Below are 57,671 nucleotides of genomic sequence, written 5' to 3'. Positions count from 1 at the left end.
ATATAAAGCCAGTACATGAGGATATGAGTATGGCAGACGTTATAAATATAATAAATGAACAAAATATCAACTTTGTTCCTGTTATAAACTCTCAAAATAAAGTAAAAGGAGTAGTAACAAAGAGTAGTGCATTAAATGTTATATCTGATTTATTACAAGTTGATTAGGAAAGGAGAATTTTATGGTTTTTAATTATATGATTGAGAATTTTAGTGAGATTATAGCGAAAACTATTGAACATATGCAAATAACACTTACTGCAGTATTATTAGCAGTACTTATAGGCGTACCACTAGGAATAATAGTTTCAAGAAGTAAAAAACTAGGAGATGGAATACTTGCAGTTGCAAATATATTTCAAACAATACCAAGTTTAGCCCTTTTTGGTTTTATCATTCCAATCCCCCTTATAGGAGGTATAGGTTATAGACCTGCGGTTATAGTATTATTTTTATATGCACTATTACCTATTATTAAAAATACATTTATAGGTATAAAAAGTGTAGATGAATCTATAACAGAATCTGCAAAAGGTGTAGGAATGACTCCTATGCAAATATTATTTATGGTAAGCTTGCCATTATCATTTCCAGTTATAATGGGGGGGATAAGAGTTGCTACAGTAATTAATATTGGTACTACTACAATTGCAGCACTTATAGGAGCTGGAGGATTAGGTGATTTCATATTCCGTGGTATATCAATGAGTGATAACTCTATAATCCTTGCAGGTGCTATACCAACTACAATTTTAGCTCTTGGAATAGACTATTTACTTGGTTTGATAGAAAAGAAAGCTTCAGTTTCTGTCTTTGGGCACCTTATTACTGACAAGAAGACAAGAAAAAGAATAGGTGCTTTAGTTTTAGCAGTTGTGTTAATTATAGTGAGTGCTGTAGGATATCAGTATTTCAATGAAGATGAAACTATTGTTATAGGAACTAAAAATTATACAGAAGCTAGAATAGAAGGACAGATACTTTCAATATTAATTGAAGAAAATACAGAGTATGAAACTGAAGTAAAAGAATTAGGAGGTACACTTCCAGCATTTGAAGCACTTAAAAGTAATGATATAGACACTTATGTAGAATATACAGGAACAGCTTATGGCGCAATACTTAAAAGACAAGATGTAGAAACTGATTCAGAGAAAGTATATAATATAGTAAAAGAAGAATATAATGAAAAATATAATATTACGTGGTTGGATCCTTTAGGGTTTAATAACACTTATACTTTAGCATTAAAATCAGATTTAGCAAAAGCAAATAACTTGGAAACATTCAGTGATTTAGTATCAATGTCTGATAGACTTGTTTTAGGTGCAGATATGGAGTTTTTAGACAGAGAAGATGGATATCCTGGACTTAAAGAAACATATGGACTGGAATTTAAAGAAGCAAATGGTCTAGATACAGGTCTTAGATATAATGCTATAGAAAGTGGTGAAGTTGATGTAATAAATGCATTTTCTACTGATGGTAAAATAATAGATTTGAATTTAACTATTCTTGAAGATGATAAGTCATTTTTCCCACCATATTATGCAGCACCTATAGTTCATAATGAAAGTCTTAAAAAATATCCAGAATTAAAAGAGGTATTAGAAAAGTTAGGTGATACTATATCAGATGAAGAAATGCAGAATATGAACTATCTTGTTGATGTTGAAAAAGAAGATTTAGAAAAAGTAGCAAGAGATTTCTTAGAAAAAAAAGGTTTAATATAAAATAAAAGAGAAAAATAACACCAATTATATTATAATATAATTGGTGTTATTTTTATTTAAACTTAAGGAGATGAATAATAATGATAAGTATATTTTCTCAATATAAGGGTCTTTCTAAATCTGCATATGTTATATTTTTTGCTAGAATAATAACAAATATGGGAGGTTTTATTTGGCCACTTTTAACTTTGATACTTAGTCGAAAGATTGGATATTCAGCATCCACAATAGCTTGGCTTTCCATTGCTATTGGTGGGTTGTTCCTACCTGCTACAATAATAGGAGGAAAACTTGCTGATAAATATAACAGAAAAAAATTAATAATTACATTTGACATAATCACTGTAATATTTTTCATATTAGCAGGACTTGTAGAACCTGGAACATTAATGCTTGTATTTTTTGTAATAGCAGGATTATTTGCTAATATGGAATACCCAGCATTTGAAGCATTGATAGCAGATGTAACTAAACCAAAAGAGAGAGAAAAAGTTTATTCACTATCATATTTAGGTCATAATTTAGGATTTATGTTTGGGGCAAGTATTGGCGGATTGTTATTTGAAAACTATTTAAGTCTAGCATTTATAATTGATGGAGCTACAACTCTTTTATCTACTATTCTTATAATATTTTTTATTAAAAATGTAAAAATTCAAAATATTGAGGAAGAAGAAGAAAATGAATATGAAAATAATGCTGATATAAACACTTCATCACTTGATATTCTGAAGAAGAGAAAATCAATACTTATACAGTTAATAATATTTATGTTTTCATCATTTATATATGATCAATGGTCTTTTGTATTGCCACTTTATATGGAAGATATATTTTTGGATAAAGGAGCAAGATATTTTGGCTTGATTTCTAGTTTTAATGGATTTGTAGTTATAGCATTTACTCCTATAGTTACTCATTTACTAAGAAAATTGAATGAATTGCCTAAAATAATAATAGGAATAACTCTTTACTCACTTAGTTATTTAATTATAGTAGATACTAATATTTATTTTATATTTTACATAATGATGTTTGCATTTACAATAGGGGAAATAGTAAATATGTTAGGATCAGCCCCTTATATAAGTAGAAGAGTTCCTGCAAGTCATAGAGGTAGGATAAATAGTTATAGAAATATTGGTTATTTTATAGGTGGAACTGGAGGAAGAGTAATTATGGGCTATTTAATTGATAATATGTCTTATGGTGCTGCATTTATTGCCCTTGGAATCATAGGAATTATAGCTGCAATAGTAGTAGGTTTTAATTATAAATTAGATAAATCTATATTTCCAAAACTATATCAAAGTGACAATGGTAAAGTGAAAATAGATGCTCAACTTGAAGAATAATTTATTCAAACATATTGAAGAAAATTCTTATAAACACATAAAACCTTCATTTATGGGTATAGAAAAGAATATAATAAATCAATAGAAGAATGTATTTTAATGAAAATGTAATATAACAAAAAAAATAAGCTATAAATCCATTTTTTTGAAATGATTATGTAATATATATTATAAATCTAAAAAAAATTTTAATTGTATAGTTAATTCTAAACATTTTCTAAAATTGAATTGGCTTGTTTAAGGGGATTGAACAGATAAATTATAATAAACTATATTTAGATACAATAAAATAAATTTATTATATCTAAAAAAACAAGAATTGTTGTTATAGTTTTTTAATACTATTAATAAGAATAGATAATTGATATTTTACTCACTTTGATATAAACTATCTTTATAGTAAAATAGAAATATAATGTAAATTAATAGGATATGGAATGAAGAGGGGATAATATGAAACTCAAAAACAAATTACTAAGTGGGTTTAAAAACAATATAATATTTATACTACTGATAATAGGAGCAATTCTAAATGATATATTATTAAGAATGATGACAGTAGGTGGAATTTCTTACTGGAAGCCTATTGTAACTACTATACCAATGATAATTTTCACAAGTATAATAGCATTATTTTTATCATATAAACGTAGAAATTATTTATATATAGCATTGTCAGTATTTTTTGGTTTATTAAATGGAATGAATTATGTTTATTATAAGCATTATAGTTCATTTTTATCATTTTCATTATTAAAGCAACTTACTCAAGTTAAAGAAGTAGGAGATAGTGTAATAAAGACATTAGACTTTAAAGTGTTGCTATTTGCAATTCCTACAATAGTATTAGTAATAGTTATACGTAAATTAAAAAGAAAGAATTTCTTTGAAAAAGCAGAGAATAATAGAAGTAGATTAGAGTTTGTTGTTCCACTTGTTATAGGAACTACAATTTTATTCTTTGTATTTAATACTTTGAGTGGTACAGATAAGAGTCGTATAATGAAACAGTGGAATAGACCATATTTAGTTGAACAATTAGGTATATATTCTTATACTACTGCAGATTTTGTGAAGAATATCGCTTCAAGCAGTGTACCAGAAATTAAAACAGAAGAAGCTACTGTTTTATTAGAAGATTTAGTTGAAAATAATATAGATAAACAAAATAAAAATGAATATACAGACATATTTAAAGGTAAAGATGTATATGTAATACATTATGAAAGTGCAGAAAAATTTGCTATGGAGTTAGAATTTGAAGATGGTCCTGTGACTCCATTTTTAAACAAGATGGCTAGTGAAGGATTATATTTTGATAATTTCTATCCTCAACACTCAGTAGGAACAAGTAGTGATTCAGAGTTTACATTTAACACTTCACTTTTACCAATAAATAATGGAACAGTCTTTATGACTCATGCTGATAGAAATTATGTATCTTTGCAAAAATTATTGAAAAATAAAGGATACTATACTATGAGTATGCATGGTAATAATGGAGACTTTTGGAATAGAAATGTGATGCACAAAACCTTAGGTTATGACAAGTTTTTTGCTAAAGATGATTATGTAATTGATGAAGAAGTAGGACTTGGATTAAGTGATAAATCTTTCTTTGACCAATCAATTCAAAAAATAAAGCAGGTTAAACAAGAACAACAGAAACCAATTATGTCAACTCTTATAACCCTTTCTAATCATTATCCTTTTGATGATGTAGAAAAATATCCAGAGTTTAACGTAGGACATTTAGAAGGCACAGATATAGGAAATTACTTAAAATCTTATCATTATGCCGATGTAGCTTTACAATCGTTTATAGAAGGAATGGATAGAGAAGGATTATTAGATAATGCTGTAGTGGTTTTATATGGTGATCATCATGCTAAAATATCAACTGATGATTACAGAAAGACATTTAATTATAATCAAGATACAGGAGAATATTATACAAAAGAAGATCCAGAATATACAGCTATGAATGGAACATTTAAAAAGCAATTAAAAAGAACTCCATTTATTGTTTGGTCTAAAGATAAGCAATTTAATGAAACTATCAACACACCAATGGGAATGGTAGATGCTCTACCTACAATTTCAAATATGTTAGGGATATTTAATCCTTATCAATTAGGGAATGATATTATGAGTGTAAAAGAAAATAATGTGGTATTTCCTGATGGATCATGGTTGAATAAAAAACATTTTTATTCAGCATCATCTTCAAAATTATATTCATTTGAAAGTGATGAAGTAATAGAAAATCCAAAATTAATTGCTACAAATGAAATGATAGATAAAAAGATAGATTTATCTAATAATATAATTCAAAATGACTTAATAAGATTTTTTAACGGGCTACTTGCTAATCAGAAAGTATTAACACCGGAAAAGAGATCTATGATGTATATGGAACCAATTAGCTAACTATAAAGGCGACCTATTAAACAAATAAATGGGTTGCCTTTAATATTATTTTGGATAAGGAGTGTGTCAATTGAACAAACATAAAATAAGTATTTTAATTATAGTTGTATTTTTAATGACTGTATTAGTATTTACTGGATGTAGTAGTCAGACTAAAGAAGAGGCATTTAGTACATATAAAGATAATTGGGAATCTAAAGATTATGAAAAAATGTATGGAATGTTATCAACTGATTCAAAAAAATATATATCAAAAGAAGATTTTATAACAAGATATACTAATATATATGATGGTATTGGAGCTAAGGATATAAATATAGAACTAAATGAAGAACAAGACAAAGAGGATACGTTGAAATTTAAGTTGAAAATGGATTCAGTAGCAGGTGAAATGAAACTAGAAGATTTTAATATTGAAATGGTAGAAGAAGAGAGAGATGGAGAAAAAAAATGGTATGTGAAATGGGATGAAAGTCTAATTTTCCCAGAGATGAGTAAAGAAGATAAAGTTAGAGTAGAAACATTATATGCAGAAAGAGGAGAAATATACGATAAATTTGGAAATGGACTTGCTGTAAATGGGACAAGATATAACATAGGTATATATCCTAAATTATTTGAAGAAAATAAAGAATCTAATATATCTAATATGGCAAATATTCTGGACATAGACAAAGAATTAATAGAAGATAAATTAGACAAAAATACTAATCCAGAATATTTTATTCCTATAGTAAAGTTGTCAGTAGATGATACAAAACTTTCGCAACTTCTTGATATCAAAGGTGTAAAACATCAAGAAGTTAAAGAAAGAGTATATCCTGGAGGAGAAGCGTTTGGAGCATTAATTGGCTATACTGGCTCTATAACAGCTGAAGAATTAGAAAAGGATAAAGAAGGTATATATAATAGTACAAGTATAGTTGGGAAACTAGGACTAGAGTCAGTTCATGAAAAAAGTCTTCGTTCTAAAGATGGTAAAGAAATATATATATCTAAAATAAATGATGGAGAGGAAATAGACAAGGTAGTTTTAGCAAAAACTAGACCTGAAGATGGTAAAGATTTAAAATTATCTATAGATATGGATTTACAAAAGAAAATATATAATGAAATGGACGGAAGTGTAGGGGCATCTGTTGCAATACATCCAATAACTGGTGAAGTTTTATCAATGGTAAGTTCTCCTTCATTTGATTCAAATTTATTTACAACTTATATATCAAAGACTCAATCTAAGGAATGGGAAGATACAGAAGTAAATGAATTTCAAAATAGATTTAATGATGCATATTCTCCAGGCTCTACATTTAAACTTGTAACGGCAGATATTGCTTTAGATAAAAATTCAATAAATCCTAGTGAAAAATTGAGTATAAATGGAAAGCGGTGGCAAAAAGATAATTCTTGGGGAGATTATAAAGTAACTAGAGTGAGTGATAAAATTTCTAATGTTAATTTAAATGATGCATTTGTATATTCAGATAATATATATTTTGCAATGGCTGCACTTGAGATTGGAGAAAAAAACTTTATAGAAGAATCGAAAAAATTTGGATTCGATGAAGACATTCCAGTGAACTATCCTATAGAAAAGTCTCAAATTGCTAATGAAAATAATATTGAAAATGAAATACTATTAGCGAATACGGGATATGGTCAAGGAGAAGTACTTGTAAGCCCATTACATCTTTCGTTAATTTATAGTTCAGTTGTAAATGATGGAAATATAATGAAACCTATATTAGAACAAGGTGAAGGTGTTAAATCAGAAATATGGAAAAAAGATGTTATAACTGATAAAAATATAGACATATTAAGAGAAGGTTTAATTAATGTAATTGAAGATGAAAATGGCACAGGAAATGAAGCTAAACTTGATGGCATAAAATTGGCAGGTAAAACTGGAACTGCAGAATTAAAATCATCACAAAGCGAAACTGGAAAAGAAAATGGCTGGTTTGTAGCTATGAATGTTGATAACCCTGAATTAGTAGTTTCTATGATAATAGAAGGTGTAGAAGATAAAGGCGGTAGTCATTATGTTGTTCCAAGAGTTAAAAATATAATGGAGTATTATATAAAATAATAATAAAAAGCTAATTCCTTTTGGAATTAGCTTTTTATTATATCATCTGCTAATATTTGCATGGGGTCTAGTAAAGGTATAGATATATGTGAAGTCTTTAACACCAGATTGATTTCAGTGCATCCAGAAATCAATATTTCAGCTCCATTTTTTATAAGTTGCTCACTAGCCTGTAGTAATAAGTTAAGAGGATATTTATCTATATTTCCACTTTTTATCCCTTTTTCTCCATATATAGCTTCCATTACATTATATTTCTGAATATTTTTATCGGGATAAATTAGATTTATGTTTTTAATGTACTTCTCAAATAATTTTATATTTATAGTTCCAGTAGTTGAAAGTACACCAATGGTTTTAATATTTGGGTAATTCTGCTTTATATATTTATTAGTTTGTTCTAGGCAATTTAAGATTGGAATTTTTAAGTTGCTCTGTACTTCTTCTATAAAATAATGAGCAGTAATGCAGGGTATACATGCTATATCTACACCAGATTTTTCTAAGTTTCTACCTGTTTGTATTAGAGCTTGTACTGGATTTTCACCTAATCCTAATATATATTTTGTTCTATCTGGTATTTTAGGATTATTATCTATGATAACCCTAAAATGATCTTGGTCTGAATTTACTTTTGTAGCCTTTATAATTTTTATAAATAAATCAGCAGTAGCTTCAGGTCCCATTCCACCTAATATACCTATAACCTTATCATTCATTCATTCACTCACCTTTTTTATTCCATAATATCTAGACTTGATGAACCAGCTACCCTATCTTTTAGAGGTATATATAATAAGTCTTTATTTATATCCGGTCTTAAGTCATGCATGATTTCAAGTGCAATATGAGCACCATAATCCATACCTTGGCACCCTGCCAGCAATACTACATCGCTGTCTTTTGCACGAGAAAGCCCACTATTAATTGCATCAGGTAATTCATCATACAACTCTACTTCTATATTATTTTTATTCATGATATCCATAAATACATCTAATTCTTCTTGAGTGACTTTATCTTTTTCGGTTACATGAGAGGTACTTTTTGTTGCTATTATTTTCTTGAAGCCTAATTTATCTGCCCAATTTGCTATTGTTTCAGCATTTTCTTTATTTACTATTGGTCCACGACTGCCTCTTATTGCATATACTAAATGTAAATCTTTATAAACCATCTTATGAAGAGTGCCAAGTGTAACATTTATATTTCCAACATTTGCAAAGTGGTCATCTATAATTTTAAAGTTATCTTCAAATATAAATTGAAAACGTCTTTCAACACCAACAAAACTTTCTAAACTTTTTTGAATAGTTTTTATTGGAACTCCAGATAAAAGAGCAATAGCAATAGCACTCATTGAATTATATACTGAATGGAATCCTGGTACTGATAAATTTATTTTAAATCTTCTTTTATCATATTTTATATCTCCTAGATTTAAAGGATTATTTATAGATACATAGAAACTTGCTCTACCTGTAGATAGATCTAGTTCTTCACATGATAAATCACCATCTTTATTTTCAACACCATATGTTAAAATATTTGCTTCAGTTTTATCTATTAAATTTTTAAGCATAGGTGAATCAATATTAAGTACTGCCCAAGCAGATTCTTTAGCCTTTGTGATAAGACTTGATTTCACATTGAAATAATCTTCAAAGGAGCCATGTAAATCAATATGTTCTCTACTTATATTATTAAAGGCAACAATATCAAAGTCTACATTTTCAACTCTATTTAATTCTAAAGAAGATGATGAAACTTCCATTGTTACATGTGAAACTTTTTTATTTTTCATTTGGTAAAAGTAATTTTGTAAATCTAATGATTCAGGAGTTGTTAAGATTGAAGGTATAGTCACATCTCCAAACTTACTCATAACTGTTCCAATAAGTCCTGTATTAGATCCATTATCAGAAAGTATTTTGTCTGTCATAAATGATGTTGTTGTTTTTCCATTTGTAGCAGTAATTCCTATAATTTTCATACTTCGCGAAGGGTTATTATAAAAATGACTACTTAAATGTGCTAGTGCCTTTCTACTATTTGATACTTGATATTGTGGGATATTCCATCCATCTTGATATTCTTCTACAATTAATGCACTTGCTCCATTGTTGATTGCGTTCATTATATACTTATGACCATCAGTTTTATATCCTTTTATGCATACAAATATATTGCCCTTTTGAACCTTTTTTGAATGATATGATATTCCTGTTATGTCAATATTTTTTTCATTCCAAGAATTAATTATATTTATTGATTTAAGAAGTTCATTTAATTTAATCATTGGTTATTCATCTCCTATATTATAAAAACTTATTTTTAGCATGTTTAAATTTTGAGTTCATAAATGATATTGCTGGTTTCGGATCTTTTATATCCCATATTGCATATGCTTTTGGTTTAAAATAAGATGATAAAACTTTTAAAAAAGTTAATTGTTTAGTTTTAATATAATCTTTTACCGCAAGTAAATCCTCATATGCATACCAAAAAGTTAAATTAGTATCATAATTTATAGATTTTGGATTTAAAGGTTCACCTATTAATTCTCTATATGCTATATATGGCATATTGAGCCCACATTTATATATAAGGCTATTTAAATTAGTAGTTCTCGCATTTATTTCTATTAGATAATATTTGCCAGTTTCAGCATCTTTTTTAAATTCGATTTCTGAAAATCCTTTAAATCCTATAGCTTCTAAAAAATTAGCTGCTATATGGTATAACTCTGGTATGTATTTTTGACTTGTATAAACTGAAGCTCCAAAATTTATAGGATATTGACGGAGCTTTTGACAAGTCATCCAATGAGTAACTTTATTATATTGATCTACATAAGCATCAAATGTGTACATATGATCATCAAAGCCAGGTATTATTCTTTGAATTATAACTTCTAAATTTTCATCTGTTGCTTTTTTTATTGAATTTATTAGATCGTCTCTATTATATACTTTAAAGAGTTTAATTTTAAATTTCCTTACAAATGAAGGAGAATCTACAGGTTTTACAATGCATGGATATTTAATTATCCTTTCTACCTTTTCTATATAATTTTCTTCATTAAGTCTTACTGTTTCAGGTACAGCTATATTATGCTTTTCTGCTAATCTATGAAGAGATTCTTTATTCATGACAGTAGTATATAGTCCTTTTTCATTTTGAGGTATAAGATAATATTTTTTTAACTTATATAAATATTTATCTATAAATTCTACATAAGGATCAGCACTAGGAAATAGTACGGGTTTTTTATCTTGCTTTTTAGCATAACTTATTAAAAAATCAACTAATTCATCAGGATGTTCCTTATAATGAGGAGCTATTAATTTTTCATTTAGATATTTAGAATGAAAACCATAGGTGTCTTTCTTAGAATAGTCAATAGCAGTTACATTTATACCTTCTATTCCTAAGGAGCGTATAATACTAAGACCTATATAATAGTTTGCTCCAAGCACAACAGCTTTATTTTGCATTAGTTCACTTCCTTTAAAGTATATAAGATTAACTAATTTGTTCTATTAATTTTATCATATATTTACATTATATCAAATAGATGATTATTAGCTGAAGCTAATTTTTTAGTTACAATTATATTACAATGGGTATATACTTAATTAATCCAATAATATAATAAAATAATTGAATATATAAATGAAGGAGAATAAATATATGAATTGGTTTTTAGAATTAAATCCAGTAGTTCAAGCATTATTTGCAACGTTATTTACATGGGGACTTACTGCTCTTGGAGCTGCCCTTGTATTTTTCTTTAAAAAGATTAATATAAATGTATTAAATGGAATGTTAGGTTTTGCAGCAGGAGTTATGATTGCTGCAAGCTTTTGGTCATTACTTGCACCTGCAATAGAAATGTCTGATGGATCATTTATACCAGCTGTAATAGGATTTTTAGCTGGAGGAGCATTTTTGTTAATAGTTGATAAATTGCTTCCTCACTTACACTTAGGTGAACCTAGACAACAAGCTGAGGGTATAAATACAAGTCTACAAAGAAGTATACTATTAGTATTTGCAGTTACTTTGCATAATATACCAGAAGGATTAGCTGTAGGGGTTGCTTTTGGAGCAACAGCAGCAAATTTACCATCTGCTTCTTTAGCAGGTGCTATAGCTCTTGCAATAGGAATAGGAATACAGAATTTTCCTGAAGGAGCAGCAGTTTCAATACCTTTAAGACGTGAAGGATTGTCCAGGAGAAAGAGTTTTATGTATGGTCAGGCATCTGGAATAGTTGAGCCAATAGCAGGAGTACTTGGAGCTGCTGCAGTACTTGTAATGAGACCAATACTTCCATATGCTTTAGCATTTGCAGCAGGAGCAATGATTTATGTTGTAGTAGAGGAGCTTATACCAGAAGCTCAACAAGAATCTCATACAGATATAGCAACAATTGGAGCAATGCTTGGTTTTGCTGTAATGATGACATTAGATGTTGCCTTAGGCTAAGACAAATAAAAGTTTGGCATTAATGCCAAACTTTTATTTGTCTACATCCATATTTATCTTTCCATCTTTTAATTCTATTATTCTATCTGTTCTTTCAGCTATTTTTTTGTCATGTGTTATAACTATAAATGTAGTATTCATTTCTTTACTTATATCTCTTAGTAATGAATATACTTTTTCAGTTGATTCAGAATCAAGATTTCCAGTTGGTTCATCTGCTAAAAGTAATTTAGGCTTATTTATAAGAGCTCTTGCAACAGCAGTTCTTTGTTGTTGCCCTCCAGACATATCTGTAGCTAAATTATTCTTTACATCACTTAATCCTACAAAATCTATAAGCTCTTCAGCTCTTTTTTTTACTTCTTTTGTTACCTTATTATCTCCTATTCTATATGGCATGAGCACATTTTCTAGAGCTGTAAATTCAGGTAATAAATAATGGAATTGAAAAATAAACCCCATAGTTTTATTTCGCAAAGTAGCTATTTCATTTTTTTTCATAGTGTCAGTTCTTTTACCATCAATAATCACTTTTCCTTCAGTAGGTGTATCTAGTGTACCTATTATATTGAGAAGTGTACTTTTACCACTACCTGAGGCACCTATTATTGAGTTAAATGTTCCTTGTTCAAATTCTAAATTTATATTGTGTAATACTTTTGTTTTTATTTTTTCACCATATACTTTATCTATATTTTCTAATTTTAAAATACTATCACCCATTTCTAATCACCTCTATTGGACTTAATTTTGAAGAGCGTCTTGCTGGTATAAGTGCGGCAATAACAGCCGCAGCTATTGCTATAAATGTTGATATAACAATAAATATAGGATCAATATATAATGCTACTACAGGTGATCCATCTGGATTTACTGCAAATTGAGTAAACATATAACTTATAAAAAGTCCAAGTGCTACTCCAAGTATTGCACCAATTATTCCAAGAAGTAATCCTTCAAACAGGAATATCAAACTAGCAGTTTTATCTTTTATACCCATTGCTTTAAGAATTCCAAGTTGCTTAGACTTTTGTATAACAGTAATAGCAAGGACTGATGCTATACCTAAAACTACTGATATAATAACAAAAACTTGAATCATTATGCTAGATATACTTTGACCATTTAACCCACTTAATAATTCTTCGTTTTGAGCTTTCCAATTTGTAATTTTAATATTTTCACCTAGAGTATCTTTAATTTTATTGGCAATAACATCTGCCTGAAATACTTCTTCTACTTGCATTTCTATACTTGTAATATCATCATTGAATTCAAATAAATTTTGAGCTGTCTCAAGGGTTGTTATCATCCAAGATTCATTAATTGTTGCTACGCCTAAATCAAAAAAACCTACTATTTTTATTTCTTTTGTTTTACCTGAATTAGTTACAACATCAATAGTTTCATTTAAATCTGCATTTAATTCTTCTTTTAAGACTTTACCTATTAAAACTTCACCATTACCTTTTGGCTTTTTACCTTCATAGATCCTTTTATTTATATCATATATATCATTTGCACTATCAATATTTAATCCTCTTATAAGTAAAGAATAATCTTTTTTGTCACTACGAGTAAGTGCTGGACCATCTGCAGCTACAGATATATTTTTTATTCTATTATCTGTATTTTTTATTGTTTTCACTTTTTCATCATAATTACTTATTACACTGTCATTTGAATCAGAAGTTATTGTTATTTGTGATGAATTACCAATTGTACTATCCACTAAATCTTTTTGAAGACCTTGTATAAGTGAACCTATAAATATTTGAACTGATACTCCAACGGCAATACCAAGTGCAATAAGAATAGTTTGACCTTTATTGGATTTTAAAAATCTTACTGCAATTTTAAAAGCTAATTTCATTTGCATCTTCCTTTCCTAAGCTTAAGATATCATTAAAACTTTCCAAGTACATATCTGCATCTATATCTTTATATGTTTTTTTCTTATTTTTAAAAGCATTTCCACCAACTAATATTTTTATATCATTGTTAATATTTTTTATAGCTTGTATAGCTTTATATGCTTCTACCAAATTATAATAATTAGAAACAGATATAGCTATATAATCCAGTTCAATTTTATTTAATGCATTTAAGAATTCCTTTGTTGGAGTATTCCCTCCTACAAATATTGAATCATAACCTGCTAAAATAAAAAAGTCTGTTATCATACGTGCTCCTAATTCATGTTGTTCATCTCTAGGACATACTATTGCAATCCTTTTTTTGTGATGTAATTTATATTTATTATCTCTTTCTTTTATAACATAAGGATAACAATTTTCTATAATAGTTCTAATTATTGAACTACGAACATGTTCCTTCCAAATATGATACGATTTATCTTCCCAGTAATTAACTTCGTTTAAACTAGGAGATAATATTTTAGTATATAAATCAACAATATCAATTTCATTATTATTTAATTTTTCTAAAATATAATTTAAAGCTTTTTCTCTATGCTCTATTTCTAGATATTTCAAGAAATTTTCATAAAAATTCTTCATAACAACAACTCCTATCACATATTGTGGTATAATTATAATGAAATAAAATATATAATATAATTATACCACAAACAAAAGGAATATATCACAAAATGGAATATTTAATATAATTGTTTTTTTACTGTAAATAGTGGTATCATTTATATGGACATTAATATTTAATTGGAGTGATATATATGAAAATGATATCTTGGAATGTAAATGGTCTTAGGGCCTGTGTAAGAAAAGGATTTTTAGAATATTTTAATGAAGTAGATGCAGATATATTTGCACTTCAAGAGATAAAATTACAAGAGGGACAAATTGATTTGGATTTAGAAGGGTATTATCAGTATTGGAACTATGCAGAAAAAAAAGGCTATTCTGGAACAGCAGTATTTACAAAGAAAAAGCCTATATCTTTTACTAAAGGCTTGGGGATAGAAGAACATGATAAAGAAGGAAGAGTAATAACTCTTGAATTTGATAAATTTTATTTTGTAAATGTTTATACACCTAATTCAAAAAGAGGTCTTGAAAGATTGGATTATAGAGCTAGATGGCAAGATGATTTTACAAATTATCTAATTGAATTAGATAAAAATAAGCCTGTAATATTATGTGGCGATTTAAACGTAGCACATAATGAAATAGATCTTAAAAATCCATCAAGTAATAGGAAAAATGCTGGATTTACAGATACAGAAAGAGAAAAAATGACAGAACTCTTAAATGCTAACTTTATAGATACATTTAGACATTTTTATCCTGATAAAGAAGAAGTATATAGTTGGTGGAGTTATATGAGAAAAGCAAGAGAGAGAAATTCTGGATGGAGAATCGATTATTTTGTAGTTTCTGAAAGATTAAAAAATGATTTAATAGATGCAAAAATTCATTCACATATAATGGGAAGTGACCATTGTCCTGTAGAACTTGAAATTGAATTATAAAAAATAAGGATAATAAAAAAGAATTCGTAAAAAATAGAAATATATAATTATAAAATCTCTATCATGACATGATAGAGATTTTATTTTAAGAAGGTGATAAGATGACGAATCAAAAGAGATTTAAAAAAGTAGGTACTCATAATGGTAGATTCCATGCAGATGATGTTATGGCTACAGCAATACTTAAACAAATATTTGACATAGAATTAATAAGAACTAGAGACAATGATATATTAGAAAATCTAGATATTGTTTATGATGTAGGTAGAGGAGAATTTGACCATCATGGAATAGAGAAAAAATATAGAGAAAATGGAATACCATATGCAGCTTGTGGTTTAATATGGAGACAATTTGGTAAAGAGATTATAAAGTTTAAAGAAAATTCATTAAATGAAGAAGAAGTTAGTGATATATTTTACTATATTGATAGAGTATTAATAGAAGGAATAGATGCTTTAGATAATGGTGTTAGAATTCAACAAGATATACCAATTATGCATATTTCTAAAATAATATCAGATTTTAATCCTCCTTGGTATTTAGATGATTCTATAGATGATGCTTTTATGGAAGCTGTGAAACTAGCAAAAATAGTATTTGAAAATACTTTTAATAGTAGGATTTCAGTAATAAAATCTAAAGAAAATATTATAACTGCTTTTGAAAACAGAACAACTCCAAAGATATTAATTTTAGAGCAATTCTCTCCTTGGGGAGAAATATTAAGAAATATAGATGAAAAAGAAGAAGTATTATTTGTAATATATCCTAAAGATGATAATTATGCTATTCAGACAGTAAGAGGTAAGGCTGGTACTGATAAGAAAAAATTGCCTAAGTCTTGGGCAGGAAAGGAAAATGATGAATTAGCAGAAATAACTGGAGTAGAAGATTCTGTATTTTGTCATTCAGGAAGATTTATAGCAGTAGCTAAATCTATGGAAGGAATACTAAAAATGGCTGATTTAGCTATAAATATACCTGAAGAAAAGAGAAGTAAAAGTATATTTGATTTTATAAGAGATATATTTAAAAAATAATTAAATATAGATAATAAAAGTACTAGGGTTTAAACCCTAGTACTTTTATTATCTGCCATGACTGAAATTGACTGAATACATGAATATTTGTGATTATTAATGAATATAATTGAATGAATATGATTGACTTTATGTATTTTTTAATTTATAATGTAATTAAGAAGGTGAAAAATATGCTTACAGAACAGAGACAAGAACTCATATTAAAAGAATTAAATAAAAAAGGAATTGTGAAGGTAAATCAACTTGTAGAAATAACAAACTCTTCAGAATCAACCATAAGAAGAGACTTATCATATTTAGAACAGCAGAATAAATTAAAAAGAGTACATGGAGGAGCTGCACTTTTAGAAGGAAGATTTAATGAAGAGAGTTTTAAAGATAAGCTTATCCATAATAAAAGGGAAAAGGTTTCTATAGCAAAATATGCAGTATCACTTATAGAAGAAGGAGATAGTATATATTTAGATGCTGGAACTACTACCTATGAAATGGCTAAATTAATAGATAAAAAGGATATATTTGTAGTGACTAATGGAGTTGATAATGTAGACTTACTACTTGAACGAGGAATAGATGTATATATATTAGGTGGAAAAATTAAACCAAAGACAAAAGCAGTAGTAGGATCAGATGCATTTAAAAATTTAGAAAAATTTAGATTTGATAAAGTTTTTATTGGGATTAATAGTATTCATTTAGAGTATGGGCTTACAACACCAGATACAGAGGAAGCTATAATGAAAAAAAGAGCAATAGATAATTCTACTGAAAGTTTTGTATTAGCTGATCATAGTAAATTTGACAAAATTAGTTTTGTGAAAGTAACAGATATTTCTGATGTAATAATAATTACAGATAAAGAACAAAGAAATTATACTAAACATACAGAAATAGAGGTGACAGAGCAATGATTTACACAGTAACGTTTAATCCAGCAATAGATTATAACCTAGCAATAGATAAAATAAATTTTGGAGAAACAAATAGAGCAAAACACACAAATATTTATCCAGGTGGCAAGGGGATAAATATTTCAAGAGTACTCTATAATTTAGAAGTAGAAAGTACAGCTTTAGGGTTTATAGGTGGTTTTACTGGAAAATACTTAGAAGAGTATTTAAAGAAATCCGATATTAATACAGATTTTATATATTTAGATGAACCAACAAGAATAAATGTGAAATTGAAAAGCAAAATTGAAACAGAAATAAATGCGCTAGGTCCTGATATTCCTGATGAAAAAATAGAAGAATTTTATAAAAAAATAGATAAATTAAAAGATGGTGATTTCTTAATACTTGCAGGAAATATTCAATCATCACTTAGAAGAGATATTTATTTTACAATACAAGAAAGAAGTAGTGAAAAAAATATTAATATAATAGTAGATACAACAGGAGAATCTTTAGAAAAAACTCTTTCGAATAATCCATTTTTGATAAAGCCAAATAAGAATGAATTGGAAGAAATATTTAATATAGAAATAAAAAATAATGAAGACATAATTAAGTATGGCCAGAAGTTACAACAAAAAGGAGCAGAAAATGTAATAGTTTCTATGGGAGGTGATGGAGCAATATTACTATCAGAAAATGAAGTATATTTTGCAAAAGCACCAAAAGGAATACTTAAAAATTCAGTAGGTGCAGGAGATTCAATGATAGCAGGATTTTTATCAAGTTATACAAAGACAAAAGATGTCCTAAATTCATTTAGATGGTCAGTAGCAGCAGGCTCTGCAACAGCTTTTTCTAGTGATTTAGCTAAAAAAGAAGAAGTGGAAGAATTGCTAGATAATATAGTTATTGAAAGATTAAAGTAAAGGATGTGAAAAAATGAAAATTACTGAATTAATAAAAAATGATACTATTATATTAGAATTAGAAAGTATAAAGAAAGAAGATGTATTAGATGAACTTATAAATAAATTAGATGAAGCAGGTAGACTTAATGATAAACAGGAATATAAAAAAGAAATATTAAAAAGAGAATCAGAAGGGACTACAGGAATAGGAGAAGGAGTTGCAATACCTCATGCTAAAACTAGTGCAGTAAAAACTCCATCAATAGCATTTGGAAGAAGCAAAGATGGTATAGATTTTGATTCATTAGATGGAGAGCCTACTCACTTATTCTTTATGATAGCAGCAAGTGAAGGAGCACACAATGATCATTTAAAAACCCTTCAAAAACTATCTACATTTTTGATGGATGAGAATTTTAGAAAAGAATTATTGATTGCAGACACTAAAAAAGAAATACTAGATATAATAGATAAAAAACAAATAGAAAAAGAAGGACTAGAAAAAGAAAAGCCTAAAGTAGAACAAAATAGAGAAAAAATACTTGCAGTTACAGCATGCCCTACTGGGATAGCTCATACCTATATGGCAGCAGATGCTTTAAAATCTAAAGCTGAAAAAATGAATGTCGATATAAAAGTAGAAACAAATGGTTCAACAGGGGTAGAAAATAGACTTACAGATGAAGAAATAAGAGAAGCAACGGCTATAATAATATCAGCGGATACAAAAGTAGAAATGAATAGGTTTGATGGAAAAGTTGTAATACAAACTCCAGTATCAGATGCTATAAAGCAGCCAGGTGCTTTAATAGAAAGAGCATTAGAAAAAAATGGTGATATATATGAAGCAAAAGAAACTTCTACATCTACTAAATCACAAAGTACAGGCAAGGGAATATATAGAAATCTAATGAATGGTGTATCAAATATGCTTCCATTTGTAGTAGGTGGAGGAATATTAATAGCTTTAGCATTTTTATTTGACTTTAATAATGCAGGAGCAGATAATTATGGTTCAGGTAATGAAATTGCGGCATTTTTCAATACCTTAGGTGGTACAGCATTTAGCTTTATGTTACCAGTACTTGCAGGATTTATTGCATCATCTATAGGCGATAGACCAGCTCTAGCACCAGGATTTGTAGGAGGAGCTCTTGCTGCAAATGGAAATTCAGGGTTTTTAGGAGCACTTTTAGCAGGATTTTTAGCAGGTTATATAGTAAAAATGCTCAGAAAACTATTTAGTAATTTGCCACAATCATTAGAAGGAATAAAACCAGTTCTGTTGTTTCCTCTATTTGGGATACTCATAGTTGGTGCTATTATGAACTTTATAGTAGTTCCACCAGTAGAATGGCTAAATACAGGATTAAATAGCTGGCTTAGTGGACTTGGTGGAGCAAATAAATTATTGTTAGGACTAATACTTGGTGGAATGATGGCAGTAGACATGGGAGGCCCTGTAAATAAAGCAGCATATGTATTTGGTGTAGCATCAGTTGCAGAAGGAAATGGACATATAATGGCAGCAGTAATGGCTGGAGGAATGGTACCACCACTTGGAATAGCACTTGCGACTACATTCTTTAAAGATAAATTTACAGAAAAAGAAATAGATGCAGGAAAAACTAATTATGTAATGGGACTTTCATTTATAACAGAAGGGGCAATACCTTTTGCAGCAGCAGATCCAAAAGCTGTAATACCTTCAATAATAGCAGGCTCAGCTATAGCAGGAGGATTATCTGCAGTATTTGGAGCATCTTCCCCTGCACCCCATGGAGGAATATTTGTATTCCCTGTAGTTACAAATTGGCTACTTTATATAGTGGCAATATTAGTTGGAAGTATAGTTACATCAATACTTTTAAAGTTATTGAAGAAATCAGTTGCTTTAGGAGAAGTAGAAAGTTAATAAATAAACGATTAATTATATTAATATCAACCTATAAGATAGATGATTGTAGAGAAGTCTATTTTATAGGTTTTTTATACTTAAAATATAAATTAAAAACATATTTACTTATAACCACACAAGTGATAATATATATTTAACAATAAAAATCGAATATTAAAATTAGGTTCAAACTTATGATTAATAGGGAAAGAGGTGAGAAACCTCTGCAGCCCCCGCTACTGTAACCATAACGAAATCTCAAGTCCACTATTCATTAGAATGGGAAGGAGAGAAAGTAGGCTGATGGTAAGCCAGGAGACCTGCCTGATTTTAGGGAATTAAGCCTTCGGAGGGAAGGATATACCAGCTTATAGATAATATATATTTTAGCTAAAAACTATCCTACCTCCGAGGTAGGATTTTTATTGTGTAAAAAATATTCGGAGGGGATAAAGTTGAAAAAGAAGTATTTAGTTTTAATTGGGTTAGCATTAGTTTTTATGCCAAGATATGTAAATGCTATGCATATCATGGAAGGCTACTTAAGTCCTTTTTGGGCAGGACTTTGGACAATTATTAGTTTGCCTTTTGTAGTTCTAGGATTTAGGAATATTTCTAAAATGGTAAAAGAAGATGGAAACAAAAAAATATTAATAGCACTTATGGGGGCATTTGTATTTGTTTTATCTGCTTTAAAACTACCATCTATAACAGGAAGTTCATCACATCCTACAGGTGTAGGTCTTGGAGCAATAGTATTAGGTCCAACTGTAATGAGTGTAATTGGGATGATAGTGCTAATTTTTCAGGCATTGTTACTTGCCCACGGAGGAATCACTACACTTGGAGCAAATACGTTTTCTATGGCAATAGTAGGACCTTTTGTAGCATTTGGTATTTATAAGCTTTCTCAGAAAGCTGGATGGAAAAAAGAGTTTTCAATATTCTTAGCAGCTACATTGGGAAATTTAACGACTTATATTGTTACATCCTTTCAGCTTGCCATGGCCCATGCAGGAGCAAATGAAGGATTTATGGAATTATTAGTTAAGTTTTTATCTATATTTGCTATAACTCAGATACCACTTGCTATAGCAGAAGGAATACTTAGTGTTATTGTATATAATTTAATAGCTGGATATAAAGAGGAAGGAGTTTTAGCTTATGAAAAAAACATATAAAAATATATTACTCTTATTTATAGTTGTAATACTTATAGCTGTTCCAATACTTGTAATAAAAGACTCTGAGTTTGCAGGCTCTGATTCTCTAGCTGAAGAAGCTATTCCTAAAAGTTATACTCCTTGGTTTAATCCTCTTTGGGAGCCACCAGGAGGAGAAACTGAGACTCTTATATTTACATTACAAGGAGCTATAGGTACAGGTATAATAGCATATTTCTTAGGCTATATGAAGGGTAAAACCAAAAATGCTAATAATTGATAGATATGCATATATAAATAAATTAAGATATTTTAATGATGATTTAAAGCTTTTTTTATTTATTATGATGATTACTATAGCTTTATTTTCTAATAGCTATATTGTGCATACATCTATTTTCATTATTATGAGTATTATTTTAGTAGGCATTGCCAAAATACCTATAAAATCATACTTTAAGATGTATTTATTACCTATGAGTTTTATTATTTTAAGTTTAATAGCTTTAGTTTTTTCTATTTCACATAGTAATGTAGACACTTTTTATAGTATTAAACTATCTAGGTTTTATCTAGTTATAAGGGATGATAGCTTACTTAAAGCTATCACCCTTACAACTAGAGCAATATCTGCCATATCCTGTAGTTACTTTTTAATACTTACTACACCCTTTAACAACTTAATTAAATTATTATTAAAATATAAAATACCAGTCCTTTTAATAGAGCTTATAATGCTCACATATAGATTTATATTTATACTTTTAGAAGAGATAGGTAAGATTTATAAAGCACAAGATTTAAGGTTTGGATATATAAATATGAAAAATAGTTTTAATTCTTTAGGATTACTTTTAAGAACATTAATTGTTAGGATTATTAAAAGATATAAAGATATGATAATTTCTCTTGAAAGTAAAAATTATGACAATAGGTTTTATATGTAGGTGAATATATGTTAAAGACAGTAGATTTAAATTATAATTATGAAGACGGAAAAGTTGCATTAAAGAATATAAATATAGATTTAAACAAAGGAAATAAAATTGGTATAGTTGGAGGAAATGGTGCTGGAAAAACTACTCTTTTTTTAAACTTAATAGGTTATCTTAAGCCCAATAAAGGAGAAGTTTTATTTAATAATAAAAAAATAAAATATAATAAAAAATTTCTACGAAATCTAAGAAAAGAAGTGGGGATAGTATTTCAAGAGGCAGATAAACAGATTTTTTATTCTAACACGTATGATGATATAGCCTTTGGGCTTAGAAATTTAGGAATTGATGAAGATACTGTAAAAATAAAAGTTGATAAAATAATAAATCTATTAAATATAGAAGAATTCAAAGATAAACCAGTTCATTTTTTAAGCCATGGGGAAAAAAAACGTGTTGCAATAGCAGGAGTTTTAGCATTAGATTGTAAAATAATATTTTTTGATGAGCCATTAGCTGGTTTAGATCCAATAATGACAGATAATATGATAAATACTATGAATAGTATTGTTAGCGATGGAAAAAAAACAATAGTATCAAGTCATGATATGGATTTTATATATGAATATTGTGATTATATATATGTATTAAATAAAGGTGAAATAATAGATTCTGGGATACCAAGACAAGTATTTTTAAATGAACAAACATTAGAAAAAGCTAGTTTGAAAGAACCTTGGCTTGTGAAAATCCATAAGAAATTAGATATACCATTGTTCCAAAATGAAAAAGAATTTTATAATTATAAAGGAGAAAAGTTATGGCAAAAAATATAATGATAGTAGGTACAGGGTCATCTGTAGGAAAAAGTATAGTTACTGCTGCTCTTTGCAGAATATTTAAACAAGATGGATATAGTATATCTCCATTTAAATCACAAAATATGGCATTAAATTCATATGTAACTGAAAATGGAGAAGAGATGGGTAGAGCTCAAGTTGTACAAGCTGAAGCAGCAGAAATAGAACCATTAGTTCAAATGAATCCAATACTTTTAAAACCTACAAGTGAGATAGGTAGTCAAGTAATACTTATGGGTAGAGTTCATAGAACTTTAACTGCATCTGAATATAGAAAAGAAGTACCAAATATAAAGGGAATTGTTAAAAAAGCATATAATGAATTAAATGATAAATTTGATATAGTAGCAATAGAAGGAGCAGGAAGTCCTGCAGAAATAAACTTACGTGAAAATGATATTGTAAATATGGGACTTGCAGAAATGGTAGATAGCCCTGTAATACTTGTAGGAGATATAGAAAGAGGAGGAGTTTTTGCAAGTATTTATGGAACTATTATGCTATTAGAGCCAGAAGAGAGAGAAAGAATAAAAGGATTTATTATAAATAAATTTAGAGGAGATATTGAAATATTAAATCCTGGAATAAAAATGTTAGAAGAAAAGATAAATATACCTTGTCTTGGAGTCCTACCATTTACTAAATTAGATATTGATGATGAAGATAGTGTAACTACAAGATTTAATAAAAATGTAGATAATGATGTGAATATAGGAGTTATTAAGCTTCCATTTGTATCGAATTTTAGTGATTTTACGCCTCTAGAAATGGAAAGAAGAGTAAATGTAAGATATATTACTAAAAAAGAAGACTTTGATAATATAGATTTTCTTATAATTCCAGGAAGTAAAAACACTATAAAAGATATGGAATATATAATAAAAAGTGATTTAGATAAATTAATATATAAAAAGCATAAAGAAGGTATACCTATTATGGGTATATGTGGAGGATATCAAATGTTAGGAGAGGAAATATCTGATCCATTACATATTGAATCTAATATGGATAGAATAAATGGACTAGGCCTTCTTAGTACTAAAACAGTTATAAATGAAAAGAAAGATACATTAAGAGTATCAGGAAAACTTAATGGTGAAAGTATAAATGGATACGAAATTCATATGGGTAAAACTGAGAGATTTAATTGCAAACCATTTATAGAATTAGAAGGAAATAGATTTGATGGTGCTATAAATGATAAGGAAACAGTATATGGTACTTATCTTCATGGAATATTTGAAAATGATAATTTTAGAATAAATATAATAGAAGAAATACTAGAAAAAAAAGGATTAGAAAAAGATAAAGATAAAACTAGCTTTGAAGAAATAAAACAAGGTGAGTATAACAAATTAGCAGACTTAACTAGAACAAATTTAGATATGGATAAAATAAAAGAAATAATGGGACTGTAAAAAATGATAGAAATATATATAATTTTTTTAGCTCTTATATTAGATTTTTTATTTGGAGATCCATATTTTATACCACATCCTATTGTTTATATAGGTAAGTTAATATCATATATTGAAAATAAAATCAGAAAATCAAAAATAGATTTAAAAACAGGTGGCTTTTTACTTTTAATATTAGTATTAATGATAGTTTTTATAATTATTAGCACTATACTTTTTATAGCTAATAAGATTCACCCAGTTTTTAATATTGTAATAACTATTTATTTGCTTTACACATCCCTTGCAGCAAAATGTTTACGAGATGAAGGAATTAAGATTTATAAAGTATTAAAAAAAGGTGATATAAAAAAAGCAAGGATATTAATATCATATTTAGTTGGACGAGATACAGAAAATTTATCTGAAAAGGAAATAACACGTGCTACAGTAGAAACTATAGCAGAAAATACTATTGATGGAGTATTGGCACCTTTGTTTTATATATTTATAGGATTTTTAGTAGGTATGCCGGTACAATTTGTATTTTTATATAAATCAATAAATACACTTGATTCAATGGTAGGTTACACTAATAAAAAATATAAAGACATTGGATATTTTTCAGCTAAATTAGATGATGTAGTAAATTTTATACCAGCAAGAATAGGAAGTTTTTTTATGATTTTAGTTGGTTTATTAAAATATGATATAAAAAATGGCTTTAAAATCTTTATAAGAGATAGATTTAATCATAAGAGTCCAAATGCAGGTTTTCCTGAATCAGCAGTAGCAGGGTTATTAAATATTCAAATAGGTGGGGAAAATATTTATTTTGGTGAAAAAATATATAAACCAACTATAGGAGATAAAAATAGAACATTAGAAATTGAAGATATAAATAGAACTATAAATATAATGTATATAAGTGAAATATTATTTTCCTTATTTTTCATTGTTATAGTATTTGTAATTGGAGGGTAGATATATGAATAAACACGGTGGATATTATGGAGATGGAAATATAATAGATTTTAGTATAAATATTAATCCATTAGGTCCATCTGAAAGAGTAATAGAAAGTTTAAGAAGCTCTTTAGATAATATAGATAAATATCCAGAAATAGATGGAAAGAGACAAAGAGAAGCAATTTCAAAAAAATTAGGCATTAGTAGTGAAAATATAATACTTGGAAATGGTGCAATACAGCTTATATACGTTTTTTCACGCTGTATAAAATTCAAAAATATATCTATAATCCAACCTACTTTTAATGAATATGAAAGGGCATTTAGTCTTAGTGGCAGTAATATAGAATATTTCAGAACAGACAAAGATAATTTTAATATAGATTTAGAAAAGCTAAAAATCCATTTAGATGAAAAAAATATAAATTGTCTTGTATTGTGTAATCCAAATAATCCTACAGGAAATTTCTATAATAATGACTTTTTAAAAAAGTTATTAGAAATATTAGATGAAAGAAATATATTTTTATTTATAGATGAATCTTTTGTAGATTTTTTAGAAGAAAAAACCACTATAGAATTTATAGATAAATATAACATATTTATATTAAGGTCTCTTACAAAATTTTATGCTATACCTGGACTTAGACTAGGGTTTGGAATTTCAAACAAATACATTATAAAGAAAATGAAAGATAATATTGAGCCTTGGGCTGTAAATAGTTTAGCATTAAATGTAGTTAAAAATATAATTGAGGATGATTTATATTATTATAAAAGTTTAACTTGGTTGTATGAGGAAAGAGATTTTTTATATTCAGGATTAAAAAATATATCATATTTGAATATATATAAAACTTACACAAATTTCTTTTTATGTAGATTAAAAAATATTGAAGCATTTACTCTTCAAAATTTATTGCTAGAAAAAGGTATTTATATTAGAACATGTGAAGATTTTGTAGGTTTAGATAATACCTATTTTAGAATTGCCATAAAAAGAAGAGAAGAAAATATATTAATATTAGATGCACTAAAATCATTAGATAAAGCAGGTGAATTAAATGGGTGATTTAACTTTAGTAACAGGTGGAGCTAGAAGTGGAAAAAGTAGTTTTGCTGAAAAAATAGTAAAAAAGAATGGGAAAAATGTAATATATATTGCAACTTCAATACCTTTTGATGAAGGTATGAAATCTAGAATTAAAAAACATAGAAAACAAAGACCAGAATCTTGGCATACAATAGAAATGTATAAAAACTTTAATATTATATTAGACGACGATAAATTTAAATATGCAGATACTATTATATTAGATTGTATTACAATAATGATTTCAAATTTAATATTAGAAAAAAATATAGATTTTGATCATATTTCTGAAGAAGAAATAGATACTTTAGAAAATCAGATATTTAATGAAATATATATACTTTTAGATGCATTAAAAGATAAAAATGTAGTACTTGTAACAAATGAATTAGGTATGGGAATTGTACCTTCATATAAATTAGGTAGTATATTTAGGGATATTGCAGGTAGGGTAAATCAATATATAGCAAAAAGAGCAAATAAAGTGTATCTTACAGTGTCTGGTATACCTATAGAAATTAAAGGAGAAAAATGATGGAAGGTTTTATACTTTTATTATCATTTTTCACAAGGATTCCTGTACCATATGTAGAATATACAGAAGAAAAATATAAAAAAGGAATAAAATATTTACCTATAATAGGTTTGATAATAGGTATTATACTTTTTATATTTACGTTTTTAGAAAAATTTATTCATAGACCAGTATTATCTTTAATGATATGGATTATATATATTTGGATAACAGGAGCCATTCATTTGGATGGTTTTTCTGATACAATAGATGGAATTTTTTCAAATAGAAATAAAGAGAAAATGTTAGAAATAATGAAAGATAGTAGGATAGGAGCATTTGGTGTAATTGGGATAATAATATTACTAATATCAAATATCACTTTAACTTCTTATATAGATTTAAAGTATATATTATTAGTACCTATTTTAAGTAGAACACTTGCAATATTTTCAGCTTCAATTAGTGATTATGCTAGAGAAAGTGGTATGGGTAAGATATTTATGGATAATATAAATAAAAAAGAATCTAGTTTGGCACTTGTGTTTTTAGGTATAACAACTGTAGTGTTTTTTGGAGTTAAGACAATTCTACCTATTGTTATTTGTATATTAGCATCATTATATTTAACAAGATATATAACAAAAAAAATAGGTGGGATGACAGGAGATACCATAGGGTTTATAATTGAAATAACACAAATTATATTTTTATTTTCTATTTATATATTAAGGAGTTGGATTTAAATGAAACTAATACTTTTAAGACATCCTGAGACCATTGCAAATAGTAAAAAAGTATATATAGGACAAACTGAATCTAAATATACAGATAGAGGAAGAGATCAATTTGATAAGATAGTAAATAACTTTGATTATGATGTAGATTATATTTATACAAGCCCTATGACAAGATGCAAGATACTTGCTAAGGGTATAAGTGAAAAAATAGATACTAAATTAGAAATAATAGAAAATATAAATGAATTAAATTTCGGTATATTTGAAAATAAAAATTATAAACAAGTAGAAAAACTATATCCAAACGAGTGGAGAAATTGGATAGTTGATTATATTAATTATGCTATACCAGAAGGGGAATCATTAAGAGAATTATACACAAGAGTAGAAGAATTTTTAAATATTCTAAAGAAAAAAGATGGAAAGTATTTGCTAGTTACTCATGGTGGAGTCATTCAAACCATTATAGCATTATTACTTGATTTAGATATAGATGATAGATGGCATTTTAAAGTTTCAGAAGGATCATTAGTTGAAATAGACTATATAGATGACTATGGAGTTCTGAAGAATTTAATTAATTATTAGTAAAAAACATATTAATAGGTTAAAGAATATAATATTAGATGAGAAAACAAGTAAAAAAGTAATTACTTTTTTACTTGTTTTTTGCTTAAATTAATTATTATAAATATTCCTTCAATTTAATATAATAAAAGAAGGAATTTAAAACTTTTTATAGAATATTTTATATATTGAATATTTATTAGTTTTTGTTATACATATTTTAAATTCAATTGATATAAGAGGGACTTATATCAATTCGTTAGATCTTATAAATAAGATTAAGTGGAGGTTTGGGATGAAGAAATCAATAAAAACATTACTGATATTTATTTTAACTATATTTTTATCATTTACATTAATGGGATGTTCATATTTAAGTGAAAAGAAAGGTGAAGTATACAATGATAATCATGAAATAGCTTCAGGTGAGGATAGCGCATTATTCATAAAAAGCGTAGAAAATAATATGGGTAATAATAAGTCATTGAGATTCAGTAGCTTTTCTGGAGTAAAAACATTGTGGAAAATTGAATCACAAGGTAATGGAAAAGTAATACTAGATTATGATATAGAAGTGACAGAAGGTGATTTTAAAATAGTATTAGTTACACCAGATAAAGAGATAGTAGAAATTTATGAAAAGGATATAGTAGATAATAAAGAACTTAAATTAGAATCTGGTAAAAGTCAAATAAAAATGGTAGGAAATAAAGCTAAAGCTAAAATAAAAATAAATATTAATTATGAAGGTGATGCAAAGACAAAGAAGTTTTAATAAAAAGTATTTATTTATCATGCTTTAGTATATTATGTTTACTTATTAGATAAAATATAGTAAAATATTATATAAATTTATTAATATGGGTTGCTATGAAAGAGAGAAGTAACTAAGTTTATTATTTTAGAGAGTCGGTGTTGCTGGGAGTCGATATAATAATTTAGTGAATGGAACTCTTGAGCTATATCGTATCAAGTGGATATTTTTAAGATAATATCAACTAGGGTGGAACCACGGAAGAAATCTTTCGTCCCTTTTCGGGATGAGAGATTTCTTTATTTTTTTAAGAAGGAGTGATAGCTATGGTAAAAAGAAGTGTAATGGACAAAATTGTTTCACTTGCTAAATCTAGAGGGTTTATCTTTTCAGGTTCTGAGATATATGGAGGCTTATCTAATACTTGGGATTATGGACCTTTAGGAGTTGAACTAAAAAATAATGTGAAAAAAGCATGGTGGAAAAAGTTTATTCAAGAATCTCCATATAATGTAGGATTAGATGCTTCTATATTAATGAATCCACAGGTTTGGGTTGCATCTGGTCATGTAGGAGGATTTAATGACCCTATGATGGATTGTAAAAAATGCAAATCTAGATTTAGGGCTGATAAGTTAATTGAAGAAAATTTAAATAATAAGCATGAGGAAAATTCACCTGTTGATGGATGGTCAAATGAGAAAATGATAGAATTTATAGATAAAAATAATATTACTTGTCCTGAGTGTGGTGAAAAAGAATTTACAGATATTCGTCAATTTAATTTAATGTTTAAAACTTTTCAAGGTTCAGTAGAAGATTCACAATCCGAAATTTTTTTAAGACCAGAGACAGCTCAAGGTATATTTGTCAACTTTAAAAATGTCCAAAGATCATTGAGGAAAAAAGTACCTTTTGGAATAGGGCAAATAGGTAAGTCTTTTAGAAACGAAATTACACCAGGTAATTTCACTTTTAGGACTCGTGAATTTGAACAGATGGAATTAGAGTTTTTTTGTAAACCAGGAGAAGATTTAAAGTGGTTTCAATACTGGAGAGATTTCTGTAAGGAGTGGCTTTTGAACTTAGATATAAAAGAAGAAAATATTAGACTTAGAGACCATGACAAAGAGGAACTCTCCCATTACAGTAATGCCACAACAGATATTGAATATAAATTTTCATTTGGCTGGGGTGAGCTATGGGGAATAGCAGATAGAACTGATTTTGATTTAAAGCAACATATTGAACACTCTGGAGAAGATTTAAGATATCAAGATCCAATGACTAATGAGAAATATATACCATATTGTATTGAACCCTCTCTTGGTGCTGATAGAGTAACACTAGCCTTTTTAGTAGATGCTTATGAAGACGAAAAACTTGAAGATGGGTCTGAAAGAACAGTACTAAAATTACATCCATTTTTATCTCCATATAAAGCTGCTATATTTCCTTTATCAAAGAAATTAAGAGAAAGATCTCTTAAAGTTTATGAAAAATTATCAAAAAAATTCATGGTTGATTATGATGAATCTGGAAGTATAGGAAAAAGATATAGAAGGCATGATGAAATTGGAACACCTTATTGTATTACAATCGATTTTGATACAATAGAAGATAATTGCGTTACAATAAGAGATAGAGATACCATGGAACAAATTAGAATAAGTATAGATGATTTAGAAGATTTTATAGGAGAAAAAGTGGAACTGTAATAACTTTTTTATATATACTCTATTTACATCTACCTCTACAAATGATAATATATATTTAACAATAAAAATCGAATATTAAAATTAGGTTCATATTTATGATTAATAGGGAAAGAGGTGAGAATCCTCTGCAGCCCCCGCTACTGTAACCATAACGAAATCTCAAATCCACTATTCATTAGAATGGGAAGGAGAGAAAGTAGGATGATGGTAAGCCAGGAGACCTACCTGATTTTTTTAAAAGTATACCTTCGGAGGGAAGGGATTGCTAGCTTGTAAATAATAAATTTGTATATTTCTAGCTGTAAATCTAATCCTACTTCGAAGTAGGATTTTTTATTTTGCATAAAAAGAGGTGATGAGTTGAAAGGTATAATGATATCCGGTACAAATAGTGGAGTAGGAAAAACTACTATAAGTCTTGGAATAATGAAGGCACTTACAAATAGAGGTATTACAGTTGCTCCTTTTAAAGTTGGACCTGATTATATTGATCCAAAATTTCATGAATTTGTAACAGGTAATTCTTCATATAATTTAGATAGTTATTTATTAGACAAAGAAGTAGTTAGAAATCTATTTAATAAAAATTCAAAAGGCAAGGATATATCTATAATTGAAGGAGTAATGGGGTTATATGATGGCTTTGGAATAGAAAGAGACAATGCAAGTTCTAGTCACGTAGCAAAAATACTCAAATTACCTATAATACTTGTAGTTGATGGAAGAGGAATGTCACTTAGTTTAGCAGCTTTAATATCAGGATATAAAAATTTTGACAAAGATATTAATATTGCTGGAATTATTATAAATAATGTATCAAGTAAAATGCACTATGATTTACTCAGTACAATAGTAGAAAAAGAAAATAATATTCCATGTCTTGGATATTTACCTAAAAATTTAGATATATCATTAAAAAGTAGACATTTAGGATTAATACCAGCTGAAGAAGTAGATGAACTAGAAGAAAAAAGTGAAAAATTATCTAAAATAATAGAAGAAACTATAGACTTAGATAAAATATTAGAAGTATCAAAATTGGAAGTTATAAAAACAAAAAATTATATAGATATAACAAAAAAATATGATTTAAGGATAGGAGTATTTAAAGATAAAGCTTTTAATTTTTATTATAAAGACAACTTAGGTTTGTTAGAGGAACTAGGCATAACTCTTATTTCTATAAGTCCAATTAAAGATGAAAAATTACCAGATGTAGATGCTTTATATATAGGTGGAGGATTTCCAGAAGTCTTTAGTAATGAATTAGAAACAAACAAATCATTTAGAGAAGACTTAAAAGAAAAATTAGAAAAAGGGCTTCCTTGCTATGCTGAGTGTGGGGGACTTATGTATCTTACAAATTCAATCTATCATTTAGATAGTAATAAAAGTGAAATGGTAGGATTTATTGATACAGATAGTCATATGACAGAAAAACTTCAACGTTTTGGATATATTGAAATAGACTTCAAAGGTATAAATATAAATGCTCATGAATTTCATCGCTCTATGATTGATGAAAATGATGAATTAGACTTTTTATATAATATATCTAAAAAAAGAGAAGGCAAAGTATATAAAAAATGGAAATGTGGGATAAAGAAACAAAATACTCTTTCAGGATATCCTCATATTCATTTTTATAGTAATATAGAATTTTTATATTATTTATTAGATTATATTGAAAATTTTAAGGGGGAGAATTATGACAAATACTAAGACTTATGAGAAAATTACTACAACAAAATTAACTTATTCAGGAGTACTTATAGCATTATCATTTATAGGAGCTATGATTAAATACCCGGGAACAACTATTGCACTTGATAGTATGCCAGGATTTTTTGCATCAATTTTTTTAGGACCAGTATATGGTGCTGTGGTTGCAGGTTTAGGTCACCTTTTAACTGCTATGACTAGTGGATTTCCTCTTTCCTTACCTATGCATTTAGAAGTTATGGCACTTATGGCATTTACAGCATTTGTATTTGGAAAATTGTATATAAAAGGGTTTAAGATATTAGCAAATGTAGTAGCTATAATATTAAATGGTCCTATTTCAGCTTTTATAGCAGGAATATTAGGGAGTATTTTAGCATTACCATTTTCAGGTATGGCATTATTTATGGCAATAGTAATACCTTTAACATTAGCATCTATGTTAAATATAATAGCAGCTTCTACACTTTTTGAAATTATAAAAAAGAAAGAGAGATAGTTTTATGAATTCCACACAATTTAGAGATTTGACTTTTATAGATATAAATGAAAATGACAAATTAATAATTTCATGTGATTCTGCTGGAGGTATAGGAAATAAAGAAAAGGATATCGTAAAAACATCTCCTGAAACTTTAGGGTATTTAACACTTCATGTAGTATTATCAGAATTATTTTCAATAGGAGCAAAACCTATTTCCATAATAAATACATTATCAGTAGAAATGAACCCTACAGGAAATATTATATTAAATGGAATAAAAAATCTTTTAAGAGAATTAAACTTAGATGAAGATATACTAGTTACAGGAAGTACAGAAGAAAATTTTCCTACAGTTCAAACAGGTATAGGATTGACTGCCATAGGTTTAGTAGATAAGAGAAACTTCAAAATGCCTTATACTCCAAAGAATTCATTAATAGCAGTTGTTGGAATTCCTAAAGTTGGAAATGAAATATTAGAAGACAATGGAGAGATAATTTCAATAAAAAATATAATAGATTTAAAACAAAAAGATTATGTTCATGAGATATTACCTGTAGGATCACAAGGAATATTAAAAGAAATAGAAGAAATGGCTAAGACTAATGAGTTAGATTATTCTATAGATGAAAGTGTTGATATAGATTTATATAAATCAGCAGGAACTTCAACTTGTATTATAGTAAGCATTGACTCTAAGGACTATGAGACATTGAAAAATTATATAGATAAACCTGTTTTTAAGGTTGGAAAATTCTATGATAAGAGCTAAATGCCCAGCAAGTTGTGGAGAGTTATTTCAAGGATATATTGATGGTAAAAACTTGCTCATTTCATATCCTATAGATTTATTTTCAGTAGTTACAATTAAAGAGGGAATATCAAATGAAAGGTTATATCCTAAAGCATATAATGCTATAAAAAAGTCTCTTAAATATTTTGGTTATGATCAAAATGAATATAAAAATATTGCTTTAGATATAGATTCAAATATTCCAATAGGAAAAGGAATGGCAAGTAGTACAGCTGACTTAGCTGCTACTATACTTGCAACAAGCAGGTATTTAAATAGAGAAATAGATAATCAACAAATAGCTAATATAGCTATAGAAATAGAACCTACAGATAGTACTATATTTCAAAAACTTACATTATATGATTATTTAAAAGGCAGATATAAAAAATTATATGAGAACAAATTAGACTTAAAAGTACTTTGTATTGAGGGAAAAGGGACTATTGATACTGTTAAATTTAATAAACTAAATTTATACTATGAAAAGATAAAACATGAGTTAGAATATAGAAAGTCTTTAAGTTTAGTTGAAAATGGACTAAAAGAAAATGATATGCATAAATTAGCCAAAGGGTCTACATTAAGTGCTTTCATAAATCAAAAATATTTATTTAAAGAGGATTTAGAAAATATATATAATTTAGCTGTTAAATGTAATGCATATGGTATAAACACTTCACATAGTGGTACTGTAACAGGAATATTATATGATAAAGAATGTTTTGATAAAGAAAAGTTTCTATATGAAATTAAAAATATAATAAATTTTAATAAATATGAAAGAGTACACGAATATAACATAATAAAAGGTGGTCCAAGCCTATTTTAGAGGAGTGAAAAAATGAATTACGTAAAAGAGCCAAAAACTATAGAAAAAAATAGTTTTGAAATAATTACAGAAGAATTAGGTGATAAAAAGTTTGATGAAAAAGAAGGTAAAGTAGTAAAGAGAGTAATACATACTACTGCTGATTTTGAATATGCTGATATATTAGAAATTCATGAAGATGCCATAGAAAGTGGGATAAATACACTTAAAAATGGATGTGATATTTATGCTGATACTGGAATGGTTTTATCAGGTATAAATAAAAGAGTACTAGGGGAACTTGGAGGACAAGTATGTAATTTTGTTCATGATGAAGATGTAGTAATAGAAGCTAAAAAAAGAGAAATCACACGTTCAATGGTAGCTATAGAAAAAGCAATGAATAATAAAAATATAAAGATTTTTGCAATAGGAAATGCTCCTACAGCACTTTTCACTTTAAAAGAGAAGATAGAAAAAGGAATGCCTAAACCTGATTTGATAATAGGAGTACCTGTAGGATTTGTAGGGGCTGCTGAATCAAAAGAAATTATCAAAGATTTAGGAGTGCCATATATAGTTACCAATGGTAGAAAAGGTGGAAGTACAGTAGCAGCAGCTATAGTAAATGCACTTTTATATATGATATAGGTGATAATATGGATAGATATGTAGTTAAAGGTGGTAAAAAATTAAGATATGGATATACCACAGGGTCATCTGCTACAGCAGCAGCTAAGGCAGCAACTAAAATGCTATTTACAGGATGCGAAGTAGAGAATGTAAAGATAAAAACTCCTAAAGGCTGGGATCTAATTTTAGATGTAGAAGATATTATTATGAAAAAAGACAAAGTCAAATGTGCTATTGTAAAGGATAGTGGAGATGATCCTGATTCTACAAATGGAATAAAGATTTATGCAGAAGCTGAATTAATAGAAGGTGAACAAGTAATTTTAACAGGTGGAATAGGAGTAGGGAAGGTAACAAGAGAGGGACTTGCTGTAGACATAGGTGAATATGCAATAAATCCCGTTCCTAGAAAAACTATAATTGAAGCGGTAAGAGAAGAATTACCTGAAGGGCTTGGAGTAAAGGTTACTATATCTATACCAGAAGGTGTAGATATAGCCAAAAAAACTTTTAATCCAAAGCTCGGTATAGTAGGAGGTATATCAGTACTTGGAACTAGTGGAATAGTTGAGCCTATGAGTGAGGAAGCATTTAAGGATTCCATAGCACTTGAGCTATCAGTACTTAAAAATAAAGGCATAAAAAAAGTAATATTTTCACCAGGAAATTATGGTAGAGATTTTGCAAGCGAATTAAATTTAAAAAATTACTCTCTCATAAAGACAAGTAATTTCATAGGGTTTATGCTAGATAAAGCTGTAGAATATGATATAGAAGAAATACTTTTTGTAGGTCATATTGGCAAAATGATAAAAGTATCAGGTGGAATATTCCATACACATAGTAAAGTAGCAGATGCAAGAATGGAGATATTAGCTAGTAACTATGCAGCTTTAGGTGGATTACAAGATGATATAAAAAATATATTAAATAGTATTACAACAGATAAGGCTATAGAATATATTGATGAAAATAAAAGAGATGATTTGTTTAAAATATTAGTACAAAAAATAACTGAGAAATGTAGAGATAGAGTATATGACAGTATAAAAGTTGGAACAGTAATATTTTCTAAAAAGTATGGATTATTGGGAATGTGTCCTATAGGAAAAGAGATGTTGGAGGAATATAAAAATGAATAAATTATATATAATAGGACTTGGGCCAGGGCATAAAGATTATATATTACCTATTGCTAAAGAGAAAATAGCCGAATCAAACATAATAATAGGTGCTAAAAGAAATTTAGAAAATATTGATACCTCTAAAAAAGAGATTTTTGATATATCACAAGGACTTTCTAAAATGATAGATTATATAAAAGAAAATCTAAATAAAAGTATAGCAGTTGTAGTTTCAGGAGACACAGGATTTTTTAGTTTAAAGTCATATATCAAGAAAAATTTAAAAAACGTAGAAATGGAAATAATCCCAGGAATTAGTTCAGTTCAATATATGTTTTCTAGGATAAATGAATCTTGGGAAGATGCACATTTTTTATCATTACATGGTAGAGAAAGTGACGTTTTAGAAATAGTAGAAACAAATAAAAAGGTAGCAATACTTACAGATAAAATCTGGACTCCTCAAAAAATAGCAAAGGAACTTTTAGATAATGGGATAGAAGGACGAACTATTTATGTAGGAGAGAATTTATCATATCCAAATGAAAAGATTCATAGTGGAAGTCCTGAAGATATAATAAAAATAAAAAATAGTGATTTAAATGTGGTGGTGATATTACAAGATGAGTAGATTTAGTATAGAAGATGATGATTTTATAAGAGGAAAAGTACCTATGACAAAATCTGAAATTAGAGCTATAACTATAGGTAAATTACAATTAGAAAAGGATTCAAAAGCAATAGATATAGGAGCAGGAACTGGAGGTATATCTATAGAAATAGCGTCTATTGTAGAAAATGGTAAAGTTTATGCAATAGAAAAAAAGAAGGAAGCAGTAGACCTTATAGCTAAAAATAAAAGTCATTTTAATATAGATAATTTAGAAATTATTCAAGGTGTTGCACCAGAGGCTTTAAAAGATATAGGTGATATAGATAGAGTTTTCATTGGTGGTTCATCTGGAAATATGGAGACAATAATAAATTGGTCATATGAAAAATTAAATGATAATAACAAGATTGTAATAAACACTATAACCATAGAAAATGCATATAAAGCAATAAACTATTTAAAACAATATAAATTTAAAGATATAGATATAGTACATGTAAATATAAGCAAAGGTAAAAGTATTGGAGACTTAACTATGATGATAGGTACAAATCCAATATATATAATATCAGCTAAGAGGTGAAATGATGATAGGAAAATTTTATGGCATTGGAGTAGGTCCAGGGGACCCGGAGCTAATTACTATAAAAGCAGTAAAAATATTAGAAAAAATAGACATTGTAATATGTCCTAAAAGTAAAAAAGAAAGTAAAAGTGTAGCACTCTCCATTGCTGAAGGTTATTTAAACAAAAAAGCAGAAATATTAAAATTAGAATTTCCAATGACTTATGATGAAGAAAAGCTAAATATTACTTGGGAGAGAAACTCTAAAATAATATTAGATTTACTTGGAAAAGGAAAAAATATAGCATTTTTAACTATAGGAGATCCAATGGTATATAGTACATATATGTATTTATTACCTTTCTTAAAAAAGAAAGATATAAATATTGAAACTATACCAGGAATAACGTCCTTTTGTGCATCAGCAAATAAAGTAAATATTCCTCTTGCTTCTCAGGAAGAAACACTTTCTATAATACCTCTTAGGAAAAATATAAGTGAATTTGAAAAGGTAGTAGATGATTATGATAATTTAGTAGTTATGAAGCCCTCTACTGAACATAAAAGATTAGCTGAAATTTTAGAAGACAGAAATTTAGAAGATAAATTTGTACTTGTATCTAAATGTGGCACAAATGAAGAAAATATAAGCTATGATATTGATGATTTAAAAAATAAAAAAGTGCCATATTTATCAACACTTATAATAAAAAAAGGAGGTATTTAAATGAATACAGTATATTTTATAGGGGCAGGTCCAGGAGATCCCGATTTAATAACAGTTAAAGGAAAAAACATAGTAGAAAAAGCAGACATTATAATATATGCAGGTTCTCTTGTTAATAAAGATATTTTAAATTGTAGAAAAGATGAAAGTGAATTATATAATAGTGCATCTATGACACTTGAAGAAGTTATTGATGTTATGGAAAATGGAATAAAACAAGGAAAATCTGTAGCAAGAGTTCATACAGGGGACCCTAGTATATATGGAGCAATAAGAGAGCAAATTGATAGATTAGATGAACTAGATATAAAATCAAAAGTTATACCAGGTGTTAGTTCATTTGTAGCATCAGCAGCTGCATTAAATAGGGAGTTTACACTTCCAGATGTTTCTCAAACAGTAATTTGTACAAGACTTGAAGGAAGAACTCCTGTGCCAGAAAGTGAAAGCTTAGAAAAACTTGCAAGTCATAAAGCATCAATGGCTATATTTCTATCAGTACAGATGATTGATAATGTAGTAGATAGGCTTTTAGAATATTATGATGAAAATACTCCTGTTGCAGTGGTACAAAAAGCTACTTGGCCTGATCAAAAGATAGTACAAGGAACATTAAAAGATATATCAGAAAAAGTAAAAGAAGCTAATATAACAAAAACAGCACAAATATTAGTAGGAGGATTTTTAGGAGATAAATATAGTTTATCAAAATTATATGACAAAAATTTTTCCCATGAATATAGGGATGCTAAAAAGTGAAACTAGCTATAATTACACTTACAAAAGGTGGACTTAAGAAAGCTTTACAAGTAAAAAGATATTTAAGAGATACGCCTATTTATACCTTAGATAAGCATGATGATGGTAGATTCAAATCAATAAAAGGAAAACTATCAGAGAATATAGAGTATTTCTTTAAAAATTACGATACCATACTTTTTATTATGGCTACAGGAATTGTAGTAAGGTCTATAGCGGCACATATAAAGGACAAAACTATTGATCCTGCTATACTTGTAATGGATGAAGGTGGAAAACATATTATAAGCTTACTTTCAGGGCATATCGGAGGGTCAAATAGTTACGCAATACATCTATCCAAGTTAATAGGAGCAACACCTGTTATAACTACGGCATCTGATGTAAATGGTGTATTATCTGTAGATATGATATCAAAAGAGTTGAATCTGTCTATAGAAAATATGGAAGATGCAAAAATAGTCACAGCAGATATAGTAAATGGTAAAAAAGTAGGAATTAAATCAGATATTTCTATAGATAAAAATTTAATTAAAAATCTCATAACACCAGAAGATGAAGGATTTAAAGATATACAAAGTTTAATTGCTATAACAAATAGCATTAAAAAATACACTATGCCCACATCAGTATTGATACCAAAAAATATAGTCTTAGGTATAGGATGTAGAAGGGGAATAGAGAAAAATAGAATATTAGATGCTATATATAAATCTATGGATAAGAATAATTTATATATGGAAAGTCTAAAAGAAATAGCAACAGTAGATGTTAAAAAAGATGAAATTGGACTTATAGAATCATCAAAGGAATTAAATATATCACTTAATATAATTACTAGAGAAGAAATTAAAAAAGTGGAACATCTATTTGAAGGCTCTAATTTTGTGAAAAAGACAATAGGAGTATCCTCTGTTTCGGAGCCTGTAGGATACATTGTGAGTAATAATGGAACATGTATAATGAAAAAAACAAAAATGGATGGTATAACAATATCTATTTGGGAGGAAAACAATGAGTAATGGAAAAATATATGTAGTAGGAATAGGACCTGGAGATAAGAAACATATGACTTTTAGAGCAGTAGAAGCTATAAAAGAATCTGATATTATAATAGGGTATAAAAAATATATAGAGCTTGTAAATGATTTAATTGATGACAAGAAAATAGTATCATCTCAAATGAAAAAAGAAGTAGAGAGATGTGAAAAGACATTAGAATATGCTGAAGATGGAAAGACTGTAGCCCTTGTAAGTAGTGGTGATGCAGGTGTCTATGGTATGGCTGGTATAATGCTTGAAATAGTATTAAAGCATAAAAGTGATGTAGAAGTAGAGATAGTACCAGGAGTTTCAGCATCTAATGCATCAGCAGCTTGTGTAGGTGCTCCTCTTATGCATGACTTTGTTACAATTAGTTTAAGTGATTTACTTACAGACTGGTCACTTATAGAAAAAAGGTTACGTCTTGCAGCAGAAGGAGATTTTTCAGTAGCAATATATAATCCAAAAAGCAAAAAAAGAACAGAGCAAATTGTAATAGCAAGAGATATATTTTTAAAACATAAAGATAAATCTACACCTGTAGCCATAGTTAGAAATGCTAAAAGGGAAGGTGAAGAAACAATACTTACTGATTTAGAAAATATGTTAAATTTTGATATAGATATGTTTACAACAGTTATAATAGGAAATTCAAACTCATATATAGATGGTGGAAAAATGGTAACACCTAGAGGTTATAAAATATGATATTAGTTTTATCTGGTACAGAGGATGGAAGGCTTATTATAGAAAAACTACTAGATAAAAATCATTCTGTAATTGCAACAACAGCTACAAATTATGGAGCAAGACTTTTTAAGACTCATCCTAATTTAAAAGTCATATCAAAAAGATTGGATAAAGAAGATATGGTAGAGTTAACTAAGAAGTATAATATAAAAACTATAGTAGATGCAACACATCCATATGCAGCAGAAGTTTCTAAAAATTCCATAAAAGCATCAGAAGAATCAGATATTAAATATTTTAGATTTGAAAGAAAAGAAATATCATATGAAAATATAGATAGGTTTTCATCATATGAACAAGTGATAAATTACTTAGAAAATAAAAAAGAAAATGTACTATTAACAACAGGAAGTAATAATTTAGATAAATTTAAAAATGTAAGTTTTAAAGAAAATTTATATATAAGAGTATTACCTACAGCAAATGTAGTTAAAAAATGTACTGATTTAGGATTTTTACCTAAGAGGATATTAGCACTTCAAGGTCCATTTAGTACTGATTTTAATAAAGCTATGTATGAGTTTTATAATATAAAGTATATAGTTACAAAAGATAGTGGAGATATAGGTGGTACAAATGAAAAAATAAATGCAGCACTTGATATGAATATAAAGGTGCTTTTAATAGATAGGCCACAGATAGTTTATCCGAATAAATATGATAATATTAGGGAATTGATTGAGGATATAAAATGAAATGAAAAAACCCTTGCAAGGGTTTTTTCTAATTTAATTCTATATTATATCTATTTTTTGTAATTTCTTTATATTTATTAGCTAACTCATCATATCCTTTTATTTCTAATATATGTATAGCTTTATTGAGAGAATCTTTATAGGTTTCTTCATTTTCACCAAGAAAATATTCAGCTATACCCTTTCTATAATATAAGTGATTTAAAGCATACATTATATCTTGTTCTCTACAATATTTTATTCCATTATTAGCATATTTTAAAGCGTTTTTATGTGCATCTATGTGATGATAATTATATGAAATATTAGAAAACACTTTAATTATTAATTTTTTTTCATTTAAAAGAGTTTCACTATCGAAGTTTAATGTAGTAAGAATAAACTTTAGAATTTTATTGCTTTTTTGATAACTTTTATCTCTTTTAAAGGTAATAGCTATCAAAAGCAATATGCGAATTTCAAATAGATTGTAATTAAAATTTTTAAAAGTGTCTAATTTAAAATCTTGTTTAGTATATTTTAATGATTTTATAAAAATATTTTGTGTTTTTTTAATATCTTCATTTCTTTTAAATAATGATTCAATTCCTTTAACTATTAATTTAAATTGTTTAATAAGTTTAGATTCATATAGACTAAAATCAAAAGGCAATTTATTTTTGAAATGAGATTCAAAATCATCAGATAACTTTATTAGTTCTTCGAGATTATATGAATTTATAATATTATCTATTCTGTCATAATAGTTTAGTAATGTTCTATCAGTATTATAATGAGCTAATTCATGTAATAAATCTTTTTTGAAAAAGATAGATAATTTATTCAAGGTATCATATGAAGCAATTCCATGACCATTTTCTAATTTACTTAATGTGTCTCTATTTATTTTAGCTTCTTTACATACTTTAGATTGACTATATCCTAATGATTTTCTTAGTTTTTTATTCTCTCACCAAAATTTTTTAAATCATATGTTTCAAACATAGTTTATCCCCCTATTATAAAATATTCAGAAACAATTTTTAAAATGTCGGCTCCTTTCAGATAGTAATATTTTCCTTTAGAATGTATAATGAAGTTAATAACTATTTATAGAAAATGTCACTAATTATAAGGATGATTTAAGGATGAAAATATTCACAAAATTACCAATAGTCTTAATTATAATTGTAACACTAATTTCATTTATACCACAAGTAAATTATGTACAAGATGCAGATATATCAGAAACTATGCAATTACTAATGTTGAAGTAAAATAAAATGTAATAAATTACTATTGATAAAATTGGTATAAGTTTTAAAAAAACATAAAGTATGTTGAACTTATCCACTTTGATATAAAGCAATACTAAGTTAAATTTTAGGGAACAAGAATGCTTTCAAAAGGGGTGAAATTTATGGATATGATAGTAAGTAATAAGAATGGTGTTGGAACTAATAGCATTGCTCCATGTAATGACTATGGAACTTGTACAGGATATGCAGTGTGCGAATGTCAAATTGAAGTATGTAATACTATAAACATTGAATTTTAACAGAATAATACTACCAAAGATACGTATCTTTGCTAGTATTTAATTATTTTTATTAGTTTAAAAGATTACCAATTTTAAACTAATAAAAGGAAAATGAGAGGATTACAGATTGAAAAAAATAATCATAGTATTAATTTTATCAAGTTTTTTATTAATTTCTTGTAATTCAGAACAACAATTGACAAGTGAAATTAAGCCAATGGCTATAAATATAAACAGAAACATAAAAGTTATAGTTGATCCACGTGTAGAATTATTAACTACTATACAATACTTAGCTAATTATCCACGTCTTAGTTTATTGAATTCTGATTATAAAACAGATATAGATAATTATTTTAAAAACTATAAAAATCATAAGGCAGTAAATCAATTTAAAAAGTTGTCAAAAGAGGGTTTTCAATATGAAGTGCCTATAGAATACATTTTAAATTGTAGTGCCTTACCAAATTTAGAAACTTCTAAAAATATTAAATATTCTTCCAAGCAATTACAAGTAGGTATAAAAAGTTTAAATGAGTTTAGAGAAAATGTAAAAGCTTTTTATCTAGAAACTAATTTTATAAATTTTTATGCTGAGCATAAAAATTTATATGAGCGTATTTTATCAAATTATACTAAAAGTAATGAGATTGAAGGTTATATAACTTCATTAGAAAATTATTATGGGAAATCTCAAAAAAGTTATAATATAATACTTTCACCATTAATTCATTCTGGAGGATATGGACCTAGATTAAATAAGGAAAATGGTAGATATGATGTATATCAAGTGACAGGTCCAATAATAACTCAAAAGATTTATGAAGAATATGATAAAGATATTGAAAAATTAAAAGATATTAATGATATATCAAGATTATTTGAGTTAAATAAGGGAGTAATGTTACATGAATTTAGTCATAGCTATATAAACCCACTTGGAGAGAAGTATTCAAAGTCAATTAAAAAATATGAGCCTAATAACAATGTGTATTTAGAATATTTTCCTAATTCATATAAACAATGGCCCAATATAGTCAATGAATATATTGTTAGAGCAATTACAGCAAGAATATTATTATTAGAAGGTGAAACAAAAGAATATAAAGAAACTATTAATAATGATAAAAGATCAGGATTTAAATATATTGAAAAACTAATAGAAAAACTTAAAGAGTATGAAAACAATAGAGATAAATATAAACAGATAGAAGATTTTTATCCAGAGCTTTTAGATGAATTAGTGAAACAATATATTTAACTATAAAAATCAAATATTAAAATTAAGTTCATACTTATGATTAATAGGGAAAGAGGTGAGAAACCTCTGCAGCCCTCGCTACTATAACCATAACGAAATCTCAAATCCGTTATTCATTAGAATGGGAAGGAGAGAAAGTAGGAGGATAGTAAGTCAAGAGACCTACCTAATTTTTAAAAAATATTCCTTCAGAGGGAAGAAATTGCTAGAAAGTAGTGATAAATAATGAAAAGAATTTTAAGTGCTATTTTAATAATATTTTTATTAAGTGGATGTAATAATTCCAATAATAAGGATGCTACTAATCAAAATAATATCCCTAAAGATTCTCAAGAAGTAAATGATAAAGAAGAATTAAACTCTTCCATAAATAAACAAGAAATTTTAGATTTTGGTGAAAAATTTGTACCAAATGATTTTTTGATAAAAGATTTTATTATTAACATAGAAGATAATAAATTGGTTTATAATTTAAAAATCATCATGAGTGAAGAATTATATAAATTTTTATCAGAAAATAAGGTGGAATATTATTTTTCACTTGAATATCCTGAAAGGATTAGAGAGGTTGTGGAAAAAACTTCAACTGATTTAATAAAACATGTTCCAACAAATAATCAGTTAAGTTATAATATAATTTTCAAAGAAGAATTACCCAAAAAAGAATTACCTGATTCAATTACAGATAAACAAAAATACAATCTTTTAGTAATCAATAAAGAAGGATCAGTAGTAAGTATCCTTGATGGTATAGAGGCATTATCAAATATGACTAAAGACTCGAAGGCGATAAAAGTAAATTAATTTCACCAAATATTTAATACTAAATTATCTAAAAACACATAATAAATAAGAATATTCTTATTTATTATGTGTTTTTAGTATAAGATAAATAAAATTATAAATATTAATTTTATTATTCAATTACGAATTAATCAATAAAAATACTTTTCGATTAATTTTTGATATGTATTCTATTTACAACCCCTCAAACAAATGATAATATATATTTAACAATAAAAATCGAATATTAAAATTAGGTTCATACTTATGATTAATAGGGAAAGAGGTGAGAAACCTCTGCAGCCCCCGCTACTGTAACCATAACGAAATCTCAAGTCCACTATTCATTAGAATGGGAAGGAGAGAAAGTAGGATGATGGTAAGCCAGGAGACCTGCCTGATTTTACGAAGTAACCTTCGGAGGGAAGGATTTACTAGTATGAATATATTAGTATATTTAATCCTGCCTCTATGGTAGGATTTTTTTGTTATAAAATAAAAATGAGAGAAAAGGTGATATAATGAAAAAAGGATTGTTAATTATAGGACATGGAAGTAGATCAAATGAAGCAAAAAAAGGATTTTCTGATATGATAGATATTGTAAAAGAAAAAACAGATAAGTATATTATAAAAGGTGCTTATATGGAGATAAGTAAACCTTTCATATCAGAAGTAGTAGAAGAAATGGTTAATGAAGATATAAAAGATATAACAGTAGTACCTTATTTTTTATATGAAGGAATTCATATAAAAGAAGATATACCTCATATAATAGAAGAGCTAGATAATAAATATGAAGGAGTTAATTTTAAAATATCTAAACCATTAGGAGTTGAGCCAGTTTTAGGTGATATATTACTTGAACGTGCAGAAAGTGTTAATTAGAAATAGGATCAGGAGTTGATATCTATGAATATTTCAGTAGTAGGAATAAATCACAATACAGCAACAACAGATATTAGAGAAAAAGTAGCTTTTACAGATAGTATGAAAATAGAAACTACAACATATCTTTTAGATAGTGGAGTAAAAGAGTGTATTATACTTTCTACCTGCAATAGAAGTGAAATATATATATATAGTGAAGATGGAAATGTAGATAGGGATATAGAAGTAGTTAAAAATATTTATAGAAAAAAGTCAGATATAAAGCAAATTGATAAATATTTTTTCGTAAAAAAAGAGATAGAATCAATTTATCATTTATATGAAGTAGCATCTGGTTTAAAATCTATAGTACTTGGTGAAGATCAAATTTTAGGACAAGTAAAAGAAGCACATAGGTTAGCTATGGAAATAGGCGGAAGTGGCAAAAGATTAAATAAATTATTTAGAGAATCAGTTACTACAGCTAAAAAAGTAAAAAAAGAACTTAAAATTTCAGAAATACCTCTTTCCATAAGTTATATAGGAGTTAAATTTTTAAAAGAGAAAATTGATTTAAAAGGCAAAAAAGCACTTATTATAGGATTAGGAAAAATGGGAAATCTAGCTCTTAAATACTTAGAAGAAGAAAATTTAGATGAAATTTTCATGTCAAATAGAAGTCATGATAAATTATATAAAATAAAAGAATTATATGAAAATGTAACTCCAATTGAGTATGATGATAGATATAATATTATAAAAGATATAGATATACTCATAACAGCAACAGCCTGTCCTCATCATATAATAAGGAAGAAAGATATGAAGAAATTAGAAAAGAATTTATATATTTTAGATCTTGCACTACCACGTGATGTAGAAGAGGATGTAGAAGAGCTAGAAAATGTAAATCTTTATAATATAGATAATTTAAAGGAAATCTCAGAAAAAAATGAAGTTAAAAGAAAAGAATTATCCAAAAAAGCTAAAAGTTTAATAAATGAAGATATAATTAGTTTTAAAAATTGGATAGATACTTTAAAAGTAGATCCTATAGTTAAAAGTATGAGTGATAAATGTGAGGAAATAGAGAAAAACACCTTAGAATATATATTTAGAAAAATAGATTTAAGTTCAAGAGATAAAAAAATAATGGAAAAGATAATACATTCTTCATTTAAAAGAATAATTAGAAATCCAGCAATTAAATTAAAGCAAATAAATGATAAAGAAAAACTAGATAATTATATAGAAATGATGTCAGATATTTATGAGTTATAAAGAAGAAACTTCATTTTATCCAGTTATGCTAAATTTAAAAGATAAAAATATAGTAATAATAGGAGCAGGAAAGGTAGCTCTAAGAAAAGCTAAAAAGTTAATGGAATATGGGGGGAAACTAAGCATTATAAGCCCTAAAATAGAATCTGAGTTTTATAATTATAAAAATAAAATTAATATAATAAAAGATAAGTATAATAAAAAGTATATTTTAAATTCTTCAATAGTAATAGCAGCAACTGATGATAAAAAGTTAAATAGAAAAATAAGTATTGATTGTAAAGATGAAAACATATTATGTAATAATATAACAGGTAAGAATTCTGATTTCATTGTACCTTCTACTTTTAAAAGAGGAGATCTTACAATATCTGTTTCAACAAATGGAAAAAGTCCATCACTTTCAAAGAGTATAATATTTGAATTAGAAAAAAAGTATGATGAAAAGTATATAGAGTTCTTAAAATTATTAGGTGATATAAGAAAAATAGTATTAGAAAAATGTAATGATGAGAAAAGAAAAAAGGAAATATTAAATGAAATAATAAATTTGAGCTTAGATGATTTAAAGGGGAGAAAAAAATTATATGAAAATAAAAGTAGGCTCTAGAGGAAGTAAATTAGCTCTGACCCAAACGAGATGGGTAGTAGATAAATTAAAGGAGAAAAATCCCAATATAGACTTTGAGATAAAAGTAATACGCACAAAAGGTGATAAAATAAAAGATATTCCATTAGATAAAATAGGTGACAAGGGATTATTTGTAAAAGAAATTGAAAATGCTTTATTAAACGGTGAAATAGATATAGCAATTCATAGCATGAAAGATATGCCTTCTAGTTTGCCAACTGGACTTAAATTTGCATCTATACCTGAGAGAGAAGATGCAAGAGATGTTCTTATATTAAAAGCAGGATATAGTGACTTAGATAGTCTTCCAAGAGGATCTAAAATTGGTACTGGAAGCAAAAGAAGAAAGTATCAATTATTAAATTATAGAGATGATTTAGAAATAGTACCTATTAGAGGTAATATTGAAACTAGAATAGAAAAGATAAAAACTGAAAATTTAGATGGAGTAGTTTTAGCTGCAGCAGGTATTAAACGATTAGGATTAGAAGAAAAAATTTCTATGTATTTACCTAATGAAATAATATTACCATCACCTAGTCAAGGTGCACTTGCACTAGAAATAAGGGAAGATGATAAACAGTTAGAAGATATGATAGATTCTATATCTTCAAAACAAGCTTGTATTCAAGTAAAAGCTGAAAGAGCATTTTTAAAAGGGGTTAATGGGGGCTGTCATATACCAATAGGAGCATATGCAACTATAAATGGTGATGAAATAATTCTTGATACATTGTTTGGAGATGAAGATGGTAAAAAATTAGTTAGAAAAACAAAGAGTTCAAAAATTAGTGAAGCAGAAGAACTAGGATTAGAACTTGCAAAAACTGTATTAGAGGAGTTTGGAGATGAATAAAGGTAAAGTTTATCTTATAGGAGCAGGACCTGGGGATATAGGTCTTATTACAGTAAAAGGAATGGAAAAATTAAAGGAAGCTGATGTAATAGTATATGATAGATTAGTAAATGATAGCCTTTTAAAAGAATCTAAAACAGAATGTGAAATGATATATGTAGGCAAAAAACCAAATCATCATACACTTAAGCAAGGTGAAATAAATAAGTTATTGGTTGAAAAAGCCAAAGAAGGTAAAACAGTAGTAAGGTTAAAAGGTGGAGATCCTTATGTCTTTGGTAGAGGTGGAGAAGAAGGAGAGGAATTATATAAAAATAATATAGAATTTGAAGTAGTACCAGGAATTACTTCAGCAATTGGTGGGCTTTGTTATGCTGGAATTCCTATTACTCAAAGAAACGTTGCAACCTCATTTCATGTTTTCACAGGTCATTTAAGTGATGATGAAAAAGAATTTGATTTTGAATCTATAGTTAAATTAAATGGAACTTTAGTTTTTTTAATGGGAATGAAAAATTTAGAAAAAATAACTAAGGGATTAATGAAGTATGGTAAAAAACCTGATACTCCTGTTGCAATAATAAATTGGGCTACTAGAAATAATCAAAAAGTAATTACTGAAAGATTAAATAAGATATATGATTATGCAGTGGAGAAAAATATGTCTTCACCAAGTCTTATAGTAATAGGTGATGTGGTAGACTATAGAGAAAAATTAAGCTTCTTTGAGAAAAAACCACTACATGGTAAAAATATAGTTGTAACACGTTCACGAGCTCAAAATAGTTCTATGATAGAAAAATTACGAGAATTAGGAGCAAATCCAATAGAGTTTCCAACAATAAAAATAGAAAAACTAGAAAATACAAAGTTAATAAATGAAATAAAAAATATAGATAAATATAACTATATAATACTAACAAGTGAAAATGGAGTAGAAATATTTTTTAAAGAATTATATAAAATGGGTTATGATAGTAGATGGCTTAAAAACTCTAAAATAGTATCAATAGGTAAATCTACTACAGAAAAATTAAAACAATTTGGAATAGTAGCAGATATAATGCCTAAAACGTACAAACAAGAAGAATTATATGGACTATTAAAAGATAAAGTAAAAAAAGGTGACAATATACTTTTGCCTAGGTCAGCTAAAGGAAGAAAGTTTATAGTAGAAAAATTAAACCAAATATCAAATGTATGTGAAATACATACATATACCACAGTTGTAGATGATAGTAAAAGTGATGATTTCATAGATAATTTTAAAAATGTAGATTATATTACATTTACATCTTCATCTACTGTTGAAAATTTCTTTGAAATTGTAGGTAAAGAAAATAAGAAGTTATTAAGTAAGGCAAAACTAATATCAATAGGACCTGTTACGTCATCTACAATAGAGGAATTAGGATTTAAAGTATATAGTGAAGCAAAAGAATATACAATAGATGGAATAATAGATTCTATATTAAATGATAGGAAGTGAGAAAGTGGAATTAAAAAACAGACCAAGACGTTTAAGGGCAAATGAGATAATAAGAAATTTAGTAAGAGAAGCTAAGTTAAACATAGAAGATTTAGTATATCCACTATTTGTAGTGGAAGGAAAAGGTATTAAAAAAGAAATTCCTTCATTACCAAATAATTATCATTTTTCAATAGATAAATTAGTTGAAGAAGTAAAAGAATTAACTAAATTAGGTATTCATTATATAATGTTATTTGGTTTACCTGATAAAAAGGATAATATCGGTAGTAGTGCATATAGTAATGATGGAATAGTTCAACGTGCAATAAGAGAAGTAAAAAAAGAAATTACAGATATATATATAATTACAGATATATGTATGTGTCAATATACAGATCATGGTCATTGTGGATTATTAACTGAAGATGGGAAAATAGAAAATGATACTACAGTTGAAAAACTATCAAAAATAGCAGTAAGTCATGCAAAAGCTGGAGCAGATATGGTAGCCCCATCAGATATGATGGACGGAAGAATAGCTCATATGAGAAGAGAACTTGATAGTGAAGGTTTTAAGGAGATACCTATTATGAGTTATAGTATAAAATATGCATCATCATTTTATGGGCCATTTAGAGACGCAGCTCATTCAGCACCATCATTTGGAGATAGAAGCAGTTATCAAATGGATTTTGCAAACCCTAAGGAATCATTAAGAGAAGCAGAGATTGATATAAATGAAGGTGCAGATATTATAATGGTAAAACCAGCACTTTCTTATCTTGATATAATAAGAAGGGTAGATGAAAAATATAATATACCAATAGCAGCATATAATGTAAGTGGTGAATATGCCATGATTAAGATGGCTATAAAAAATGGATTAATGGATGAAAAAGTGATATATGAATCATTATTATCTATAAAAAGAGCAGGAGCAGATATTATAATAACATATTTTGCAAAAGAAATAGCAGAAAAACTAAGGGGGAGAAATTAATGGAATTTGAAAAGTCAAAGAAAGCATTTGATGAAGCTAAAAAATATATTCCAGGGGGAGTAAATAGCCCTGTAAGAGCTTTTGGTTCTGTAGATATAGCTCCAATATTTATAGAAAAAGCTAAAGGAAGTAAAATATATGATTTAGATGGAAATGAATATATTGACTATATTTGCTCATGGGGACCACTTATATTAGGACATAGTAATGAAAAGTTAGTAAATGGAATAGAGGATGAATTTAAAAAAGGTACAAGTTATGGACTTCCTACTCAAATAGAAACTAAAATGGCAAAGAAAATAGTAGATGCATACCCTTCAGTAGAAAAAGTGAGAATGGTAAATTCAGGGACAGAAGCTACAATGAGTGCCTTAAGACTTGCAAGAGCTTATACAAAAAAGAAAAAAATAATAAAATTTGAAGGTTGTTATCATGGTCATTCAGATGGATTACTTGTGAAGTCAGGTTCAGGTACACTTACTTATGGAATTCCTACAAGCCCTGGAGTAAATTCTACAGTAATAGAAGATACAATAGTATGTGAATATAACAATATAGATTCAGTGAAAAAAGCATTTCAAGATTCAAATGATATAGCAGCAGTAATAGTAGAACCAGTAGCAGGAAATATGGGAGTAGTTGAAGCCAAGAAAGAATTCCTAGAAGGTCTTAGAGAAATTACAAAGGAATATAACTCCCTACTTATATTTGATGAAGTTATAACAGGATTTAGATTATCATACTCTGGTGCCCAGGGAATATATGATATAAATCCAGATCTCACTTGCTTTGGAAAAATTATAGGTGGAGGACTTCCAGTAGGTGCTTATGGTGGAAAAGCTGAAATAATGGATATGATAGCACCATTAGGTGGTGTATATCAAGCAGGAACGCTTTCAGGGAACCCATTAGCAATGTATATGGGCTATAATACTTTAGAAATACTTGAAAATAACAAGGAAATATATTGTGATTTAGAAAAAAAGGCTAAGAAGTTAGAAAAAGGATTAAATGAACATATAGAAAAATTAAATATAGATGTGACTATAAATAGAGTAAAAGCTATGATATGTATATTTATGTCACAAGGACCTGTAGATAGTTACAGTCAAGTTATGAAATCAGATACAGATAAATATAAGGTATTCTTTAAAGAAATGCTAAAGCAAGGAATTCTTTTACCACCAGCACAATTTGAAGGATTATTTTTATCAACAGCACATACAGATTGCGATATAGAAAAAACAATAGATGCAGCAGGAAAGGCATTTAAAGTGGCTTTTAAAAAGTAGAGGTGAAAAAATGTATAATGAGTTTATATTGTTTTTAGGAACAAATAATCTAAAAAAAACTGATGATTTTTATAGAAATGTATTAGAACTTGAACTTTATAAAGACCAAAAAACATGTATGATTTATAAAATAAATCAGGGATCATCTATTGGGTTTTGCACTCATATAAATAAAACTATAGATGAGAAAAGTCCTATTCTCACATTAATAGTTGATGATGTAGATAAAATGTATGAAAGTATTAAAAATAAGGGGATAAATATAGAAGATAAGCCTAAAAAGAACGAAAAGTTTAATATATATCATTTCTTTTTAAAGGATAATAATGGATACACTATAGAAGTACAAAAGTTTTTATAAGGAAATATAAAAAAGAGATAGATTGACTCGAGTCAATATATCTCTTTTAAATTACTCTACTGTTTCTAAAAACTCATCATAAGTCATCATCTTATCAATCATGCCTTCTGGAGTTATTTTTATTATTCTATTTGCTACTGTATCAATAAATTGGTGGTCATGAGATGTAAATAATACATTACTCTTATAATCTCTTAAGCCATTATTTACTGCTGTAATTGATTCAAGATCTAAATGGTTAGTAGGTTGGTCAAGTATTAATACATTTGCGCTACTTAGCATCATTTTAGATAACATACATCTTACTTTTTCTCCACCTGAAAGCACTTTAGCTTTTTTTAGTGCTTCTTCACCAGAGAAAAGCATTCTACCTAAAAATCCTCTTAAATAACTTTCTGATTGATCTTCAGAGAATTGTCTCATCCAATCAACTAAATTTAAATCTACATCATTAAAAAATTCTGAGTTATCTTTAGGGAAATATGCTGTAGTTATAGTTACTCCCCATTTGAAGCTACCACTATCAGCTTCCATTTTACCCATTAATATTTTGAACAATGTAGTTATAGAGATTTCATCTCCTACAAATGCAATTTTATCTCCTTTATTTACAGTGAAGTTTACATCTTTTAAAATTACTTCCCCGTCAATAGTTTTATTTAAATCTTCTACCATTAATATATCATTTCCAACTTCTCTTTCAGGCTTAAATCCTACAAAAGGATATCTTCTACTGGATGGTTGTATATCATCTATAGTAATTTTTTCTAATAATTTTTTACGAGAAGTAGCTTGCTTTGATTTAGATGCATTTGCACTAAATCTTGCAATAAATGCTTGTAATTCTTTTACTTTTTCTTCTTTTTTCTTGTTTTGATCTTTCATCATTTGTTGAGCTAACTTACTAGATTCATACCAAAAATCATAGTTTCCTACATAGAGCTTTATTTTTCCAAAATCTATATCGCAAATATGAGTACATACAGTATTTAGAAAATGTCTATCATGAGATACAACTAAAACTGTACCTTCAAAGTCCAGTAGAAAATCTTCTAACCAGTTTATAGATTTTATATCTAAGTTATTGGTAGGCTCATCTAATATTAGTATTTCTGGATTACCAAATAAAGCTTTTGCGAGCATTACTTTTACTTTATCTGAACCAGTTAATTCATTCATTTTTTTGTCATGCATATCTGTTGGTATTCCAAGTCCTTGAAGCAAAGCAGAAGCTTCAGATTCAGCTTCCCAACCATTTAATTCAGCAAATTCTCCTTCAAGTTCTGCTGCTTTTATTCCATCTTCATCTGAAAAGTCTTCTTTCATATATATTTGATCTTTTTCTTTCATTATTTCATAAAGTCTAGAGTTTCCCATTATAACTGTTTCTATAACTGGATACTCATCATACATGAAATGATCTTGCTTTAAAACAGACATTCTAGCATCTTTTGGAATACTTATATCTCCTGTATTAGGCTCTATTTCTCCTGAAAGAATCTTTAAAAAAGTAGACTTTCCAGCACCATTGGCACCTATAATTCCATAGCAGTTTCCAGGATTAAACTTTAAATTTACATCTTTAAAAAGTTTTTGATCCCCATATCTTAAACTTACATTAGTTACTGTAATCAATTAATTTTCATCCTTTACATATAATTTTACAATTCCAATAAATTATATCATAATATTTTATAACTTCATATAGAATAAAAAAAGGAATATACATACTTTTATAGAATATAAAAATTAAACTAGATAAATTAAATAAAAAATAATATGTTTCAATTTCTTCATAATTTTCAGACATATTATGCATTGAAATTATGATAAAATTATATAAATAAATATAATTTAGATAATGGGGGATAGTATGAAAAATAAAATATTTTTTAGAAGTACATTAATAGTAGTTGTATTAGTAATTGTAATGATTTCTATGCATTTTTATAATTTTCTAAATATTAGTGAAATAAGCTTTACAGATAGTTGGAGTGAAGACTTTAAAATTGGTGAAACAAATGATGATGATTTTAAATTATCCTCATTAGAAGATAATATACTCAACTTAAATATAGAAAAACCTAATAAATTTAACTTTAATATTATAGATAAAAAAGGTGAAGTAAAGGATAGTGGAACTAATGAAATTTCTAATTTTGAGTATAAGAATGTAAATCAATCATATTTAATAAAAGATAAATATATTTATCTTTACAAAAATAATGTATATATGTCTACATTTGATGGAGATAAGTTTTTAGAACCTATAAAAATAATTGAAAATGTAAATTATTTAACTGTACGTATGATAGATGAAGATATAATAATAACTACATCTAATGATGAAAAAGTATTAGCTTATAAATTTCAAAATGAAGAGTTAGAAAATATATTTGAAAAAGAAAATGATAGAAATATAAAGAGCGCATATTATAGTCCAGAAGATAACTTGTTAGTATCTGTAGAGGATAAAGGTAAGGATAGAGAGTTATTAACTCTTTTTAATGAGAGAAAAAATGAGAATATTGTTTTAGTTGATATAAATAAATATACTGGATATAGTATAAAAGATATAAATATAGATAATTTAGAAGATAGATTAGTTGTAACTTATTTAAAGAGATTAAACAAAGATGGAAGTAAAAATTATCAAATAAATAATATTAGAATTGATAAAGATACCTTGGATTTTGAAAGTAGCAAATATTATCTGGATAATTATGATATATATGAATTGGAATCAGATATAGAAACATATGTGGAAAATAATGAAATTCATATAATAGGATCTGGAGAAAACTCAAAGAATCAATATTCCTCAGATAAAAATGATATATTTGATATGACACTTAAGAAAAATGGTGAAGTTAAAAATGTAGAATTTATCGCTACTACTGATGAATATTCAAGTCAGATTGAAATGGTAAAGTTTAATGGATACAAATATGTAGTATTTAATGAGGTGGTCTATGATAGTGATGATCTTAGAATATTTAGTGATTCAGAGGAAATGATGGCTAAAGAACGCATAACAAGAGAAGATTATTTATCAGCTAGCTTAAAAGCAGTAGTTATACCTTTTATATCAATAATGTATACAGTGATTAGAGGACTTATGATAATTTTTGTGATGGCATTACCTTTAGGAATATTTTACTTTACTTATTTTAATAAAGGATATAGTAAAGATTCTATAAAGATAGCAGTCATGATAGGTATATATATAATTGCAAATATAATAGTATTTAAATTTATATATTTTACACAAGGGAATGAAATATATTATCCAAATTTCTTTTTCAGTAATTTTTATAGAATATTAGGCCCTCTAGCTATGAATATGATTTCAGGATTAGCTACTTTTATATTTTATAAAGAATCTAAGAAAAAATGCATGGACTTATCATTTATAACATATCCTACCTTCTTTATAATAATAGATGTATTTTTAAACAATATATTATATGTACCATTTTTGACTATATTTAGACTTTTTGGGTTTTAGATAGTTTTTTCATACCTCTTAAAAATGATATAATATATATAGAAATTTTTAAGAGGTGAAAAAATTGAATTTATTAACTATAGAAAATATATCAAAGAGATATGGAGAGAAAGAATTATTTAATAATATAACTTTTGGAATAAATGAAGAAGATAAGATAGGTCTTATCGGAATAAATGGAACAGGCAAATCCACTTTATTAAAAATAATTACAGGAAAAGAAAGTCCTGATAGTGGTAGAATTATTAAAAGAAATGATATAAGAATAGAATATTTGAGTCAAAATCCTCATTTTGAAAAAGGTGCAACTATATTAGAGCAAGTTTTTCAAGGGAATAGTGATATTATGAAAACTATAAGAGAATATAATGAGGCTATAGAAGATAAAAATACTTCAAACGAAAAGATAATAAAATTATCATCAGAAATGGATAAGAAAAATGCATGGGAATTAGAAAGTGAAGCAAAATCAATATTAACTAAATTAGGCATAAGTAATTTTACTAGAAAAGTAGACAATTTATCTGGAGGATTAAAAAAGAGAATAGCTCTTGCATCTGCTCTTATAAAACCATGTGATTTATTAATATTAGATGAACCTACAAACCATTTAGATAATGATTCAATAGATTATCTAGAAGAATATTTAAATAATAGAAAAGGTGCTTTATTAATGATAACCCATGATAGATATTTTCTAGATAGAATAGTGAACAAAATAATAGAATTAGATAACAAGAATATATATGAATACATGGGTAACTATAATTACTTTTTAGAAAAGAAACTAGAAAGAGAAGAACTTTTAGAAAAAGAAGAGCAGAAAAGAAAAAAGTTATATAATAGTGAATTAAAATGGATAAGAACTGGTGCAAAAGCAAGAACTACAAAACAAAAAGCAAGAATTAATAGATTTGAGAATTTAAAAGAAAGTAAAATAGATACTACAAAAGAAAATATAGATATATCAGTTGGAAGTAGAAGACTTGGTAAAAAGATTGTTGAATTAAAAGACATATCTAAATCTTATGGTGAAAAGAAAATAATAGAAGACTTTACTTATACAGTATTAAGAGATGATAGAGTAGGTATAATAGGAGAAAATGGAATAGGC

At 27.3% G+C, this 57,671-nt stretch carries 57 protein-coding genes, 1 pseudogene, 4 riboswitches and 1 other annotated feature (2 of these 63 cut by a window edge); of the genes and pseudogenes, 50 read left to right on the top strand and 8 right to left on the bottom strand.

Annotated features, from left to right (window positions below; genetic code table 11):
* From E0D94_RS00510 to E0D94_RS00490, 5 genes are all read left to right on the top strand, one after another.
* A protein-coding gene (locus tag E0D94_RS00510) for an ABC transporter ATP-binding protein (RefSeq protein ID WP_130805365.1) crosses the window boundary here: on the top strand, positions 1-167 show its 3' end. It extends 952 nt beyond the left edge of the window; 167 of the gene's 1,119 nt are visible here — the last part of the coding sequence; its start codon lies beyond the left edge, outside the window; it ends in the stop codon at positions 165-167.
* A 14-nt stretch (positions 168-181) separates the two neighbouring features.
* Positions 182-1,732, top strand: coding sequence for a glycine betaine ABC transporter substrate-binding protein (locus E0D94_RS00505; protein ID WP_130805364.1), 1,551 nt, complete (start codon positions 182-184; stop codon positions 1,730-1,732).
* A gap of 80 nt (positions 1,733-1,812) precedes the next feature.
* Positions 1,813-3,087 carry an MFS transporter gene (locus E0D94_RS00500; protein ID WP_130805363.1) on the top strand — a complete coding sequence of 425 codons (1,275 nt, stop codon included), beginning with the start codon at positions 1,813-1,815 and terminating at the stop codon, positions 3,085-3,087.
* A gap of 453 nt (positions 3,088-3,540) precedes the next feature.
* A complete protein-coding gene (locus tag E0D94_RS00495) occupies positions 3,541-5,517 on the top strand; it encodes an LTA synthase family protein (protein ID WP_130805362.1) in 1,977 nt (658 codons plus the stop codon).
* Positions 5,518-5,587: 70 nt separating this feature from the next.
* A complete protein-coding gene (locus E0D94_RS00490; RefSeq protein ID WP_242620448.1) occupies positions 5,588-7,606 on the top strand; it encodes a penicillin-binding transpeptidase domain-containing protein in 2,019 nt (672 codons plus the stop codon).
* A gap of 26 nt (positions 7,607-7,632) precedes the next feature.
* Here the strand turns inward: E0D94_RS00490 and cuyB are convergent, their stop codons facing one another.
* Genes cuyB through E0D94_RS00475 form a run of 3 tightly spaced genes read right to left on the bottom strand, consistent with a single transcriptional unit; the run spans position 7,633 to position 11,103 of the window.
* On the bottom strand, positions 7,633-8,325 hold the full coding sequence (cuyB, locus tag E0D94_RS00485) for a cysteate racemase (RefSeq protein ID WP_130805361.1): 693 nt from the start codon (positions 8,323-8,325) through the stop codon (positions 7,633-7,635).
* 17 nt (positions 8,326-8,342) lie between these two features.
* Positions 8,343-9,905, bottom strand: a complete 1,563-nt coding sequence (locus E0D94_RS00480; protein WP_130805360.1) for a Mur ligase family protein — start codon at positions 9,903-9,905, stop codon at positions 8,343-8,345.
* Between the two features lie 19 nt (positions 9,906-9,924).
* On the bottom strand, positions 9,925-11,103 hold the full coding sequence (locus tag E0D94_RS00475; protein ID WP_130805359.1) for a carboxylate--amine ligase: 1,179 nt from the start codon (positions 11,101-11,103) through the stop codon (positions 9,925-9,927).
* A 196-nt stretch (positions 11,104-11,299) separates the two neighbouring features.
* On the opposite strand from E0D94_RS00475, the gene E0D94_RS00470 reads away from it, so the two are divergent.
* Positions 11,300-12,097, top strand: a complete 798-nt coding sequence (locus E0D94_RS00470) for a ZIP family metal transporter (RefSeq protein ID WP_130805358.1) — start codon at positions 11,300-11,302, stop codon at positions 12,095-12,097.
* A gap of 33 nt (positions 12,098-12,130) precedes the next feature.
* Here E0D94_RS00470 and E0D94_RS00465 read toward each other — a convergent pair whose 3' ends face one another.
* Genes E0D94_RS00465 through E0D94_RS00455 form a run of 3 tightly spaced genes read right to left on the bottom strand, consistent with a single transcriptional unit; the run spans position 12,131 to position 14,616 of the window.
* Positions 12,131-12,820 (bottom strand): ABC transporter ATP-binding protein, encoded by a 690-nt coding sequence (locus tag E0D94_RS00465; protein ID WP_130805357.1) that lies wholly within the window; start codon positions 12,818-12,820, stop codon positions 12,131-12,133.
* Positions 12,813-13,970: an ABC transporter permease gene (locus E0D94_RS00460; RefSeq protein ID WP_130805356.1), complete on the bottom strand. Its 1,158-nt coding sequence runs from the start codon at positions 13,968-13,970 to the stop codon at positions 12,813-12,815. The genes E0D94_RS00465 and E0D94_RS00460 overlap by 8 nt, the downstream gene beginning before the upstream one ends.
* Entirely contained in the window at positions 13,954-14,616 is a 663-nt protein-coding gene (locus tag E0D94_RS00455; protein ID WP_130805355.1) for a cobalamin B12-binding domain-containing protein, read from the bottom strand. The genes E0D94_RS00460 and E0D94_RS00455 overlap by 17 nt, the downstream gene beginning before the upstream one ends.
* 176 nt (positions 14,617-14,792) lie before the next feature.
* Between E0D94_RS00455 and E0D94_RS00450 the strand changes: the two genes are divergently transcribed.
* The 30 genes from E0D94_RS00450 (at position 14,793) to E0D94_RS00305 (ending at position 41,725) form a co-directional block, all read left to right on the top strand.
* A complete protein-coding gene (locus tag E0D94_RS00450) occupies positions 14,793-15,548 on the top strand; it encodes an exodeoxyribonuclease III (protein ID WP_130805354.1) in 756 nt (251 codons plus the stop codon).
* Positions 15,549-15,649: 101 nt separating this feature from the next.
* Positions 15,650-16,591, top strand: coding sequence for an MYG1 family protein (locus tag E0D94_RS00445; protein ID WP_130805353.1), 942 nt, complete (start codon positions 15,650-15,652; stop codon positions 16,589-16,591).
* 173 nt (positions 16,592-16,764) lie between these two features.
* Complete coding sequence (locus E0D94_RS00440; RefSeq protein ID WP_130805352.1) at positions 16,765-17,505, top strand: DeoR/GlpR family DNA-binding transcription regulator; 741 nt, start codon at positions 16,765-16,767, stop codon at positions 17,503-17,505.
* Complete coding sequence (gene pfkB / locus E0D94_RS00435) at positions 17,502-18,416, top strand: 1-phosphofructokinase (protein ID WP_130805351.1); 915 nt, start codon at positions 17,502-17,504, stop codon at positions 18,414-18,416. The genes E0D94_RS00440 and pfkB overlap by 4 nt, the downstream gene beginning before the upstream one ends.
* Before the next feature lie 13 nt (positions 18,417-18,429).
* Positions 18,430-20,313 (top strand): PTS fructose transporter subunit IIABC, encoded by a 1,884-nt coding sequence (locus tag E0D94_RS00430; RefSeq protein WP_130805350.1) that lies wholly within the window; start codon positions 18,430-18,432, stop codon positions 20,311-20,313.
* Between the two features lie 147 nt (positions 20,314-20,460).
* Positions 20,461-20,637: riboswitch (cobalamin riboswitch) on the top strand.
* Positions 20,638-20,750: 113 nt separating this feature from the next.
* The gene (locus E0D94_RS00425; protein ID WP_130805349.1) at positions 20,751-21,476 is read left to right on the top strand and encodes an energy-coupling factor ABC transporter permease; all 726 of its coding nucleotides are present in this window, start codon (positions 20,751-20,753) and stop codon (positions 21,474-21,476) included.
* Positions 21,460-21,738 carry an energy-coupling factor ABC transporter substrate-binding protein gene (locus E0D94_RS00420; protein WP_130805348.1) on the top strand — a complete coding sequence of 93 codons (279 nt, stop codon included), beginning with the start codon at positions 21,460-21,462 and terminating at the stop codon, positions 21,736-21,738. Before E0D94_RS00425 ends, E0D94_RS00420 begins: the two co-directional genes overlap by 17 nt.
* The gene (gene cbiQ / locus E0D94_RS00415; RefSeq protein WP_130805347.1) at positions 21,725-22,405 is read left to right on the top strand and encodes a cobalt ECF transporter T component CbiQ; all 681 of its coding nucleotides are present in this window, start codon (positions 21,725-21,727) and stop codon (positions 22,403-22,405) included. The genes E0D94_RS00420 and cbiQ overlap by 14 nt, the downstream gene beginning before the upstream one ends.
* Positions 22,406-22,413: 8 nt before the next feature.
* Positions 22,414-23,229 (top strand): energy-coupling factor ABC transporter ATP-binding protein, encoded by an 816-nt coding sequence (locus tag E0D94_RS00410; protein WP_130805346.1) that lies wholly within the window; start codon positions 22,414-22,416, stop codon positions 23,227-23,229.
* Positions 23,214-24,671, top strand: a complete 1,458-nt coding sequence (locus E0D94_RS00405; RefSeq protein WP_130805345.1) for a cobyric acid synthase — start codon at positions 23,214-23,216, stop codon at positions 24,669-24,671. Before E0D94_RS00410 ends, E0D94_RS00405 begins: the two co-directional genes overlap by 16 nt.
* Positions 24,672-24,674: 3 nt before the next feature.
* Positions 24,675-25,634 (top strand): adenosylcobinamide-phosphate synthase CbiB, encoded by a 960-nt coding sequence (cbiB, locus tag E0D94_RS00400; protein WP_130805344.1) that lies wholly within the window; start codon positions 24,675-24,677, stop codon positions 25,632-25,634.
* 4 nt (positions 25,635-25,638) lie between these two features.
* Entirely contained in the window at positions 25,639-26,691 is a 1,053-nt protein-coding gene (locus E0D94_RS00395; RefSeq protein WP_130805343.1) for a pyridoxal phosphate-dependent aminotransferase, read from the top strand.
* Positions 26,684-27,247 carry a bifunctional adenosylcobinamide kinase/adenosylcobinamide-phosphate guanylyltransferase gene (cobU, locus tag E0D94_RS00390; protein WP_130805342.1) on the top strand — a complete coding sequence of 188 codons (564 nt, stop codon included), beginning with the start codon at positions 26,684-26,686 and terminating at the stop codon, positions 27,245-27,247. Before E0D94_RS00395 ends, cobU begins: the two co-directional genes overlap by 8 nt.
* Positions 27,247-27,972 carry an adenosylcobinamide-GDP ribazoletransferase gene (gene cobS, locus E0D94_RS00385; RefSeq protein ID WP_130805341.1) on the top strand — a complete coding sequence of 242 codons (726 nt, stop codon included), beginning with the start codon at positions 27,247-27,249 and terminating at the stop codon, positions 27,970-27,972. Before cobU ends, cobS begins: the two co-directional genes overlap by 1 nt.
* A complete protein-coding gene (locus tag E0D94_RS00380; RefSeq protein WP_130805340.1) occupies positions 27,973-28,554 on the top strand; it encodes a histidine phosphatase family protein in 582 nt (193 codons plus the stop codon).
* A gap of 274 nt (positions 28,555-28,828) precedes the next feature.
* On the top strand, positions 28,829-29,308 hold the full coding sequence (locus E0D94_RS00375; protein ID WP_130805339.1) for a hypothetical protein: 480 nt from the start codon (positions 28,829-28,831) through the stop codon (positions 29,306-29,308).
* An 86-nt stretch (positions 29,309-29,394) separates the two neighbouring features.
* Positions 29,395-29,569 (top strand) — a binding site (T-box leader).
* Between the two features lie 44 nt (positions 29,570-29,613).
* Positions 29,614-31,005, top strand: coding sequence for a glycine--tRNA ligase (locus tag E0D94_RS00370; RefSeq protein ID WP_165442817.1), 1,392 nt, complete (start codon positions 29,614-29,616; stop codon positions 31,003-31,005).
* Positions 31,006-31,071: 66 nt separating this feature from the next.
* A riboswitch (cobalamin riboswitch) is annotated at positions 31,072-31,248 on the top strand.
* Positions 31,249-31,365: 117 nt separating this feature from the next.
* Positions 31,366-32,727 (top strand): cobyrinic acid a,c-diamide synthase CobB, encoded by a 1,362-nt coding sequence (locus E0D94_RS00365; RefSeq protein WP_130805338.1) that lies wholly within the window; start codon positions 31,366-31,368, stop codon positions 32,725-32,727.
* On the top strand, positions 32,714-33,226 hold the full coding sequence (locus E0D94_RS00360; protein WP_130805337.1) for an ECF transporter S component: 513 nt from the start codon (positions 32,714-32,716) through the stop codon (positions 33,224-33,226). The genes E0D94_RS00365 and E0D94_RS00360 overlap by 14 nt, the downstream gene beginning before the upstream one ends.
* Before the next feature lie 4 nt (positions 33,227-33,230).
* On the top strand, positions 33,231-33,983 hold the full coding sequence (locus E0D94_RS00355) for an AIR synthase related protein (protein WP_130805336.1): 753 nt from the start codon (positions 33,231-33,233) through the stop codon (positions 33,981-33,983).
* Positions 33,970-34,836 (top strand): GHMP family kinase ATP-binding protein, encoded by an 867-nt coding sequence (locus tag E0D94_RS00350; RefSeq protein ID WP_130805335.1) that lies wholly within the window; start codon positions 33,970-33,972, stop codon positions 34,834-34,836. The genes E0D94_RS00355 and E0D94_RS00350 overlap by 14 nt, the downstream gene beginning before the upstream one ends.
* A 12-nt stretch (positions 34,837-34,848) precedes the next feature.
* Positions 34,849-35,466: a precorrin-8X methylmutase gene (locus tag E0D94_RS00345; protein WP_130805334.1), complete on the top strand. Its 618-nt coding sequence runs from the start codon at positions 34,849-34,851 to the stop codon at positions 35,464-35,466.
* 8 nt (positions 35,467-35,474) lie between these two features.
* Entirely contained in the window at positions 35,475-36,590 is a 1,116-nt protein-coding gene (gene cbiD, locus E0D94_RS00340) for a cobalt-precorrin-5B (C(1))-methyltransferase CbiD (RefSeq protein ID WP_130805333.1), read from the top strand.
* A complete protein-coding gene (cbiE, locus tag E0D94_RS00335; RefSeq protein WP_130805332.1) occupies positions 36,583-37,203 on the top strand; it encodes a precorrin-6y C5,15-methyltransferase (decarboxylating) subunit CbiE in 621 nt (206 codons plus the stop codon). The genes cbiD and cbiE overlap by 8 nt, the downstream gene beginning before the upstream one ends.
* Positions 37,196-37,768 carry a precorrin-6Y C5,15-methyltransferase (decarboxylating) subunit CbiT gene (gene cbiT / locus E0D94_RS00330; RefSeq protein WP_130805331.1) on the top strand — a complete coding sequence of 191 codons (573 nt, stop codon included), beginning with the start codon at positions 37,196-37,198 and terminating at the stop codon, positions 37,766-37,768. The genes cbiE and cbiT overlap by 8 nt, the downstream gene beginning before the upstream one ends.
* Before the next feature lie 4 nt (positions 37,769-37,772).
* The gene (cobI, locus tag E0D94_RS00325) at positions 37,773-38,477 is read left to right on the top strand and encodes a precorrin-2 C(20)-methyltransferase (RefSeq protein WP_207289574.1); all 705 of its coding nucleotides are present in this window, start codon (positions 37,773-37,775) and stop codon (positions 38,475-38,477) included.
* Positions 38,478-39,236, top strand: a complete 759-nt coding sequence (cobM, locus tag E0D94_RS00320) for a precorrin-4 C(11)-methyltransferase (protein ID WP_130805330.1) — start codon at positions 38,478-38,480, stop codon at positions 39,234-39,236.
* Positions 39,233-40,258, top strand: coding sequence for a cobalt-precorrin 5A hydrolase (cbiG, locus tag E0D94_RS00315; protein ID WP_130805329.1), 1,026 nt, complete (start codon positions 39,233-39,235; stop codon positions 40,256-40,258). The genes cobM and cbiG overlap by 4 nt, the downstream gene beginning before the upstream one ends.
* Positions 40,251-40,988: a precorrin-3B C(17)-methyltransferase gene (gene cobJ / locus E0D94_RS00310; protein ID WP_130805328.1), complete on the top strand. Its 738-nt coding sequence runs from the start codon at positions 40,251-40,253 to the stop codon at positions 40,986-40,988. The genes cbiG and cobJ overlap by 8 nt, the downstream gene beginning before the upstream one ends.
* Positions 40,985-41,725, top strand: coding sequence for a cobalt-precorrin-6A reductase (locus E0D94_RS00305; protein ID WP_130805327.1), 741 nt, complete (start codon positions 40,985-40,987; stop codon positions 41,723-41,725). Before cobJ ends, E0D94_RS00305 begins: the two co-directional genes overlap by 4 nt.
* 28 nt (positions 41,726-41,753) lie before the next feature.
* Here the strand turns inward: E0D94_RS00305 and E0D94_RS00300 are convergent.
* A pseudogene (locus tag E0D94_RS00300) lies at positions 41,754-42,656 on the bottom strand (helix-turn-helix domain-containing protein); the annotation flags it as partial.
* Positions 42,657-42,852: 196 nt separating this feature from the next.
* Here E0D94_RS00300 and E0D94_RS15055 point away from each other — a divergent pair.
* From E0D94_RS15055 to E0D94_RS00250, 12 genes are all read left to right on the top strand, one after another.
* Positions 42,853-42,981, top strand: a complete 129-nt coding sequence (locus E0D94_RS15055) for a hypothetical protein (protein ID WP_278044671.1) — start codon at positions 42,853-42,855, stop codon at positions 42,979-42,981.
* A gap of 143 nt (positions 42,982-43,124) precedes the next feature.
* On the top strand, positions 43,125-43,262 hold the full coding sequence (locus E0D94_RS14670; RefSeq protein ID WP_165442816.1) for a hypothetical protein: 138 nt from the start codon (positions 43,125-43,127) through the stop codon (positions 43,260-43,262).
* A 109-nt stretch (positions 43,263-43,371) separates the two neighbouring features.
* A complete protein-coding gene (locus E0D94_RS00295; protein ID WP_130805325.1) occupies positions 43,372-44,505 on the top strand; it encodes a DUF4932 domain-containing protein in 1,134 nt (377 codons plus the stop codon).
* Between the two features lie 7 nt (positions 44,506-44,512).
* Positions 44,513-44,689: riboswitch (cobalamin riboswitch) on the top strand.
* Positions 44,690-44,730: 41 nt separating this feature from the next.
* Positions 44,731-45,309, top strand: a complete 579-nt coding sequence (locus E0D94_RS00290; RefSeq protein ID WP_130805324.1) for a membrane lipoprotein lipid attachment site-containing protein — start codon at positions 44,731-44,733, stop codon at positions 45,307-45,309.
* Between the two features lie 217 nt (positions 45,310-45,526).
* Positions 45,527-45,703: riboswitch (cobalamin riboswitch) on the top strand.
* Positions 45,704-45,809: 106 nt separating this feature from the next.
* Positions 45,810-46,175, top strand: coding sequence for a sirohydrochlorin chelatase (locus E0D94_RS00285; RefSeq protein ID WP_130805323.1), 366 nt, complete (start codon positions 45,810-45,812; stop codon positions 46,173-46,175).
* 24 nt (positions 46,176-46,199) lie between these two features.
* Positions 46,200-47,438 (top strand): glutamyl-tRNA reductase, encoded by a 1,239-nt coding sequence (gene hemA, locus E0D94_RS00280; RefSeq protein ID WP_130805322.1) that lies wholly within the window; start codon positions 46,200-46,202, stop codon positions 47,436-47,438.
* A complete protein-coding gene (locus E0D94_RS00275) occupies positions 47,428-48,048 on the top strand; it encodes a precorrin-2 dehydrogenase/sirohydrochlorin ferrochelatase family protein (RefSeq protein ID WP_242620447.1) in 621 nt (206 codons plus the stop codon). Before hemA ends, E0D94_RS00275 begins: the two co-directional genes overlap by 11 nt.
* Positions 48,026-48,925 carry a hydroxymethylbilane synthase gene (gene hemC / locus E0D94_RS00270; RefSeq protein WP_130805321.1) on the top strand — a complete coding sequence of 300 codons (900 nt, stop codon included), beginning with the start codon at positions 48,026-48,028 and terminating at the stop codon, positions 48,923-48,925. The genes E0D94_RS00275 and hemC overlap by 23 nt, the downstream gene beginning before the upstream one ends.
* On the top strand, positions 48,918-50,414 hold the full coding sequence (cobA, locus tag E0D94_RS00265; protein ID WP_130805320.1) for a uroporphyrinogen-III C-methyltransferase: 1,497 nt from the start codon (positions 48,918-48,920) through the stop codon (positions 50,412-50,414). Before hemC ends, cobA begins: the two co-directional genes overlap by 8 nt.
* Complete coding sequence (gene hemB, locus E0D94_RS00260) at positions 50,401-51,396, top strand: porphobilinogen synthase (RefSeq protein ID WP_130805319.1); 996 nt, start codon at positions 50,401-50,403, stop codon at positions 51,394-51,396. The genes cobA and hemB overlap by 14 nt, the downstream gene beginning before the upstream one ends.
* The gene (gene hemL, locus E0D94_RS00255) at positions 51,396-52,688 is read left to right on the top strand and encodes a glutamate-1-semialdehyde 2,1-aminomutase (protein WP_130805318.1); all 1,293 of its coding nucleotides are present in this window, start codon (positions 51,396-51,398) and stop codon (positions 52,686-52,688) included. Before hemB ends, hemL begins: the two co-directional genes overlap by 1 nt.
* A gap of 10 nt (positions 52,689-52,698) precedes the next feature.
* A complete protein-coding gene (locus E0D94_RS00250) occupies positions 52,699-53,049 on the top strand; it encodes a VOC family protein (RefSeq protein WP_130805317.1) in 351 nt (116 codons plus the stop codon).
* Positions 53,050-53,100: 51 nt separating this feature from the next.
* On the opposite strand, the gene E0D94_RS00245 is transcribed toward E0D94_RS00250, so the two are convergent.
* Positions 53,101-54,684, bottom strand: coding sequence for an ABC-F family ATP-binding cassette domain-containing protein (locus E0D94_RS00245; protein ID WP_130805316.1), 1,584 nt, complete (start codon positions 54,682-54,684; stop codon positions 53,101-53,103).
* A 238-nt stretch (positions 54,685-54,922) separates the two neighbouring features.
* On the opposite strand from E0D94_RS00245, the gene E0D94_RS00240 reads away from it, so the two are divergent.
* Together E0D94_RS00240 and E0D94_RS00235 are read left to right on the top strand one after the other, a co-directional pair.
* Complete coding sequence (locus E0D94_RS00240) at positions 54,923-56,557, top strand: hypothetical protein (protein WP_130805315.1); 1,635 nt, start codon at positions 54,923-54,925, stop codon at positions 56,555-56,557.
* Between the two features lie 64 nt (positions 56,558-56,621).
* A protein-coding gene (locus E0D94_RS00235; protein ID WP_130805314.1) for an ABC-F family ATP-binding cassette domain-containing protein crosses the window boundary here: on the top strand, positions 56,622-57,671 show its 5' portion. It continues 846 nt past the right edge of the window; the window shows 1,050 of its 1,896 coding nt (coding positions 1-1,050); its start codon is at positions 56,622-56,624; its stop codon lies off the right edge, out of view.

The sequence above is a fragment of the Senegalia massiliensis genome, assembly GCF_900626135.1.
GTDB lineage: Bacteria > Bacillota > Clostridia > Tissierellales > SIT17 > Anaeromonas > Anaeromonas massiliensis.
Note: the sequence above shows the minus strand (reverse complement) of the source record. Positions and strands in the feature narration are given on the sequence as shown.

Coding starts and splice junctions, on each gene's coding strand:
- cuyB (WP_130805361.1), bottom strand. CDS start 8,325: ATGAATGATAAGGTTATAGGTATATTAGGTGGAATGGGACCTGAAGCT.
- E0D94_RS00470 (WP_130805358.1), top strand. CDS start 11,300: ATGAATTGGTTTTTAGAATTAAATCCAGTAGTTCAAGCATTATTTGCA.
- E0D94_RS00455 (WP_130805355.1), bottom strand. CDS start 14,616: ATGAAGAATTTTTATGAAAATTTCTTGAAATATCTAGAAATAGAGCAT.
- E0D94_RS14670 (WP_165442816.1), top strand. CDS start 43,125: ATGGATATGATAGTAAGTAATAAGAATGGTGTTGGAACTAATAGCATT.
- hemL (WP_130805318.1), top strand. CDS start 51,396: ATGGAATTTGAAAAGTCAAAGAAAGCATTTGATGAAGCTAAAAAATAT.
- E0D94_RS00355 (WP_130805336.1), top strand. CDS start 33,231: ATGAATTCCACACAATTTAGAGATTTGACTTTTATAGATATAAATGAA.
- E0D94_RS00500 (WP_130805363.1), top strand. CDS start 1,813: ATGATAAGTATATTTTCTCAATATAAGGGTCTTTCTAAATCTGCATAT.
- E0D94_RS00440 (WP_130805352.1), top strand. CDS start 16,765: ATGCTTACAGAACAGAGACAAGAACTCATATTAAAAGAATTAAATAAA.
- E0D94_RS00345 (WP_130805334.1), top strand. CDS start 34,849: ATGAATTACGTAAAAGAGCCAAAAACTATAGAAAAAAATAGTTTTGAA.
- cbiT (WP_130805331.1), top strand. CDS start 37,196: ATGAGTAGATTTAGTATAGAAGATGATGATTTTATAAGAGGAAAAGTA.
- hemB (WP_130805319.1), top strand. CDS start 50,401: ATGATAGGAAGTGAGAAAGTGGAATTAAAAAACAGACCAAGACGTTTA.
- E0D94_RS00290 (WP_130805324.1), top strand. CDS start 44,731: ATGAAAAGAATTTTAAGTGCTATTTTAATAATATTTTTATTAAGTGGA.
- E0D94_RS00505 (WP_130805364.1), top strand. CDS start 182: ATGGTTTTTAATTATATGATTGAGAATTTTAGTGAGATTATAGCGAAA.
- E0D94_RS00445 (WP_130805353.1), top strand. CDS start 15,650: ATGACGAATCAAAAGAGATTTAAAAAAGTAGGTACTCATAATGGTAGA.
- E0D94_RS00250 (WP_130805317.1), top strand. CDS start 52,699: ATGTATAATGAGTTTATATTGTTTTTAGGAACAAATAATCTAAAAAAA.
- E0D94_RS00405 (WP_130805345.1), top strand. CDS start 23,214: ATGGCAAAAAATATAATGATAGTAGGTACAGGGTCATCTGTAGGAAAA.
- cobM (WP_130805330.1), top strand. CDS start 38,478: ATGAATACAGTATATTTTATAGGGGCAGGTCCAGGAGATCCCGATTTA.
- cobJ (WP_130805328.1), top strand. CDS start 40,251: ATGAGTAATGGAAAAATATATGTAGTAGGAATAGGACCTGGAGATAAG.
- E0D94_RS00450 (WP_130805354.1), top strand. CDS start 14,793: ATGAAAATGATATCTTGGAATGTAAATGGTCTTAGGGCCTGTGTAAGA.
- E0D94_RS00395 (WP_130805343.1), top strand. CDS start 25,639: ATGAATAAACACGGTGGATATTATGGAGATGGAAATATAATAGATTTT.
- E0D94_RS00240 (WP_130805315.1), top strand. CDS start 54,923: ATGAAAAATAAAATATTTTTTAGAAGTACATTAATAGTAGTTGTATTA.
- pfkB (WP_130805351.1), top strand. CDS start 17,502: ATGATTTACACAGTAACGTTTAATCCAGCAATAGATTATAACCTAGCA.
- E0D94_RS00460 (WP_130805356.1), bottom strand. CDS start 13,970: ATGAAATTAGCTTTTAAAATTGCAGTAAGATTTTTAAAATCCAATAAA.
- E0D94_RS00495 (WP_130805362.1), top strand. CDS start 3,541: ATGAAACTCAAAAACAAATTACTAAGTGGGTTTAAAAACAATATAATA.
- E0D94_RS00350 (WP_130805335.1), top strand. CDS start 33,970: ATGATAAGAGCTAAATGCCCAGCAAGTTGTGGAGAGTTATTTCAAGGA.
- hemC (WP_130805321.1), top strand. CDS start 48,026: ATGAAAATAAAAGTAGGCTCTAGAGGAAGTAAATTAGCTCTGACCCAA.
- E0D94_RS00430 (WP_130805350.1), top strand. CDS start 18,430: ATGAAAATTACTGAATTAATAAAAAATGATACTATTATATTAGAATTA.
- E0D94_RS00370 (WP_165442817.1), top strand. CDS start 29,614: ATGGTAAAAAGAAGTGTAATGGACAAAATTGTTTCACTTGCTAAATCT.
- E0D94_RS00375 (WP_130805339.1), top strand. CDS start 28,829: ATGAAGAAATCAATAAAAACATTACTGATATTTATTTTAACTATATTT.
- cobS (WP_130805341.1), top strand. CDS start 27,247: ATGGAAGGTTTTATACTTTTATTATCATTTTTCACAAGGATTCCTGTA.
- cbiD (WP_130805333.1), top strand. CDS start 35,475: ATGGATAGATATGTAGTTAAAGGTGGTAAAAAATTAAGATATGGATAT.
- E0D94_RS15055 (WP_278044671.1), top strand. CDS start 42,853: ATGAAAATATTCACAAAATTACCAATAGTCTTAATTATAATTGTAACA.
- E0D94_RS00360 (WP_130805337.1), top strand. CDS start 32,714: ATGACAAATACTAAGACTTATGAGAAAATTACTACAACAAAATTAACT.
- cobU (WP_130805342.1), top strand. CDS start 26,684: ATGGGTGATTTAACTTTAGTAACAGGTGGAGCTAGAAGTGGAAAAAGT.
- cobA (WP_130805320.1), top strand. CDS start 48,918: ATGAATAAAGGTAAAGTTTATCTTATAGGAGCAGGACCTGGGGATATA.
- cbiE (WP_130805332.1), top strand. CDS start 36,583: ATGAATAAATTATATATAATAGGACTTGGGCCAGGGCATAAAGATTAT.
- E0D94_RS00285 (WP_130805323.1), top strand. CDS start 45,810: ATGAAAAAAGGATTGTTAATTATAGGACATGGAAGTAGATCAAATGAA.
- cobI (WP_207289574.1), top strand. CDS start 37,773: ATGATAGGAAAATTTTATGGCATTGGAGTAGGTCCAGGGGACCCGGAG.
- E0D94_RS00465 (WP_130805357.1), bottom strand. CDS start 12,820: ATGGGTGATAGTATTTTAAAATTAGAAAATATAGATAAAGTATATGGT.
- hemA (WP_130805322.1), top strand. CDS start 46,200: ATGAATATTTCAGTAGTAGGAATAAATCACAATACAGCAACAACAGAT.
- E0D94_RS00305 (WP_130805327.1), top strand. CDS start 40,985: ATGATATTAGTTTTATCTGGTACAGAGGATGGAAGGCTTATTATAGAA.
- E0D94_RS00380 (WP_130805340.1), top strand. CDS start 27,973: ATGAAACTAATACTTTTAAGACATCCTGAGACCATTGCAAATAGTAAA.
- E0D94_RS00420 (WP_130805348.1), top strand. CDS start 21,460: ATGAAAAAAACATATAAAAATATATTACTCTTATTTATAGTTGTAATA.
- cbiB (WP_130805344.1), top strand. CDS start 24,675: ATGATAGAAATATATATAATTTTTTTAGCTCTTATATTAGATTTTTTA.
- E0D94_RS00410 (WP_130805346.1), top strand. CDS start 22,414: ATGTTAAAGACAGTAGATTTAAATTATAATTATGAAGACGGAAAAGTT.
- E0D94_RS00480 (WP_130805360.1), bottom strand. CDS start 9,905: ATGATTAAATTAAATGAACTTCTTAAATCAATAAATATAATTAATTCT.
- cbiQ (WP_130805347.1), top strand. CDS start 21,725: ATGCTAATAATTGATAGATATGCATATATAAATAAATTAAGATATTTT.
- E0D94_RS00275 (WP_242620447.1), top strand. CDS start 47,428: ATGAGTTATAAAGAAGAAACTTCATTTTATCCAGTTATGCTAAATTTA.
- E0D94_RS00475 (WP_130805359.1), bottom strand. CDS start 11,103: ATGCAAAATAAAGCTGTTGTGCTTGGAGCAAACTATTATATAGGTCTT.